Origin of the sequence: uncultured Mailhella sp. (assembly GCF_944324615.1) — a bacterium.
GTDB lineage: Bacteria > Desulfobacterota > Desulfovibrionia > Desulfovibrionales > Desulfovibrionaceae > Mailhella.
Window position 1 is genome coordinate 1 of the sequence record NZ_CALUWY010000017.1, and the last position, 49,743, is coordinate 49,743.

Below are 49,743 nucleotides of genomic sequence, written 5' to 3' on the forward strand. Positions count from 1 at the left end.
TTGTGCACACACGTTCTTTTCGGCCATTTGTCTCGCTGCCATTGTTATCTTTTATATTTAATGAGTCCTGAACCTAGCCTGAGGTGCCGGGGCCTTTTCCCGGGAAAAGGCGTCTGGGGCGGGATGACGGATGGTTCCGGCCGTCTGCGGCGCTCCGGCAGAAGCATGTTTTCATCATAAGAAAGGGCGGGAATATTCCCGCCCTTTTGTCGTGTGCAGAGGCCTGCTGCCGGAAGGGCTCTACCACCAGTAGAGCGGATACCGGCGGGAGCGGGGCAGGTTGTTGACCACAAGGGCGATGATGAGCATGATGACCGCCCCTGCCAGGCAGGGAACAAGGGCATACCAGTAGCCGAGCTGTCGTATGCCGTCTCCGCCGGTGACGGCGATGAGGGCCGTGGCTCCTCCCGGAGGGTGAAGGGTCTTGGTCAGAAGCATGAGGGCTATGGCCGTGGACACGGCAAGGCAGGCCGCAAGCCAGGTGGTGTCGGGGAAGAGAAGCCCGACACTCACGCCCGTGAGGGCGGAAACCAGGTGTCCGCCCACCAGGTTGCGCGGCTGGGCCAGAGGACTTTGTATGGCCCCGAAGGCCAGTACCGCCGAGGCTCCGAAAGAGCCGATGAGCAGAGGAAAGCCGGTACTGCTTGTGACATGACGTTCCAGCAGGGCAATGAGCCCTATGGCCAGGCTGCTCCCCAGCCAGGAAAGCAGGATGTCGTTCCAGTGACTGCCCGGCGGCGTTTCACCGCCGCCCCGCATCTTGTTCAGAATCCGCAACATGTACCTTCTCCGGAATCGGAAGTTTTCGTTCGTCCGGGACTATAGGAAGGTGTGCGGAGAAAAGCCGTGCCTTCGGGCACAGAGGGGCATTTTCTGCGGGGCGTGGAAGATTTTTTCAGGCGGAGCCGCAAAAGCCGGCCTTTCGCCTGCGGGGCGGAAGGCGCGACGTGTACCGGCATGTTCCTGCGCCCGTGTTTTTGCCCGTCACAGGTCGGCGATGAGTTCCCGGACTTCCCGGGTGAGGCGGCAGGCATGAAAGCCGTCGCAGACTGCGTGATGTACCTGCAGGGCCAGGGGCAGAAGGATGCGTCCTTCCCTTTCGACATATTTTCCCATGGTGACGATGGGGAAAAAATACTTTCCCGCCCGGGGAAGATACAGGTGGAAGCCCTCAAAGCTTTCCCACGGAATCATGGAAACAGGGAAGCTGTTCACGGGAGTCTGCGGTTTTGCCTCAAAGCGCTTCACATCCTTGAACTGTTCGCAGTCGTTGCGGAAGGCCTGAAGAAAGGTTTCATAATCGGCGTGATATTCCGTCCAGAGCGTGGAAAAGGTTTCCGTTTCCCTGTGAAACACGGTGTAGCAGGGGTGCAGTCTGTCATAGAAGCCGAGTGTGCCGTCTTCGCTGAAGGCCATGCGGAATTCCTCATGCCTGTTGATGACGGTGGCAAGGGCGTACAGCATGGAGGGGTACAGTTTTCTTTTGCGCAGCATGAGGCCGGTGATGTCCATGGAAACGGTCATGCTGTACTGGCAGGGAACCTGAGTAAGATAGTATGTGAAAATTTCGTTGCGCGGCCAGTCGTGCCTGGGGATGATGGTGAAGGGCATGGGCATCCTCCGGGGCAGAAGAGGAGAGAAGCGTCCGGCCGGGCACTTTGCGGAGACGTGCGGCGGAGCAGGCCGGACCGGGCAGGGGCGGCCTTTTTGTGCCGGGCTACAGGGTGGGGCGCTGATAGAAAAGCCCGGCCAGTTCCTGCGTCTTCACCGTATTGATGAAGGAGTGGGGGTCAACCTCCCGGATGGCGTTGACCACCTTCTTGCTTTCGTCGCTGGAAACCACGGAATAGACGAGGCTGCGCTCATTGAGATGGAAGGAACCTTCCCCCTTGAGAATGGTCGCTCCGTGCCGGGAGGTGGCGTAGATGACGTCGCACACTCCCTTGGGATTGTCGGTGACGATGAACAGCGTCTTTTTCTGGTAGCGGGTATAGAGGATGTGCAGAACCTGCGTGGTGGTGTACTGGAAGAAGATGGAATAAAGCGCCTTGTCCCAGCCGAAGGAAAAACCTGCCACCAGAAGCAGCACCACGTTGAAGTACAGGATGATGTTCCAGGAATCGATGCCCTTCTTGCGGGAAAGGTAGATGGCGATGAAGTCCGTGCCGCCGCTTGTGGTATCCATGCGCAGGCACAGGCTTATGGCGAAGCCGTTGATGATGCCGCCGAAAATACTGATGAGCAGAATATCGTAGGTGATGATGTAGGAGGGGATGATGTCCGTGAGAATACCGGTGAGCACGATCATCAGGCAGGAATAGAGGGTGAAACGTTTGCCTATGTACCGGAACCCGATATAAATGGGGATCATGTTCAGCAGAAAGTTGACCACCGCAAAGGAAAGGTGAATATTCAGGAATTTTTCCGAAAGGCGCTGAATGAGAATGGTGAGCCCCGTGGCGCCGCCGGGGTAGAGCCCGCCGGTCTGCACGAAGGTGTTGATGTTGAGCGCCATAAGGACGGACGCGACGCACACGGCAAGAATAATCTTGAAGTCGTTTTTCAAGCTGAACGTCATGGGCGGCCTCTCGGAAAAGAGTGATGGGTCTGTTCCCTTCTTTACGGGTTCCTGAAAAAATAGCAAGAGGCCCTCGGCGGGCCTCCTTATGCGGTGATTCCGGGGTGTTGGGGAAAACAGACCTTGCGGCGGAAAAGAGAGGTTGCACAAGCTTGAAGAAGAACATGCGGCCCGGCCGGACCTGCGCGATGTGCCGACAGCCCCGCCTTTTCTGCGGAGGGCCTGTTTCAGCGCCTTTTCCGTGCCGCTTTTCCCTCCCATTTGAGCAGAAGTGCGGAATGAAGGATGACGGCCACGGAACCGGCGTTGTGCACCAGCGCTCCCGTCACGGGATTGAGCAGGCCGAGAGCGGCCAGAAGGATGGCCGTGAAGTTCAGCAGCATGGAAAAGCTGAGATTGAAGCGTATGGCCGCCATCATGCGCCTTGCAAGGCGGAAGGCGTGCGGCACCTCGCCTATGCCGTCGCGCACGAGCACAAGGTCGGCCGCATCCACGGCAATGTCGCTGCCCATGCCCCCCATGGCCATGCCCACATGGGCCTTTTTCAGGGCCGGGGCGTCGTTGATGCCGTCGCCTATCATGCAGACCTTGTCGCGCCGTGCATCCATGAAGCGCAGTTTGTCCTCGGGCAGGCACTCGGCGTGAACGTCGTCGATGCCGAGACGGCCTGCAATGTGCCGGGCCGCGTTTTCATGGTCGCCGGTGAGGAGCACGGGCGTGATGCCGGCATCCTTCAGCGCGCGTACGGTTTCCGCCGCATCCGGCCGGGGCAGATCGGAAAGGGCGATGAAGCCTGCCGCCTCGCCGTTCACGGCCACCCAGATGATGGTGCAGCCCTCGCGCACGAAGGCGGCGGCAAGGTCGCGCTCTTCCTGTTGCAGGAGGATGCCTTCCCCTTCAAGAAAAAGGGCGCTGCCTGCAAGAACGTCGTCCTTTCCCAGAAGGGCGCGCACGCCCCGGCCGGGAAACATGTGAAATTCGTCCACGGCGGGAAGGGGCGCGCTGCTCTGCCCGTTGAAGCTCCGGATCACGGCCCTGCCCAGAGGATGTTCCGAACGCTGTTCCGCCCCGGCCGCGAGAAGATAGAGCTTTTCCTCGGACAGACGGGGGCTGAAGGAGCGCACGGCCGTGACCTGCGGCGTGCCGCAGGTGAGCGTGCCCGTTTTGTCGAAGGCGCAGGTCGTGACATCGGCAAGGCGCTCCAGCGCATCGCCTTCCCGCACCAGAATGCCGTGTCTTGTCAGGTTGCCTATGGCCGCCACGATGGCCGTGGGGGTGGCCAGGACCAGAGAGCAGGGGCAGAACACCACGAGAATGGTCACCGCGCGTATGATTTCCCCGGTGACGAACCATGTGGCCAGGGCGGCGCTGAAGGCTCCCGCCACGATCCATGTGGCCCAGCGGTCCGCAAGACGCACCACCTGCGCCTTGCCTGCGTCCGCCGACTGTACCAGCCGTATCATGCGCTGCAGGGAACTGTTTTCCCCGCTCTGCGTCGCCTCCATGTCAAAGGCGCCGAAGCGGTTCACCGTGCCGCTGCAGACTTCATCCCCCTCATGCTTGTCCACGGGCAGGGATTCGCCGGTGAGCAGGGCCTGATCCACCGAAGTTTCGCCGCTCAGAATGATGCCGTCGGCAGGAATGGTCTCCCCGGGAAGCACGCGGAGCCTGTCGCCTGCGCGGACGCTGTCGGCCGGGGCCGTGACTTCTCTGCCGTCCACCAGAAAACGCGCCGTCTGCGGCGAGAGATCCATCAGCTTTTCTATGCCTGCCCGGGCGCGGGCCGTGGTGGCTTCTTCCAGAAGGGCGCCGAGCTGCATGATGAAGGCCACTTCCCCGGCCGCGAAATCCTCCCCGATGATGACCGAGGCCACAAGGGCCGTGGCCACCAGCACGTCGGCCTTGATGTCGAATGCCGTGACAAGGCCGACCACGGCTTCCTTGATGATGGGCACGCCGCAGAGAAGAATGGCGACCCATGCCGGGTCCACAGGCAGACCGGCCGGAGCGAACATGCTGAAAAGCAGTGCGATGCCGGAAAGAATGAGACAGATGAGATCCGTTTTGAAATCGTGCCAGAGCGACAGCATATCCTTCGTGGTCATGAACATCTCCTGTACCCATGGGGGTATGGTCAAAATACCCATAGGGGTATAGGTTTGTCAAGCACGAAGGAAAACGGCCGTGGATGCGGCCGGAGAAATCAGTGCATGTTGGCGAAGCGCTCCACGGCCTTGGTGAAGCTGGCGATGGTCTGATCGGCATCGCCGTGTTCTATGCCGTCGCGCACACAGTGGCGGATATGTCCTTCCAGCACCACCTGTCCGGCCTTATGCAGGGCGGATTTGGCGGCGTTGATCTGGGCAAGGATATCCTCGCAGGGCACGTCCTTGTCGATCATGCGGTCGATGGCCTGCACCTGACCGATGATTTTTTTCAGTCGGCGGTGCAGGTTTTCGGAATCCATACATTGTTTCATAGCCGTTTCCTTCTGGGAAGAAGGCATGCGCCTTTTTCCGTTTGATCCGTCATGCGCTGTTCCGGTGCCTTACGAACGTTGTCCTGTTTCCAGGGCGGCCAGTGTCTCCACATGGGGGGTCTGGGGGAAGAGATCCACGGGCTGTACGGCGCGGATGTGGTAGGCGGGGGCGAGCAGGGCAAGGTCGCGCGCAAGGGTGGCCGGATTGCAGGAAACGAGCACCAGGCGCGGCGGGAGGTGACGGAGTATGGCCTTTACCGTGTTCTCATCCATGCCTGCGCGCGGCGGATCGGTGACGAGAAGATCCGGCGTTCCCATGCGGGAGAAACAGCGTTCGAGCTTTGCGGCGTCGCCCGTCTCAAAACGGAACGTGGTTTCTCCTCCGGCATGCAGGGCGTTCTCCCGGGCCAGTTCCACGGCGGGAGCCACCACTTCCAGACCGAAGATCTGCCGGAAATGCGGGGCCATGGTCAGGGCAAGCCCCCCGGCGCCGCAGTAGATGTCCCAGCAGGTTTCGCCCCATATTCCGTCCGTGCCTCCGGCAGACATGGAGGAGGCGAGTTCCGCCGCACGGTTGTACAGAAGTTCCGCCGCACGGCTGTTCACCTGGAAGAAGGAATTGTGGTCGAGCCGGAAGCTCACGTCGCGCCCCTGCAGGTGGAGCGTTTCGGAAATCTGCGTCTCCCCCAGGGTGAAGGCGGTTTCCTCCCCGTAGGCCACGTCGCTTTCGCTCCGGCGTATGCTGTGCACGAATCCCGTCACGCCGTGGGGGCCTTCCATAAGTTCCTGACCGAGTCTGCGCAGGGTGCCCGCTTCCTGCGGCGAGGGGAGGGTGATGAGTTCCACGAGGCATCCGCCTGCCAGCGGTTCGCGGATGACGGCAAAGCGCAGGATGTCGTTCTGCCTTACGGAACGGCTGAAGGAGGCGTGGCGCGGCCGGCGGCCCGTCTGCCGCGCGGCGGCCGCATGAAGGCGGTATTTGTTGCACAGGCGGCGCAGCTCATCGAGCACGGCCATGGTGCGTTCGCTCTGAAGGCGGCATGCCTTCACTTCCGTGATGCTGCGGGAGGCGCGCTCCCGCAGGCCGAGCAGGGTATTGCCCTCCCTGTCGGCGGCAAAGGCGAACTCCATTTTGTTTCTGTAGTTCCACTGAGCCTCTTCCCCGCAGGAAAGCACGGGCAGAATCTTCTCTTCGGGCAGATCGAGCCGCCCTATGCGCTGCAGACAGTCGCGCACGATGCGGCGTTTCCAGTCGAGCTGGAGGGCGTAGGGCATGTTCTGCCACGGACAGCCTCCGCAGCTTTCCCCATGAGGGCAGGGAGAGGGCCTCTCCTCCTTTGCATGCTGCAGCACCCCGGCCACTTCGGCCTCGGCCATGCGTTTTTTCACGCCGGTAAGGCGCGCGGCCACCTTCTGCCCGGGAAGTCCCCCCCGGACGAAGACGGTCATGCCTTCCGCGCTGCGTCCCACGGCCCTGCCGTCGGCGGAAAGGCCGGAAAGTTCCAGCTCCAGCGTGTCACCCGTATGATATTCCATGCTTTTTCTCCCGTTGTGGTCGGGACATCATAGCAGGGCGGGGCGGGAAAGGCAAAAGGGGGCGCATCCGCGCCCCGGCCGTGGAAAAAGGCGTGAAAACGCCGGGAAACGCGGGGGCATGCCGCGGCATGACGCCCGCCGTGCCCGGGAAACAAAGCCGCCTTCTTCGGCCGCCGCCTTGACTTTTTGCCTTTGTTGGGGGAGGATGAATGCTGATTCCGGTATGTTCGCCGGAGGGCAGTCCAGACTTTCGAGGAGCACAGTATGGGAGAACTCATCACCAGCGCCCTGCACTCCACCCCTCAGGGCTTTGTGGGCGTAGGCTGCATCTTCATTTACTTCGCGGTCATGATCGCCGCCATCATCTATCGTGTCAGGCGCGGCGAACACGTTCACTGATGTTTTTCGCCTGATGAAAAAGGAGCCTTCTTCCGCCGGAAGAAGGCTCCTTTTTTATGCTGCATGGGGTGTTTTCGGGCCGGATAAGGGCTTCGGAAGCCTGCTTCCGCGGGCTGCCCGCAGGGGAAAGGCTGTTTCTGCCGGGAGACCCGCCGCGGCGGGGCATCACTGAGGCGTGCAGGGATGGGAGCGGAGGGCGAAGCGCGCCGTGCCGTCGACCAGAATCTTGTCGAATTCCTCCATGTTGTTTTCCGCCACGTCGCGCAGGGCAAGCAGCAGGGGAATGGCCGTACCCAGCCAGAATTTTCCGGAAACCATGCCGGAAGACATGCCGCCGTGGGCGTAGGCCTCCACAAAGGGGCGGGCGGTATTGGTCAGGTCTTCGCCGGTTTTTTCCCGGAAGATGCGGTGCACGTCCACGACGAGTTCATGGGCGCTGTAGGGGAAGGGCGTTTCGGCAAAAGCCTGTTTCATGTCTTCCCAGAGGAAGGGATCGCCGCGCAGGCCCCAGTGAGGCGGCTGCACCTGGAACATTTCGGAAAGAAAGCGCTGTTCGGACATAAATCCTCCATACATTGTCATGGCCGGCGTTCATATTGGCCGCAGGCGGGGGAAAAGTCAAAGAGAGCGGCCGGAAACCGGAATACGGCAGGGGCCGGAAACCTTATATGGGGTCTCGGCGGGCGATGCGCAAGGGGGGAAGCCCTCTTTTCCGCCTTTTCCCTTCCCGTACGGGCAACGGCTTCTCTATAGCCCCGCATCGGGGGAAAGAAAAGAAGAGTCGGGAACAGGAATGCTCCGGAGGACTGCTTTTCATGAAGCGTTTTTCGGGGAAAAGCCGCTTCTTCGGAAGGCCCCGGCCCTGCGCCGCGCCGCACCGGAGGCACAGGCCTTTTCCCGGTGCAGGATACGAAAACGCGCCCCGCCCGGAATACCGGACGGGGCGCGCCGCATTCATGTGCCGCTCTTACTTGCTCTTGCAGGAACGGTACTGCTGATAGTAGCGGGTATGCAGCAGTTCATGCGCCTTGTGGCTGTTGGGCTCGCCGAGGAATTCCTCGTAGAGGGCCTTGATTTCGGGGTTGTCGTGGCTTCTGCGCACGGGCAGATTGCGGTCGTCCCGGTACAGGGCTTCGATGCGCAGGCGGGGCGTGTCGGCATCGAGATTGATGGGCTGACCGCCGCCGTTGATGCAGCCGCCGGGGCAGGCCATGATTTCAATGAAGTTCCAGCCTCGGGGGTTGCCTTCGCGGATCAGGTCGCAGACCTTGCGGGCGTTGGACAGACCGTGGGCAATGGCCACCTTGAGCTTCAGCGCGCCCTTGAAGTCCACTTCCGCCTCGCGGATGCCTTCCATGCCGCGCACGGCCTCAAGTTCCACAGGTTCCATTTCTTCGCCGGTGATGACCTTGTAGGCCGTACGCACGGCCGCTTCCATCACGCCGCCGGTGGCGCCGAAAATGGTGCCTGCGCCGGAGCCGAGGCCCATGATGGGATCGAAGTCCTCTTCAGGCAGAGCGAAGAAGTTGATGTTGGCTTCCTTGATCATCTGTGCCAGTTCCGTGGTGGTGAGCACGATGTCGGTGTCGGCGTAGCCGCTGGCCGAAAGTTCGCGGCGACGGGCCTCGAACTTCTTGGCCGTGCAGGGCATGATGGACACGGACACGATCTTGGAAGGATCTATGCCCTGCTTCTGGGCATAGTACGTCTTGAGCATGGCGCCGAACATGGACTGCGGGCTCTTCGCAGTGGAGAGGTGGGGCAGAAGTTCGGGGTAGTAGAGTTCGATGAAGTTGATCCAGCCGGGAGAGCAGCTGGTGATCATGGGAAGCAGGCCGCCGTTTTTCACACGGCTGATGAGCTCGTGCCCTTCTTCCATGATGGTGAGGTCGGCCGACCAGTTGGTGTCGAACACCTTGTCGAAGCCGAGGCGGCGCAGGGCGCTGACCATCTGACCGGTGGCGATGTCGCCGGGCTTGCCGCCGAAGGGTTCGCTGATGGCCACACGCACGGAAGGAGCCGTCTGCACCATGACGAGCTTGTCGGGATCGCGCAGGGCCTGCCAGGCGCGGGAGATGTCGTCTTTAATGGTGATGGCGCCGGTGGGGCACACCTTGCGGCACTGACCGCAGAAGGTGCACGACACTTCACCGAGACCCAGGTTGAAGGCCGGGGTCACGCGGGCGTTCAGGCCGCGGTAGGCGAAGGAGTAGATGCTCACGCCCTGGACTTCGGCGCACATGCGCACGCAGCGGCCGCAGAGAATGCACTTGGCCGGTTCGCGCACGATGCAGGGGTTGCTTTCGTCCTTGGGCAGAGGTTCGTGGTTGTACTCGTAGCGCACGCGGCGGATGCCCAGGTTGTTGGCCACGGTCTGCAGTTCGCAGTTGCCGGAGCGGGAGCAGGAAAGGCAGTCCTTGGGGTGGTTGGCGAGCAGAAGTTCCACGATGTTTTCGCGCGCTTCCAGCACCTCGGGATCGTTGGTGAACACTTCCATGCCTTCGCTCACCTTGGTGATGCAGGCGGGCATGAAGGAACGGGCCTTCGTCACCTTGCACACGCACACGCGGCACGCTCCGTCGGGACGCAGAAGCGGATGATGGCAGAGCGTGGGAATATTGATGCCGACAAGTTTCGCCGCTTCCAGAATGGTGGAGCCTGCGGGCGCGGCCACTTTCTGGCCGTCTATCGTCAGATTAACGGTATCGCTCATGATGATTCTCCTCAGGAAGCCGGCTTACACGCGGCTGATGGCGCCGTGCTTGCACTTGTCCATGCAGGTGCCGCACTTGATGCACTTGTTGGGATTGATCAGGTGGGGCTCGCGAACCTTGCCGGTGATGGCGCCCACGGGGCAGTTGCGCGCGCAGAGCGTGCAGCCCTTGCACTTTTCAGGATCAATCTTGTATTGCAGGAGGTTGGTGCAGGTGCCGGCGGGGCACTTCTTGTCGTGAATATGGGCTTCATATTCCGAACGGAAGAAGCGCAGCGTGGACAGAACGGGGTTGGGAGCCGTCTGCCCCAGGGCGCAGAGGGAAGAGGTGCGCATGGTGTGGGCCAGGCGTTCCAGTTCCTCGATGTCGCCGTCGCGGCCTTCGCCGTTGCAGATGCGTTCCAGAATTTCCAGCATGCGCTTGCTGCCTTCGCGGCAGGGGGTGCACTTGCCGCAGCTTTCAGCCTGCGTGAAGGTGAGGAAGAAGCGGGCGAGGTCCACCATGCAGGTGTCTTCGTCCACCACCACCAGACCGCCGGAACCCATCATGGCACCCGCTGCGGTGAGGGAATCGTAGTCCACGGGATTATCGAGCATGGAGGCGGGCAGGCACGCGCCGGAAGGTCCGCCGATCTGCACGGCCTTGAAGGCCTTGTCGCCCTTGATGCCGGCGCAGATGTCGAAAATGATGTGGCGCATGGAAACGCCCATGGGTACTTCCACAAGGCCGGTGTTGCGCACCTTGCCGGTGACGGCGAAGATCTTGGTGCCCGGGGATTTTTCCGTGCCGTCCTGCCTGAAGGTGTCCGCACCCTTCAGAATGATGCGGGCGATGTTGGCGAAGGTTTCCACGTTGTTGAGCACCGTGGGCTTTTCCCACAGACCCTGCTTGGCGGGGAAGGGCGGACGCACGCGGGGCATGCCGCGCTTGCCTTCGATGGAGCGCATGAGGGCGGTTTCCTCGCCGCAGACGAAGGCGCCCGCGCCCTGCTTGATCTTCAGATGGAAGCTGAAGCCGGAACCGAGGATGTTGTCGCCGATGAGGCCCAGGGCTTCGGCTTCGGCAAGGGCGATGCCGAGGCGCTTGATGGCCAGGGGATATTCGGCGCGCACATAGACGTAGCCTTCGCTTGCGCCCGTGGCCCATGCGCCGATGAGCATGCCTTCGATGACGGAGTTGGGGTCGCCTTCAAGGACGGAACGGTCCATGAACGCGCCGGGGTCGCCTTCGTCGGCGTTGCAGAGCATGTACTTGGGTTCCGCCGTCTCGGCAGCCATGAACTTCCACTTGAGGCCCGTGGGGAAGCCGGCGCCGCCGCGGCCGCGCAGACCGGAGTTGTACACTTCCTCCAGCGTGGCTTCGCGGCCCATGGTGAGGGCCTTGGCTATGCCCTGATAGCCGCCGTTGGCGATATATTCAAAAATGTTTTCCGGGTCGATGCGGCCGCAGTTGTGCAGCACCACGCGCTTCTGAAGGTTGTAGAAGAGCATGTCGCGGTAGCTGTGGCGCGGGGTCTTGCCGGTACGGCCCTGATAGTGCAGGCGTTCCACCGTCTTGCCTTCCAGCACGGTGGTCTTGATGAGCTCGTCGGCGTCTTCGGGCTTCACGCGGACATAGAAGATGCCGCCGGGGTAGAAGATGACCAGCGGGCCGAGTTCGCAGAAGCCGTGGCAGCCGGTGACCACGATGTTCACGCGGTCATGCAGGTTGTTGTCGTCGATGGCCTTCTGCAGGGCGTCGCGCACGTTCATGCTGCCCGAGGAGGAGCAGCCGGTGCCGCCGCAGATGAGAATCTGGTACTTTTCCTCTTTTTTCCCGCGTTCGTAGTGGCGCAGATTCAGGAGAGGACGGGCTTCTTCCTGCAGCTTGGCAAGATCGTCAATGGAGTTGAGACGTTTGAGTTCAAGCATATCGTCCTCTCTTTTAGGCCAGGTAGCTGTCGAGGATACCGGGAATGTCGTCGGGGGTCAGGCGGCCGTGGGTGTTGTCGTTGACCATCATGACCGGGGCAAGACCGCAGGCGCCGAGGCAGGCCACGGTTTCCAGCGTGAAGTTCAGATCCTTGGTGGTTTCACCGGGCTTGATGTCGAGGTGATGGCTCACCGCCTCCAGAATGGAGGTGCCGCCGCGGACGTGGCAGGCCGTGCCCTGGCAGACGCGGACGATGTTCTTGCCGCGCGGGTTGAGGTGGAACTGAGCATAGAAGGTGACCACGCCGAACACCTCCGCAACGGGGATGCGGAGTTCGGAAGCGATGGTTTCAAGCACTTCCTGCGGCAGATAGCCGTAAACATCCTGCGCCTTCTGCAGAACGGGGATGAGCGCTCCCTTCGAGTTCTGCAGGTAGGGTTTCAGAATGTCCATGAGCGGAGCAAGGTCAATGGGGTTGGCCGTGCAGTTGCAAGACATGTTGGTATCCTCCTGGTACGATCCTGAATCCGGCGCGTCTTCCCAACAGCGCCAGGGGTATGCGAAAGCTCCCCTTGCGGGGATGGTCCGGAACGGGAAACGGCGTTGCCCGGACTCTGCCGGACAGGGGCGTCTTCCGTGGTACCGTCGCCTCACGGAGCGGCGGGCCTTCCGGAAAAGGGGCGGGCTACCTGGAAAGGCCCGCTGCCTTGAGCGTTGCGTCTTCCTCCGCCCAGGCTTCGGAAAGAAAGGCTTTCGCCTCCTCTCGCGCCTTCAGAACGGGGGCGACGGAAAAGTGTTCCAGTGTCTTCAGAAAGTCTTCGCTTCCGGCGGCTTTTTCAAAGGCCGCGCAGAGGCGGTTCAGCGTTTCTTCCGGCACGTTCTTCGGGGCCAGCAGGAAGAAGGAGGCGTCGCCCCGGCCCGGATCGGCAAAGCCTCCGTCGGCAAGGGTAGGTACCTGCGGCAGGGTAACCGGCCTTGTTCCGGCAAGAATCATAAGAGGGAAAAGCTGCCCCTGACGTATGCGGGGCAGCGCCCCGCTCGCGGCGGCGTCCACATGGCCCCCCAGAAGGGCGGTTTCGGCCTCTCCCGGCCCTCCGAAGGGAATGAAGCGCCACGAGAGCGACGGATCCTTCGCGGTCATCATGACCAGAGCCGTGTGGGAGGGGCTGCCCAGTCCGGGAATGCCTATGCGCATGCTGCCCCGGCTTTTCCGCGTCGCCTCCAGAAAGGACGCCATGTCCCGCCATGGAGCGTCCGGACGGGTGACCAGCACGGGCGAGGCCTGACCGAAGACAAGCAGCGGTTCCACATCGCGGAGCGGGTCATAGGAAACGGGATTTCTGCGGGGAAGGAAGATCAGCGCGTTGCCCGCGCAGGCGGCAAGGCATGAACCGTCCGCCCGGGCTTTAGCAAGCTGGGCCACGGCCGTCGTGCCCGCGCCGCTTGCCGTATTCTGGACGATGATGTCCACGCCGAGTTCTTTTTCCGCCCCGCGGGCCAGCGCACGGGCGGCGCCGTCAAGCGCACTGCCCGGACTGAAGGCGACGATGAGCCGCATGCTCCCCTTTCCTGCAAGAGCCTGCGATGCGGGAAACGCGACAGGCAGAGCACAGAAAAGAAGCCATGCCGCGATACGGAAAAAGTGTGACATACGCCATTTCATGATGAGTATCTCTACAAGGAAAAAGGAAATGAGCAAGCATAAAAAATTTTTTCACATAACAGATTTTGAAATGTTTATCTAACCTGCCATATTTATAAAATTTTTACAAGATGATGTTCATTGAGCATTCAATCAGTCCCAGGAAAGGAATGCCGGAATTGTGGCATGGCGCTGCGGGGAGACTACCAGTAGGAAAACAGCGTCTGAAGAAGGTGCGTTTCCAGGCGCGGGCCGAGCACGAAGGCGAGCACCAGCGGCGCGGGGGAACAGCCCTGCCTTTTGAGAAAAACGGCGAGCAGGCCGAAAGCGAGGCACTGCACCGGGCCGGCAAGGCCGTCGGCCCCCACATAGGAACCGGTGAGGCAGAGCAGGAGGATGACGGGCCAGAGCAGGCGGAAGGGCAGGCGGGCGAGGCGGGCCCAGAAACCGGCAAGGCCGAGGCCCATGGCGAGCAGCAGCATATTGCCGATGATGAGGCAGAAGAAGAATCCCTGATAGAAATCGGGCTGTTCCTGCGGCAGGGAGGGGCCGGGCACCACGCCCATGACGGTGAGTGCGCCGAGCAGGGCCGCCATGATGGGGTTGGTGGGCAGGCCGAGCAGCAGCAGCGGGGCAAACGAGGCCATGGCTGCGGCGTTGTTGGAGGCTTCCGGCCCGGCAAGGCCTTCCCAGGCGCCGCGGCCGAAGTCTTCCGGGTGACGGCTCAGGCGCTTTTCCAGCGCGTGGGAGGCAAAGCTTGCGGTCACGCCCGCCCCGCAGGGAACAAGCCCTGTGAGAAAGCCGAGCAGGGTGCCGCGCAGGGCCGCCATGGCGGCGGAGAGGCGGCGCAGGGGAGGAGCGGCAGGGGCCTCCTGTTCCGGTCCCCGTCTTTCGGGCTGGAGAAGCGCGTTCAGCAGATCGCCCAGGCCGAAGAGGCCGAGCAGAAGGGCGGTGAGTTCCACCCCTCCGGAAAGCAGGGGGGAACCGAAGGTGAGGCGCGCGGTGCCGTACACGGGGTCCATGCCGGGCAGGGCGAGGGCAAGGCCGAGGAAGATCATGCAGAGGTTGCGCCTTGCCCCGCCGGGACTTGTGAAGGCGACAAGGGCGAGCGCGCCCGCCATGACGGCCGCGCGTCCCGACGGCCCGAAGAAAAGGGCGGCTCTGGAGAGCGCGGGGGCAAGCAGCGCCATGCCGAGGCAGGCGAGGGTGCCCCCCGTGAAGGAGGCGAGGGTTGCGGCGGCAAGGGCCTGTTTCGCCTTTCCGGCAAGGGCCAGGGGGCGTCCTTCAAAAAGGGTGGCCACGGCGTCGGCCTCTCCGGGAATGCCCATGAGTATGGAGGTGACGGCCCCGCCGTATTTGGCCCCGTAGAAGATGCCCGCCAGCAGGGAAATGCCGGGCAGAGGATCGAGGGTATAGACCAGCGGAAAGAGCAGGGCCATGGCCGCCGGCGGCCCGAAGCCCGGCAGAACGCCCACGGCCATGCCGGCAAAGACGCCGATGAACACCAGAAGCCACAGCGAGGGGGAGAGCGGAAACGCGCAGAGCGCGGCCCACGCCTGGGAAGCAAGGGAAGGATCGACGGCGGAAACGTCCATGTCAGGCTCCTGAAAGCATGGTCCACAGGAAGCCTTCCGGCATGGGCCATTGCAGAAGGTGAACCATGCCCGCCTCAAGCACAAGGCACAGCAGGGCGGGAATGAGCAGACTTTCCTTTAAAGAACAGCCCGCGCTTTTCATGGCGCAGAAGCCGGAAAGCAGGGTGGCCGCCATCCAGCCTGCGGGCAGAAGCAGCATGATCCAGAGCAGGGAGGAGAAGACAAGTCCGAGGCAGGGGCGGACGGCGGCCGGGGCATGGGCAGGCTTCTGCCCGGGACCGGGGAAAAGCACGGCGCAGAGAAGAAGCCCCGCCCCCGTGAGACGGGCCCACAGCCCCGGGCCGGGCATGCCGTCGGAAAGTGCGGGAGGGGAAAAGAGCAGCGCGCATGCCCCGGCAAGGGCAAGGACGGCGCGGAGGGCGTGACGGTGGAATATCGGATGAAGCGGTGTCATTGCGACGCAGACTGTTTGAGGAAGAAGAGGATTTTGGTGCGAAGCAGAGTATAAGGAAGAAGAAAAAGATGGGCAACGGCGGGGAAAGCGGGCTCCGGGGCCGAGTTTTTCTTGACAGCGGCGGCATATTCGGGGAAGGTGTCTCGATAGTTTTTTTGGAGGAACCATGCCTAAAGAAGACGCCATAGAAGTGGACGGCATCGTGGAAGAAGCCCTTCCCAATGCCATGTTCCGCGTGAAGCTGGAAAACGGCCATGAAGTGCTTTCCCATATTTCCGGGAAGATGCGTAAATTCTACATCCGCATTTTGCCCGGCGACCGTGTGAAGGTGGAGCTTTCGCCCTACGATCTCACCCGCGGCCGTATTACCTACCGCATGAAGTAGAATGTCCGCCTTCGACTCCCCCACACCGGAGGAGTGCCACTCCGAGCGGAATTTCCGCCCGGGCGGCGCAAGGCGGCGAAAGCCCGTACGGCTTCCCGCCGCCGGCGCATCACAGATGCTGCTGATCCGTATTGCTCCAGGTGATACGGGTCTTTTTCGTTATCTTCTGGAAGGCGGGGGCGGGCACCTTGCCATGCTTACGGTGCTCGACCCGAAGAAGGCCCTGTTCAAGCTGCTTTTTTCTCCCCATCAGAGAGAGGAGCTTTTCGAGCTTCTGCAGGGCATGAAGCAGACCGTGCCGTTTGAAATGGCCGACTGGCCGTTTCAGACGCAGTCGCCGGAAACGGCAGGGAAGGAGGATCCCGCATGATGACCGCCGTTGTCGTCGCCGTCATTGCGCTGGCTCTGGTGCTGGCGCTCATTCTTCTTCACAACGCCATGGTGCGCGGCCGCAATCTGGCGGAAGAGGCGTGGAGCGGCATCAACGTGCAGCTGCGGCGCAGGCATGATCTTGTGCCGCTGCTCATAAGCGCGGTTCAGGGCTATGCCCGCCATGAGAAGGACGTGCTCGACGCCGTGGCCGGCGCGCGGGAGCAGGGCATGAAGGTTTCCGGCGGCAGCGCCCATGACGTGGGCGAGGCGGAAAAGGGCCTTTCCCTTGCCCTCGGCCGCCTCATGGCCGTGGCGGAAGCCTATCCCGAGCTCAAGGCCAGCGAAAACTTTCTGCATCTTCAGCGCACCCTTGCCGAGCTGGAAAACGATATTCAGATGGCCCGGCGCTATTACAACGGCACCGTGCGCGAGCAGAACAACCGCATCATGCAGTTCCCCGGCAATCTCGTGGCCGGGCGTTTCGGCTTTGAACCCATGGAATATTTCGAGCTTTCCAGCGAAAAAGAGGCGGAAGCGCCCCGGGGCTATCCCGGATAGCCTGCAGGGAAAGCGTCGTTGCATCCGGAGCGCCGGATAGATGACGTTCTGTTCCGCGTGACCGGAAGCATGTTCAGGAGGGGGAGAAGCGTCGCTTCTTCCCCTTTTTCGTACCGGACGGAAAGGCATGCCGGAGCATGCCGGGAGGAGAGATGAAGCGGTATTTCCTGGCGCTTGCGCTCTGGCTGCTCATGGCGGCCGGATGTCTGGCCGGCCCTGTTCATGTGCGGCAGTTCGACGCCCTTGTGGAGGTTGCCGGAAACGGCGACATTCTGGTGCAGGAGACGCTGAGCGTGGATATTCCCGCTCAGGGCGTCTTTCACGGCATATTCCGCGACATTCCCGTGGTGACGCGCTGGAAGGAGCAGGGACGCGCCTCCATGGAGGTGCTTGCCGTGCGTCTGGACGGCCGCTCCCTTCCCGTGGACGACATAAGCCGCTCCCCGTCCCTGGTGCGCGTGTATGAGCGCGACAGAAAAGCGGTGCTTGAGCCCGGCAGGCATGAGTTTTTTCTTGCCTACCGCATGACCGGGCAGACGGGACTATTTGAAAACAACGACGAACTCACCTGGAACGTCACCGGATCAGGCTGGGAAGCGCCCATAGACAGGGCCTCCTGCACGGTGATCTGCCCTCCGGGCGCGCCTTTTTTCGATCAGCTGGCCTGGCTGGGCCGTACGGGAAGCAGAGAGTCTCCCGTGCTCATGACGCACGAAACCAGAGACGGCCGCCTTGTCATGCGTTTTGAAACCCGGCGCGCCGTTCAGCCCGGCGAGGAATTCACCGTGGCGGCGGGCTGGGGGAAGGGCTTCGTCGTTCCGGATCCACGCGCCGCTTCCCCGTCCGGAGCGCTGCTTTTCGGCATTCTGGATGCCGTGCTTCTGGGCTATTTTTTCCTTGCATGGTTTTTCACCGGCAGGGACCCGGAAAAAGGCGTCATCGTGCCGCTTTTTCATGCTCCGCGGGTGCGCTTCGGAAAGCACGGGGAGGAAAGGCTCCTTTCCCCTGCGGCGGCGGGCTTTCTCTTTCACAAGACCGAGGTGACCTCCGCCTGTTTCGGTGCGGCGGTCATTTCTCTGGCGGGCCGGGGCTGCTGCGCCATAGAAGGAAATGCCCGGGAAGGCTTTGTGCTGCGGCCCGGCAGGGGACGCTCTCCCCATGCCGAGGAAAACCGGATTCTGGACCTGCTGAAGGAGAACGTGCCGGTGGACAGGGAACACGGAAAGCTTTTCTCCTCCATGCGCCGGGCCATGACCACACAGCTCAGGCAGGATTACGGAAAGCTGTGGAAGGGGGCCGGGGGCGGCGCTCTGACGGGCCTTTTCGGTTCGGTATGGATGTTTATCGGTATGGTGCTGACCATACTCTCGCTTGCGGCCGTGACCGGCTGCATGACGGGGGGCGTCATGCCCGAAGGCTTCATGGGCGTGCTCATGCCGGTGCTCTTTCTCTTTTTCCTTTTCCGGCGTCTGCCCCGGGCGTCTGCGTCCCTCCTGCGTTCGGGCAGGCGCGGAGCTTTTGTGTTTTCGCTGCTTTTTCAGGCGTGCGCCCTTGCCTTCATGGGCTTTTTCATCTTCAAGACCGGCAGGGGAGTCTTCGAGTACTTCACGCCTCTGGAAACGGGCCTTGCCGCCCTCGCGCTGCTCATACCGCTGTTTTTTTCCTTCATCATGGATGCCCCCACGAAGGAGGCGCGCGCCATGCTCGATGCCGTGGAGGGACTGGCGCTCTACATGCGCATGGCGGAGAGTCCGTCGATGCATGCGCTCAACCCTCCCGAACGCACCCTTGAGCATTACAGCGAGCTTCTGCCCTATGCCGTGGCTCTGGGACTGGAAGAGGCCTGGGGAGCGCATTTTTCCTCCGTGCTTTCTTCCGTGTCCGGCGCTCAGGTGCTGACGCCCGCCGTGGCCGGGGCCTTTTCTTCCGACGCGGCGGCAAGCGCGTCCTCCGCCTCGGAAAGCGCTTCCTCGGCCTCCTCCTCAAGCTCCTTCGGCGGAGGCGGCGGAGGAGCGGGAAGCGGCGGCGGTGGAGGTGGCGGCGGAGGCTGCTGATCCTCCGCAGCAGAGGGGGAAAGGCGTTTGCACATCCTACCTTTTTAGCATAGGGTAGCGATGGATACGAGCTGGAAATGTCTTTTCCGGCCTGTAGCATATGATTTCACGCAAGTATCTTCCCCCTTCGGAGGTGTTTTCATGAAAGCCCGCACGATGTTCGCAGGACTGGCCGCGGCCCTGATGCTCGCCGGCTGTTCCAGCATGCCTTCCATCAGCAATCCCTTTGAACAGCCCAGCATCACGGAGACCTATATTTCCCAGTTCCGCGACGTACCCATTCCCGCGCCCATGAGCACCATTCCCTCCGAAACGCTGGTGACCGTGGCCCCCGACGGGAGCAAGTTCGGTCTGGAATCCTTCAGCGGCCGTGTGGACGGGACCTCTCTTGCCAATATCATGATGCAGAACATGGCCCGCCAGGGCTGGCAGCTGCGCGGTTCCAGCGTGGGCGTGCGCTCCGTGCAGCTTTATGAGAAGTCCCCTCACTATGCGGCCATTTTCTACCGCGAAGGCGTGGTGAACACCTCCATGGACGTGTGGGTGGTCAACGGCGTGAACGTGGACATCCTGAGTCTCGTGCCTGAAATGCACAACAGCGGAGCCGTTCCCTCCTATTCCGGTTCCGGCTCCGGCTTCTCCGGCGCTCCCGCCTCTTCCTATACCGACGTGTCTTCCGGCCAGGTGACCAAACTTTCCGAGTAATGCAGGAAGCCGGGTCTGCCGGGAGAAACATGCTTTTTCTGGCAGGCCCGGGGCCTTCCCGGGCCGGAAGGCGGCGGTGAAGGCGCTTTTTTGAGCGCTGGCGGCGCGGCGTTTTTGTGTTTCCGGGACTTCCGTTTCCTGCCGGGCCTCCCTGCAGGAGCATTTTTGTCTGCCATCTTCATTTTTTCAGGGTTGCGGCATGGAAAAGCATCTGCTGTTCAAGCGTTTTGCGGATAAGAGAATTCATCTTGGCGTGTGCGGTTCCGTGGCCGCCTTCCGCGTGGCCGAACTCGTGCACCGCTGGCAGGATACCGGGGCGGGAGTAAGCGCCACGCTCACGGCCGCGGCGCGCAGGTTCATCACACCGCTCACCTTCGAGGCCCTCGGAGCCTCGCCCGTGTACGGCGACATGTTCAGCGGCGAAGCCCCCTTCGAACATCTGGAACCCGGGCAGATCGCCCATGCCATGGTCATTGCTCCCGCCACGGCGGACATGCTGGCCCGTCTGGCCCAGGGCAGAGCCGACGATATGCTCTCGGCCCAGGCTCTCGCCTTCGACGGACCGGTGGTGCTGGCCCCGGCCATGAACCCGCGCATGTGGCGCAACCCCGCCACGCAGGCCAATGTGGATATTCTGCGCGAGAGGGGCTTTCTTTTCGTGGGGCCGGACAGCGGCGTGGTCGCCTGCCATGACGAAGGACAGGGCAGACTGGCCGATCTTCGCATGATCTACCTTGCCGGGCTGAAGGCCCTTACGCCGCAGGACATGGAAGGCCGGTCCGTCATGCTCACCCTGGGGCCCACCCGCGAGGCATGGGACGACGTGCGTTTCTGGACCAACGCTTCCACGGGCGTCATGGGTGCCTCCATTGCCGTGGCGGCATGGCTGCGCGGCGCTGAGGTGCATGCCGTGTGCGGTCCTGTGGATGTGTGGATGCCCGACGATGCCGCCTTCCACCGTCATGACGTGACAAGCGCCCGGCAGATGCTGGAAAAGGCCCGCGAACTGTGGAAGAGCGCGGATGTGGGCGTGTTCACCGCTGCAGTGGCGGATTTCAGCCCGGAACCGCACGGCCCGGGCAAGTTCAAGAAGGACAGGGCTGCGGACGGGTTCAGTCTGAATTTTCTGCCCAATGCCGATATTCTCCGCACTCTGGCCGAAGAGCGCTCCGAAGGGCAGGTCATTGTGGGCTTTGCCGCCGAAAGCGCGCCCGACATGGACGCGCTGGGGCTTGCCGTGCATCACAAGCTTGCCAGCAAGGGCGCAGACATGATTGTGGGCAACCGTATTTCCGACGGCTTCGGCCGCGCGGCCAACCGCGTGTATGTGGCCGATACCCAGGGCCGCGACGAAGTCTGGCCCGATATGCCCAAGCCGCAGGTGGCCTGGAAGATCATCGACTGGGTGCGCTCGCTGTCCGCATGATGGGGTCGTCCGTCATAACGCGCCCGTGGATCAAGGCCGGGCTTTCCGCGCTGCTTCTGGAAAGCGAGGAGCGCGTTCTTGAACTGCGGCGCAGGCCGGAGGAGAAGGCTGCGCCTTCCGTTCCCGCCGGGGGCGGGGCGCCGTTGCAGAGAAGCGGAGCGCCTTCCGCCGTGCAGGAAGTCAGGGAAGGACAGAGCAGGGTGCCTGCCGGAAAAACTGCGGCGCCGCAGAAGAGTCCCGCTCCCGCCGCCCGTATGCCCGCTGCAGCGAGGCCTGCAGCCCGGCCTGCCGCGCAGGCCTGCGGTGCGGATCTTCTCGTCACGCCCGGGGCGCTGCCTGTGGAGAGCTGGCCCGAAAGCTGGCTTGCACTTAAAAACCGCCGTCCTCTGCCGCCGCGTCCGCTGGTGCTCTGGACGTACTTCGGCCTTGGGGAAGACCTCACCGGCGTGCCCGACGAGGATCGCCGGAAGGTCATTGTGCGCATGCTCATGGAGCTCAGGCATCCCGGCGGAACCCATGTGTTCTGGCCCTGCAATCTGCCCGGAGAGGAAAACGGGGCCGCGCTGTTCTGGTCGGGGGTGAAGCTGCTGAACCCCAGAGTGCTGCTGCTTTTCGGCTCCGATACCCGCGACATTCTGTCCATGCCCCGGTCGCTCTTCCCCTTCTGCGAGGAGCGCGTGCACGGCCGTCTCGTCATACAGCTGCCGCGCCCTCAGGCCCTTGCAGGCGACGAGCCTTCCTTCCGGCGGGCACTGGTCTTTCTTTCCCAGCGGCTGAACTTCTGCGCCAAGCGCAGGGCATAGCTTCCCGCAAGGGGGCCGGAACATCTTCGACGGATAAGGAGAGCGGTTTTTTGAAAAGCCGCTCTTTTTTCATGCCCTGCCGGAAGATTTTTCCGGGCCTTTTCGGAGAGGCGCCGCGTTACTTCCTGTCCTTGTCCTTCATTCTTTTTTCATGAAGCCTGGCGGAGGTGAGCCCCGCAAGCAGCCCCATGGTGGAGCCGAACACGATGCCTTCCGCCGTGTTCACGAAGCCGAGAAGCACGGCGAAGATGCCGACGGAGCTGCCGATAAGGAAACCTCGAAGAATAAACGGACTCATACAGAACCTCATGGACGCGCGTTTCATCGCCGTATTAAAAAGGAAGGGAGTCCGTCATAATCTACGTTTGCCGGCTTTTTTGTCAATGCGCGATTGTGGCGGAGCCGTACCGGAAAAGCGGAACAAGGCTCCCTGCGCCTCTTCCTGTTTTCCGGACAAAGCCATCCCGGCCTTTCCCGGGCGGACGTTCACGATGAGGAGGAAGGCTCATGACTATGTTGCGCGTGACGGCAGCGGCGGTGCTGTGCCTTGTTCTTGCGGCCTGTGAGGACAGGGAGAAAAAGACCGGGGAAACGGAAGCTCCGCCGCCCGTGGTGACGGCGGTGGAGCTTGTGCGCATGGATGTGCCCCTGCACGCCACTTTCATGGGGCAGACCGAGGGCAGTCATGCCGCGGCGGTAAGGCCGCAGGTGACGGGCATACTGGAAAAACGTCTTTTTGAGGAAGGCGCCCGGGTGGAAAAGGGCGCGCCCCTGTTTGCCATAGACGACGCGCCCTACAGGGCGGCGCTGGAACAGGCGCAGGGACAGCTTTCCCAGGCCGTGAGCACCCTTGAGAACGCGCGGAAGGAATATGAGCGTATCCGCAGGCTTGCCGGAGAAAACGCCGTGAGCCGCCAGCAGTACGACAGCGCGTATGCCGCCTTCCGGGGTGCGCAGGCGCAGACGGCGTCGGCACGGGCCGCCGTGGAGGATGCCCGCATACGCCTCGGCTACTGCACGGTGGAGGCGCCCCTTGCCGGCTATACCAGCCGGGAGGTCACTACCGTGGGTTCTCTGGTCACGCCGGAGAGCACGCTCACCTTCATCAATCAGACGGATCCCATGGATGTGCAGTTTTCCGTGCCCGGGGTGGAGCTTTTCACCATGCGCGAGATGGAGGCCGGCGGCAGGGCCGTGAGCTACGGCAAGGGATCGGTGGCGGAACTGCGTCTCATGGAAGGGGTGGAATACGGCAGGCAGGGGGTGGTGGTCTTTCTGGATACGCAGGTGGAATCCTCCACAAGCGCGGTACGCGCCAAGGCCCGCTTTCCCAACCCCGACGGCACGCTCATGCCCGGGCAGTTCGCTATTGTGCGCGTGGGCGGAGCCAGGCTTGTGAGTGCGCTCATGCTTCCGCAGGAGGCCCTCATGCAGACGGAGCGCGGGCCGGAAGTCTGCGTGCTGGATGAAGAGAACAGGGCGTCCTTTGTTCCCGTGACGACAGGCCCCGCCTTCGGGAGCTTTTTTCTGGTGGAAAAGGGGCTGGAAGCCGGACAGAAGGTGGTGGTGCAGGGACAGAACAAGGTGACGCCGGGCGGGAAGACGGCGCCGAAGCTGCTGCGGCAGGAGCTGATGCCGGATTCACTGGACACGCCGGATTCCTCGAACCCCGTGACGGGCAGAGGCGTGGAAGCGGCCCCTGCGCCCGTGTCTCCATCCCCGGAGACGTACCATGAGTGATGCGGCCAGACACGACAACGGCGTCATTTCCGGCAAGGGCGTGCAGCCCTCTGCCCGGCCGGGTTTCTTTCTGAAAAGGCCCGTCCTTTCCATGGTGCTTTCCCTGTTCATCGTGCTTGCGGGCATACTGTCCATACGCGAGCTTCCCATAGCCCAGTACCCCGACCTCATTCCGCCCACCATATCGGTGAGCGCGCAGTATCCCGGGGCCAGCCCCGAGGTCATCGCGCAGACGGTGGCCACACCCATTGAGGAGCAGATCAACGGCGTGTCGGACATGATCTACATGAGTTCCGTCAGCTCCTCCAGCGGCGCCATGCAGATTTCCGTGACCTTCGCCGTGGGCACCGACCCCGACATGGCGCAGGTGAACGTGAACAACAGGGTGCAGGCCGCCGTGCCCATGCTGCCGGAAATCGTGCGGCAGTACGGCGTGACGGTGGACACCTTTTCTCCCGCCATTCTGGAAATCGTGGCGCTTTATTCCCGGGACGGAGCCTTCGACGCCACCTACCTCAGCAATTACGCGCTGGTGAACCTGCTGGACGGGCTCAAGCGCGTGCCCGGCGTGGGGCAGGCCCAGATACTGGGCAGCCGCGACCATGCCATGCGCATCTGGCTCGATCCTCCGCGCATGGCGCAGCTCGGCATAAGCACCAGCGACATAGCGCAGGCGGTGAATGACCAGAACGCCCAGTATTCTCTGGGCAGTGTGGGCAGTCAGCCCGGTTCGGACGCGCTTTCCATGACCTGGCAGCTGGAATCCAGGGGACGCCTCGTCACCGCCGAAGAGTTCGGCGACATCATCCTCCGGGCCTCGCCGGAAGGGGGCGTGCTGCGCCTGCGCGATGTGGGCCGCGTGGAACTCGGGGCGGAAAGCTACAATTTCGCCTGCGCCATCGACGGGGCCACCGCCATTCCCCTGGCCATCTTCCTCGCGCCGGGGAGCAATGCTCTGGATACCGCAGGCCGGGTGGCCGCCTACATGCAGGAGCAGGCGAAGTTCTTCCCTGCGGGCATGAGCTACATGGTGCCCTACGACACCACCATTTTCGTGCGGCTTTCCGTGGAGGAGGTGGTGCGTACCCTGGTGGAGGCCATGCTGCTCGTGTTTGCCGTGGTCTATCTCTTCCTTCAGGACTGGAGGGCCACGCTCATTCCCTGCCTTGCCGTGCCCATCGCTCTGGTGGGCACCTTCGCCGGGGTGTACCTGCTGGATTTTTCCATCAATACCCTCACGCTGTTTGCGCTGGTTCTGGCCATAGGCATGGTGGTGGACGACGCCATCGTGGTGCTGGAAAACGTGGAGCGCGTGCTGCACGACGAGGGGCTCGACGTGGCCGGAGCCACGGCCGTGGCCATGAACGAGGTGACCTCCGCCGTCATCGCCATTGTGCTTGTGCTGTGCAGCGTGTTCATTCCCGTGGGCTTTCTCGGCGGGCTTGCCGGGGTGATGTACCGCCAGTTCGCCGTGACCATCGCCATGGCCGTGGTCATTTCCGGCGTGGTGGCCCTTACCCTCACTCCGGCCCTGTGCCTGCAGCTTCTGAGAAAGAAAAAACGGGAGCCGTGGGCGCCTTTCCGCTGGTTCAACCGCTTTTTCGACGCCGTGACCGGAGGCTTCGTCCGTCTGGTAGGCTTCTTTCTGCGGCACGGCGTGCTTTCCTTCCTTGTGCTGCTGGTGCTCTCCGCCGTCACGCTGGAACTTTTCACCCGCGTGCCCACCACGCTGGTGCCGGAAGAGGATCAGGGTTCACTCATGTGCACCATCGCCCTGCCCGAAGGTTCGGCCCTGCCGAGGACGCGCCAGCTTGTCGGCGAGGTGAGCCGGAAGGTGCGCGAACTGCCCGCCGTGGCTCATGTGCTCAGCCTTGCAGGGTATGACCTCATCAACAGCACGCTGAACACGGGCATGGGAACGCTGTTCATCCAGCTCAGGCCCTGGGAGGAAAGGGAAAAGGAGGGGCTCAGTCTGGAAGAGACGCTGCGGCGCATCTACGCCCTGGGCCTTGCGGACAGCCGGGGCGTGATTCTGCCCTTCAACCCGCCCCCCATCATGGGCATGAGCAATACCGGCGGGTTTGAGATGGAAATTCAGACCACTTCGGGCACGCCTGCGGAACTTGCCCGGACGGCCGCGCGCTTTGCGGCCGAAGCCTCGAAAAGGCCCGAACTTTCCCGGGTGAGCAGTTCCTTCAGCGTGGCCTCTCCCCGGCTTTTTGTGGAACTCGACAGGGAAAAGGCCGTGATGTCCGGCGTGGACTGTGCGGAAGTGTTCAACATGCTGGGGGCCACGCTGGGTTCCACCTACATCAACGACTTCAACCTGTACGGACGCACCTTCAAGGTGATGATGCAGGCGGACGAGGCCTACCGGAGACTGCCCGACAGCATGCGGTCCCTGTATGTGTCCGCTCCCGGAGGCGCTCAGATACCGCTCACCTCCCTGGTGACCGTCAGAACGAGCGGCGGGCCGGACAATGTTTCCCATTTCAACGGGCTGCTGTCTGCCAAGATCACGGGCAGTCCCGCACAGGGGGCAAGTTCCGGGCAGGCCATCGCCGCGCTGGAGGAGGCGGCCTCCTCTCTGCCGCAGGGCTACAGTTATGCCTGGTCCGGCGTGACCTATCAGGAAGTGGAAACCGGAGGCACGGATTTCACCGTGCTGGGACTCAGCGTGCTCATGATATTCCTTATTCTGGCGGCGCAGTACGAACGCTGGAGCCTGCCCGTGGCCGTGCTTTCCGCCGTGCCCTTTGCGGTGTTCGGGGCCATTTTCGGCAACTGGTTCACAGGCCTTGCCAACGACATCTACACGCAGGTGGCCATCATCACGCTGCTGGGGCTGGCCTGCAAGAACGCCATTCTCATCATCGAGTTCGCCGTGGAACTGCGCGCGCAGGGCAGAACGCTGGAAGAGGCCGCCGTGGAGGCCGCAAAGCTGCGTTTCCGCCCCATCATCATGACCTCCATAGCCTTTATTCTCGGTTGTCTGCCCCTGGCCTTCAGTACCGGAGCAGGGGCGGCAAGCCGCGTATCCATCGGTGTGAGCGTGGTGTGGGGCATGCTGGCGGCCACGGTGCTGGCTCCGCTGCTGGTGCCGTGCTTCTTCGTGCAGGTCATGCGGATTTCGGAACGTTTTTCCGGTGCATCGCGCAGGGAGGAGACATCATGAAACAGGTCGTAGCGGGACTTGTGGCGGCGCTGGTTGTGTCGGGCTGTTCCTTTGCGCCGGAATATCACAGGCCGGAGCAGGAGCTTCCCTCCTCGTGGGGCGAAGAGACTTCTTCCGGGCAGGAGACGCTTTCGCGGCAGTGGTGGCGGCGTTTTCAGGATGAAACGCTGAATGAACTTGTGGACATGGCCCTTGCCCGCAACCGCGACCTAGAGCAGAGCCTTGCCCGGGTGGAGGCGGCGCGCGCCTCCCTCGGCATGGCGAGAGCAGGGCTTTTTCCCCAGTTTTCCGCACAGGGCAGCGGCGAGCGCAGCCAGTCGAGCCGGGATGCCTCCGCCACATACGGCGTCATGGAGGAACTGGGCCTTCTGGAACAGAGAGTGGGGGCCCTCGAAGGACGTCCGGGAGGGACTTCTTCCGTGCCCCCGCGCGTGGGGTCGCTCTGGTCCGGCACGGTGCAGGGCTCATGGGAGGTGGATATCTGGGGGCGTTACCGGAACGCCGCCTCCGCCGCAAAGGAGAATCTCCTTTCCGCCGAAGAGGCCCGGCGGGCGCTGGAACTTTCCGTGGCCGGGCAGGTCTGTTCCGCCTATTTCGACATGCTGAACTATGCCGCGCAGAAGGAACTTTCCGAGAACACCCTTGCCTCGCGGGAACGCTCCGCCGCGCTTTATGAGAAGCAGTACGCCGCCGGAGCTATCAGCGAACTGGATATGCTGAATGTCCGTGCGCAGGTGGACAGCCTGAAGGACAGTCTGGCGCAGGTGAAAACGGGCCTTGAGCAGGCGCAAGGCGCGCTTCTGCTTCTCACGGGTGCATCGCCTGAGCGGATTTTTTCCGCCCGCCCGGAGGGAAAGGCCCGCCTTGAGGCGCTTTCCGCACAGCCGCAGCTGCCTGCGGGGCTTCCGTCGGAGCTTCTGAACCGGCGGCCGGACATACTCTCGGCGGAGGCCGCGCTCCGCGCCGCCCATTTTCAGGTGGGTGAGGCGCGGGCCGCCTTTTTCCCTTCCATAAGCCTGACGGCGGGCCTGGGCGCGGCAAGCACGGCGCTGAACAGTCTTTTCACCGGTCCGGCCGGCACCTGGAGCTACGGGGGGAGCGCCTCGCTTCCCCTGCTGACCTTCGGCCGGACTCTGAGCGGTGTCAGGCAGGCCGAGGCCTCGCTGCATGCCGCGCAGGCCGCCTATGAGAAAGCGGTGCAGCAGGCCTTTTCCGACATACGTTCCAGCCTTGCCGCACAGCGCGGCATGGAAGAGAGCGTGAAGAGCCTTGTCCTTGTTTCCGCGCGCATGGAAAAGGCGGCGGAACTGGCAAGGGCGCGCTATGCGGCGGGCTATTCCCCCTATCTGGACGTGCTGGAGGCGGAGCGCACGCTGTATTCCGCGCAGATGAACCTTGCCGCGCGCCGTGCGTCGCAGCTTTCCGCCATCGCTCAGGTATGCGTGGCCCTCGGCGGCGGCTGGTAGACAAAGAAACGGCGGCTTCGGGAAGAAGCCGCCGTTTCCGTCAGGAGTGTGCCTTTTTCCGGCGGAAGCGGTACGGGGGAAAACCGCCTGCCCGGAACAGGGCGAAGGAGGAAAGAGGCGCCGGGGAGCTTTTGGAAAGGCTCCCCGGCAAAAGAGACTACTTGAGCACGCCGATTTCCTTATAGTACTTGGCGGCGCCGGGATGCAGGGGGAAGGCGAGGTTCTGCGGACCGGTCTCCGGAGCCATGGTCTTCCAGCCGGCGTTGGCGGTACCGATGTCTTCGCGGCCTTCAACAATGGCCTTGGTCATGCGGTAGACCAGATCTTCCGACAGGTTGGAGCGCACGAGCAGTTCCGCAGCGTCGCAGAGCGCGGGAACGTTTTTTCCGACCACGCCGCTGAACATGGTGGAGGGGATTTCCGTCTTCTGCACGCCGTAGGTTTCGTGCATCTTCTGGAAGAGCTCGTCGCTGACGGGAATCCAGTTCAGGGTGGTGTTCTTGCTCAGTTCCACCACAAACCAGATTTCACCGGGTCCAAGCCAGAAGAGCAGGTCCACGTTGCCGTCCTTGGCCATGTCGGCGGCATCGTCGAAGTTGTTGGTGATGACCTTGCCGCCCCAGGACTGGATGTCCTTGTAGGTGACGCCGTAGCAGGAGAGCATCCAGCGCACCCACAGTTCCGTGCCGCTGCCCATGGGGCCGACGACCATGTGCACGGGCTGCTTGTTCTTGATCATGCTTTCCAGGGATTTGGGAGCGTTTTTCCCGATGCCTATGATGTGCAGGCGGGAGACATCGTTCAGGTTGAAGATGGAGCTCACGCCGGTCACGGGCTTTCTGAAGGGATCAAGACCCTTGGCGGCGGAAACCATGATGGAATGGGTGCCGATGGAGAGTTCGCCTTCACCCTTGGAGAGACGGCCGGGGTTGGAAAGGCCGCCGCCGGGCAGAAGGTTGACGTCGATGTCGGGGAACTGCTTGTTGATGGCTTTTGCCACGGCGCCCATGCCGACATACCAGGCTCCCGAGGTGGGGCCGGAGAGAATCTTGATTTTTTCGTTCGCGGCCTGAGAGGGGGAGGGGAGGGCCAGAACGGCCATCACGGCCAGCAGCGCGAGTTTTTTGAGCATCATGCGGAAAACTCCGTGACTAGAGGTTTTCAGGAAGATCCAGTTTCAGAGCGGTGGCGATGTTCTTATAGAGCAGCTTGGGCAGCACTTCGGGCTTGAAGGGCATGTTCTTGAAGTGGGCCACGCCTTCTTCCAGCGGAATGAAGGGATAGGCCGTGCCGAACAGGAAGCGGTCCTGCAGGAAGCCGTTGGCGGCGGTGACGTAGTCCTGCCAGCCGGGGAAGTTGAACAGGTACATGTCCGGGCAGATGTAGATGTTCGGGCGCTTGTAGGCGACGAACAGCACTTCGGTCACATAGGGGTAGCCGCCGTGGGTGTTGATGATGGTCATCTTGGGGAAGTCAGCGGCGATCTGGTCGAGAATGGCCGGGAAGCCGTAGCTGAGATCCGGGCCGTTGCCGCCGCCGGCCATGAGCAGCAGAGGAATGCCTTCGGCTTCCAGCTTTTCATAGATGGGGTAGATGCGGCGGTCGTTGGGGTACATGGGGGTGGGAAGAAGGCCGGGTTCCATGCCCACGCCGACCAGGGGGCCGTTCTTGACGTAGGTGTCGATTTCGTCCAGGGCTTCCTGCCGGTTGGTCGGGTCGATGCCGGCCACGCCGAGGAAGCGGCCGGGATAGTCGTTCATGATGGCCACGATGTCTTCATTGGATACGCCGCCCAGGAAGGGGTAGGCGCGGCGGCCGGGGACGACGCCCATGGTGATGCCTGCAGAGTCCATTTCCTTGAGCAGCAGCTCGGTGGAGCGCTGTGCCGTGGAGGGAGCCTGCGGCATGCCGAAGCAGCGGCTCATGCGTTTGGTGCGTTCCGTGTCGCGGAAGAGGCTGAGGTTGAGGAAACCGCGCGCCGGAGGTCTGAGTCGGCAGTCGATGATCATGGAAATGCTCCTTTCAAAGAGGGTTGATGGTTCAGGACAGGGCGGAGAGACGCTTTTTCCTCATGAGCTGCATGAACACGACGGAAACGATGCAGCATGCGCCGATCATATCGGTGATGAGACCGGGGTAGATGAGGGAAAGGCCGCCGATGAGCAGAAGAAGCTGCTCAAAACGGTTGGCGAGGGTGATGAACCACTGCTGCATGCCGCCGGCAAGGGCGATGACGCCTATGATGGCGGAAACGCAGGCGAGGGTGGTTTCAGGCAGGGAACCGGAAAGCAGAAGCGCCGGTTCGTACACGAACATGAAGGGGATGATGAAGGCCACGATGCCCAGCTTGGAGGAGAGCAGGCCGGTTTTCATGGCATTGGCCTCGGCAATGGAGGCTCCGGCAAAGGCTGCCATGCAGACCGGAGGAGTGATGACGGACAGGATGGCGTAGTAGAACACGAACATGTGGGAAGCCAGGGCAGGCACGCCGGCCTTGATGAGGGCGGGAGCGCCCAGCGTGGCCACGATGACGTAGGCCGGGGTGGTGGGGACGCCCATGCCCAGCACGATGCTGGTCAGGGTGAGCATGATCATGAGCAGGAAGAGGTTGTTCCCGGCAAGATCGGTGATGGCGCTGATGAAGGTGAAGCCGATGCCCGTGATGGCGATGACGCCTATGATGATGCCCGCGCAGGCGCAGCAGGAGGTGATCATGAGGCAGTTTTTCGCGGACATTTCCAGAGCCTGCCAGAGTCTGGCGGGCGTCATGCGGGTTTCGGCGCGGAAGAAGGAAAGCACAATGATGGCGAGGGTTGCGATGAAGGCGCAGGAAATGACGCTGCGGCCGAGTACCATGGCGATGATCAGCCCGAAGATGGGCAGCAGGTAGTACAGTCTGGCGATGACCTGCCGGCTGTCGGGAATCTGATCCTTGGGGAGCGTGCCGAGGTTGTTTCGCACGGCCTCGAAGTGGATCATGGTCCACAGGGAGAGGTAGTACAGAATGGCGGGGAGCAGGGCGGCCTTGGCCACCTGGATGTAACCCGTACCCGTGAGGTCGGCCATGATGAAGGCGGCCGCACCCATGATGGGAGGCATGATCTGGCCGCCGGTGGAGGCCACGGCTTCCACGGCGCCCGCAAAGGCGGGGGCATAGCCCACGCGCTTCATGAGCGGAATGGTGAAGGTGCCCGTGCCGTACACGTTGGCCGGGGCGGAACCGGAAATGGTACCGAACAGGGCGGAGGCGAAAATGGCCACCTTGGCAGGGCCGCCTTTGGATTTGCGGGTGAGCAGGCAGGCCAGATCCATGAACACGCTGCTCATGCCGCTCACATGCAGAAAGGCGCCGAACATGACGAAGGCGAAGATCATGGTGGAGGAAACGGCCACGGGCACGCCGTAGATGCCGTCGGTGATCATGAAAAGCTGCTCGACGAGCGCGTCGAAGGAAACACCCGAGTGCCTGAGCGCTTCGGGGAAGGGCGCGGCGTTGCCGAACAGGGCATAGACGATGAAGACGCAGGCGATGAGCACCAGCGACCAGCCCGAGGTGCGGCGCGTGGTTTCCAGCACCAGAAGAACGGCAATGACGCCGTATATCATATCCTGCTGTGTTACTTCATCCAGGTAGCGCATACGCATCTGGAGTGTTTCCAGATTGGTAAACACATAGTACGCCGAACTGAAGGCCAGGACGACGAGAATAATATTAATAATGGTAAGAAGGTTTTTCTTGAGCGCGGAATCCTCTTCACGGTATCCGGGAAAATACATGAAAATAAGCGCCATGACGGTAGACAGGTGTATGGCTCTTAAAAGATGGCTGTCCATGATGGCAAAGCCGCCGGTAAAGACGACTTGAAAGATGGAAAGCATGACGGCAAGGACTGCTGCAACATGCTTCATTTTCAACGGTCCGATACTAGGCATACGCATTCCTCCCAGTAAAGTATGCGCGGAAGAAGTTGTCCGGATGGATGAGAAGAGCCATGCAAATATCGTTCCAAATTATGCAGGAAAAAATAAAAATAATAAAAACAATAAGATATATCATGCTTTTCCGAAGCGGGGCGGAATGCGTCAAGGTAAAAAAAAAACGTAAAAAAGACGCTGTTTTTACTCTTTAACCTTTTATAATCATTTGTTATTCATATATCTTCTCCACGTCTTTCGCCGGGAAGGTGAATATGAAAAAGATCATACTGATATGCGTTTTTTCACATGAAAAAGATTTTTTTCTCTGGAGCTTTCCGGCCCTGCCCCTGTATTTTTTTCGGAGAAGGGGCGGGGCTTTTTTATTAACTATAATGAATACAGTGTATTACTTTTTTATTTTTTTGCGGTGGCATGTTTTTTGCAGCCGGGGAAGCGTTGCCAAAGACCATATTGAGGAGTCGTTTTTCATGTATGATTCTCTTTTCACTCCCATCAGAATACATGGTGTCACCGTTCGGAACCGCATACTCTTCCCGGGAATGTCCACCAAGCATGCTTCGCCTGACGGCCGCGTCACCGAACGCATGATGCGTTATTATGAGGAACGTGCGAAGGGCGGCGCGGGCCTGATCACGGTGGAGGCCTCCGCCGTAAGCTCCGAGGGCAGGCCCTTCATACGGGGGCTCAGCCTGTACCGCGATGAGGACGTAGCCGGTCTTTCGGAACTGACGGCAAGAATACACGCGCACGGGGCTCTGGCCTCGGTGCAGCTCATGCACGGCGGATGTCTGGCTCTGCCCGATGTTGCAGGTCATATCTTTCTGGTTTCTCCGGTCTGCGGCCGCACTCCCTATGCCGACAGTTCCGTGCTTACCGTGAAGGACATCAGAACGCTTGTCCGCCGCTTTGCAGAGGCGGCCGCGCGCGCCGTTGCCGCCGGTTTTGACGCGGTGGAACTGCACGGCGCCCACGGATATCTGCTCGCCCAGTTCTTTTCTCCGCTGATGAACCGCCGCGGGGACGAGTACGGAGGCTCTCTGGAAAACCGCATGCGTTTTCCTCTGGAAGTGCTGAAGGCCGTGCGCGAGGCCGTGGGCGAAACGCCCGTGCTTTACCGGATGAGCGTGGTGGACGGGCTGCATGACGGCATTCAGATGGACGATTCCCTGGAACTTGCGGTCAGACTCGCCCGGGAAGGAGCGGATGCGCTGCATGTTTCCGTAGGTACGCGGGAAACAAGGCATATCGTGGCTCCGCCCTCCTGTGTGCCCTGCGGGTGGAACGCCTCCCTTGCCCGGGCCGTGAAAAGCGCCGTGGGTTCTTCCGTGCCCGTCATCGTGGCAGGGCGCGTGCTGGATGAGAACGTGGCCTGCGACATTCTGGATCGCGGTGATGCCGACATGGTGGCCATGGGGCGCGCCCTCATTGCCGAGCCCGCCCTTCCCCGGCTGGTCAGAGAGGGGAAGGCGAGCAGAGCGCTGCGCTGCATAAGCTGCAACGAGGGCTGCTCCAGCGGTTCGGCGCGGGGCACCGGCATAGGCTGTGCGCTCAATCCTCTGGCAGGGTATGAAGGCCGGTATGAGGTCGTCGCGGCGGCGCGGAAAAAGCGTGTGGTCATCATAGGCGGGGGCCCTGCAGGCATGCATGCGGCCCTGAGCGCCCATGCCCGGGGGCACGAGGTCATTCTCTGCGACAGGGGAGAAAGACTGGGCGGACTCCTGCATGTGGCAAAGCTTCCCCCGTACAAGGAGATGCTCGGCACCTATGCGGACTGGTGCGCCGCGCGCCTGGAGGAATGCGTGCACGCGGGCGGCATGGAAATCCGCCTTTCGGAAGACATGACGCCGGAAAAGATACAGGAACTGCGGCCCGACGTGGTGCTTCTGGCCACGGGGAGCGTTCCTCTCTGGCCCGCATTCTGCCGGGAAAGCGACCTGTTCTGCACTGCGCAGGACATCCTTGAGGGCAGGCGGACTCTTCCGGAACACGCCCTCATTGTGGGCGGCGGGCTGGTAGGCTGCGAAACCGCGGATTTTCTGCTCAAGAGAGGCCGTCAGGCCTGCATCGTGGAAATGAAGGACAAAATCGCCGCAGACATGGAACCGCGCACGCGGGTGTTCATGATGGAAAGGCTCTCCCGCGGCGGTGTGGAAGTATGGACAAACAGCACCTTCCTCGGTCTGGACGGGCAGGGCGGAGCCATGCTGCGCCACGAGGCCCGCGGGGAAGTGACGCTTCCCCCCGTGGATGCCGTCATCGTGGCTCTGGGCTACCGGCCGGAGCGCTCGCTGTATGCCGATCTGCTGCGCCTCGGCATGGATGTGCGCCTCACAGGCGACTGCTCCGCCGTGAGCAGGATAGAAAATGCCGTGCGCGGCGGATTTGAAGCGGGCCTGAGCCTGTGAGCGGTACTGTCATGAGCGGTGAAAGGAAACAGGTTCTCAGGCTGGCACGCTTCTACTTCGTGCTGCTTCTTTTCTGCTACGCCCTGGCTCCCTTCCACAGAACCGTGCTCAGCACGCTGGGCGTGGACCTCATGGAGGATTTTTCCGTGGGCGGCGGGCTCATATCCGTCATGGGCGCCGCCTTCTTCTATCCCTACGCGGCCATGCAGATTCCCGCCGGCATTCTTGCCGACCGGTGGGGGGCGCGGCGTACCGTCATGGTGTTTCTGACTCTGGCCGCCGCAGGCACCTTCCTCTTCGCCATGGCCACCACCGTGTCCATGGGCGCGGCGGGCCGTGTGCTGACGGGAACCGGCGTGGCCATGATTTTTGTCCCGGGGCTCAGGGTCATTCTTTCCTGGTTCCCCCGGCGCATGCACCCGCTGTGCACGGGACTGTTTCTTTCCCTGGGAACGGGCGGCATGTTCCTGGCCTCCTGGCCGCTGAACGCGCTTTCCGGCATGTTCGGCTGGCGCTGGGCCATGATGCTCGTGGCGCTGTTCACCTGCGCGCTGGCCGTGCTTTGCGGGGGCTTTCTCCGCAATACGCCTGAGGATGCGGGGCTGGAAGGGGAGAGGCCCTTTTCCCCGGCGCAGAGCGGCAAGGGCATGCCGTTGAAGGAGGCCCTGCTGCTTATCCTGAAAAGCAGAACGTACTGGGGCGTTTCGCTGTGGTTTTTCTGCCTGTACGGGGTGTTCTACGCCTTCAGCGGACTGTGGGCCGGTCCGTACCTGCTGCAGGGCTACGGACTCGACAAGGAACGCGCTTCCGTGGTGCTCATGGCCATTTCCGCAGGGGCCATCATCGGTCCTTCCCTGCACGGTGCCTTTCTTTCCTGGGTGCGGGTGTCCAAGCGCAAGCTCATGGCCGCGGTATGCCTTGTCGGCATGGCGCTGGGCGTTGTGCTCATCCTTCCCTCGCCCGTGCTTCCCTATGCGCTGCTTCCGGTCTGGGGCTTTTTCTTCAGCGTCTTCGTCGGCGGCGTCGGCAGTCTTGGCCTTCTGAAGATTCAGGAGGACTTTCCTCCGGCCATCGTGGGAACGGCCACGGGCATGGTGAACATCTACACGGCCCTCGGCGGCGGTATTCTTCAGATGTGCAGCGGCTGGCTCATGGAACATATCGCCCCCGGAGGCGAATACGACATCGCCGTCTATGCCGGCATGTTCCTGCTGTTCTTTGTCCTGATAGGGGTGGGCTTCCTTGCGGCGCTGCTCTGCCGCCCCGGCGTGGAAGGATGTGCACGCATGCACATGAAGCCCGCCGTCGCTTCCACCGAGAGGACGTAGGGTGTTTTTCCGCCCCGGAACCTTCGGGCGGCCGGAGTGCGTTTTCCGCGGCAGGGCATGCGCCCCCCCGGCAGGAACAGATGATCGACGAGCATTCTGCTTCAAGAGAACCATGCTCTTGAGGGAAGGGAATGGGTCCCTTCCCACGAAGATATAAGGAGCACAAACAAATGACCTTTTCCAGAAAGTCGGTGGCCCCGATAGCATCAGTTGTTGCTGTCGTTCTGACATTGTTTCAAATCTATTCCACAGGCGGGTTCGGCGTTCTGCCCACGCCCATACAGCGCGGCACGCATCTGGCGCTCATCATGACGCTGGTTTTTCTCTGGCGTCCCGCCTTCCGCTACAAGGACGGCAAGGAACCCCTGCCCATGTTCCTGCTGGATCTGTGTCTTGCGGTGCTGGCGCTGGCCATCGGGGCGTACATCATCATGGAAAACGACTATATCATGGACCGGCTGCGCTATGTGGATCCGCTGACCGACATGGACTGGTTCATGGGCGTAAGCTGCGTGCTTCTCGTGCTTGAGATCACGCGGCGCACGGCGGGGCTTCCCCTGGTCATCGTTTCCGTGGTGTTCATCCTGTACGCCTTCTTCGGACAGTATCTGCCCGGAGGGTTGCGCCACAACGGCATCTACACCCCGGACCTTCTTGAACAGCTCTTTCTGACCACCGACGGCATCTATGGCGTGCCCCTGGCGGCGGCCGCAGGCATGATCTATGCCTTCGTCATGTTCGGCGCGTTTCTGGAAAAGGCCAACATGAGTTCCCTGTTCATGGATCTGGCCTGCCTGCTCACCCGTCGTTCCCAGGGCGGCCCGGCCAAGGTGGCCATTTTCGCCTCCGCCCTGTTCGGCACCATTTCCGGTTCCGCCCCGGCCAACGTGTACGGCACGGGCACCTTCACCATTCCGCTCATGAAGCGCGTGGGCTATGCCCCCGCCTTTGCGGGCGCCGTGGAAGCCGTGGCCTCCACCGGCGGACAGATGATGCCCCCCATCATGGGCGCGGCCGCCTTCATCATGGCCGACCTCATCGGCGTGAGCTATCTGGAAATCGCCAAGGCGGCGCTTCTGCCTTCCCTGCTGTACTACCTCGCGCTGCTGGCCATGATCCATTTTGAGGCGGTGAACAAGAATATCGGCCGCCTGCCGGAAGAGCAGATTCCCTCCACGCGCAGCGTCATGATCCGCATGTACTACCTCCTGCCCCTGGTGGTGCTGGTGGCCGTCATGCTCATGGGCCGCAGCGTGGTTTCCTGCGCGCTCATCGGCATCGTGACCATCCTTGTGCTTTCCGTGTTCCGTGACGAAACCCGCTTCAACCTGAAGCGCCTTGCCGGAGCTCTGGAACAGGCCGCCAGAAATGCGCTCATGATTTCTTCCTGCTGCGCCTGTGCGGGCATCGTGGTGGCCGTCATCGCCCTGACCGGCGTGGGCTACAAGTTCATCAACTTCGTGACCATGCTCGCCGGCGACAGCCTGCTTCTGCTCATGATCTGCCTCATGATCACCAGCATGATCCTCGGCATGGGCGTGCCCACCAGCCCCGCCTACATCATCGTGGCGGCCCTCGGCGCTCCCGCTCTGGTCAAGGCGGGCGTTCCCGTCATCGCCGCGCACATGTTCGTGTTCTACTATGCCATTCTCTCCGCCATCACGCCGCCGGTATGCGTCGCTTCCTTCTCAGGGGCGGCCATAGCGGAAGCCAATGCCATGAAGACGGGCTGGGTGTCCGTGAAACTCGGCATCGTGGCCTTCATCATTCCCTTCATGTTCGCCTATCAGCCCGCGCTCATGCTGCAGGGCGACGCCCTCACCGTGGGCCGCGCCGTGGTGACCTCCATCGTGGGCGTGCTGGCGCTCTCCGGCGGCATGCAGGGCTATTTCGTCAGCCGCTGCCGTGGCTGGGAACGGATTCTGCTTGCTGCGGGCGGCCTCATGCTCATCGACTCCGGCTCCATGACCGACGTTGTCGGCGTGGCCATTCTGGTCGGTGTGGGAGCTCTTCAGTGGATACGCCGCAAAAACACCGTCGCCGCGGCCTGATCGTCATAACAGCACAATAAAGGAGTATGTGCCATGGTTATCGATTTTCGTGTGCGTCCGCCTTATCGCGGATTTCTTGAGATGGGTATCTTCACCAAGTATGTGGTACCTCAGAAGGATCCCCGCAAGCTGAGCGCCTTTGAAATGGGCCGCGCGGGCGTGCCTTCCTGCGAGCAGCGCAGCATGGATCTGTTCATGCAGGAAATGGACGAGGCCGGTGTGGAAGCCTGCGTGGTCATGGGCCGCAAGAACAAGGGAACGGCCATCAACGCGGGCAATATCCTTCCCGAAGATCTCTATGAGCTGGCCAACAGCCATCCCGGCCGCTTCATCCCCTTTGCCGGCATCGACCCCAACGACCCCGACGCCCGCAAGGAAGTGGAATATGTGGCCGGAGAACTGGGCTTCAAGGGCATCAGCATGGATCCGGGCTGGTGCGAGCCCTGCATGTATGCGGACGATGAGCGCATTCTCTCCATCTGCGAAACGGCCGAACAGCTCGGCATCATCGTGACGCTCACCGCAAGCGGTGTGGCCGGCCCTGACCTCAGCTATGCCGATCCGCTGGTCATCCAGCGCGTGGCCAAGAAGTTTCCCCGTCTCAAGATCGTCGTGGCGCATGCCTGCTGGCCCTTCGTGCCCCAGATTCTGGGCGTGGCCATGACCTGCCCCAACCTCTACCTTGTGCCCGATGTGTACCTCTACACGGATAATATGCCCATGTCCGACATGTATGTCACGGCGGCCAACGGCTACCTGAAGTACAGGACGCTCTTTGCCAGTACCTATCCTGTGGGCGGCCTGAAGCAGAGCATAGAAAAATGGAGCGCCAAGGGCTTCACGCAGGAATCGCTGCAACTCACCCTGCATGACAACGCGGCCGAGCTTCTCGGTCTGTAACTCTTCGGAAAAGGAGACTGTATGAAACTTTCCCGTATCCTTCTTTCCTGCACGCTGGTTCTGGGCCTGACCGTTGCCCAGGCGGGCGCGGAACCCATGAAGCTCAACCTCGTTTCCGGCCCCGTGACCGGCGGCTGGTATGTGGGCATGGGCGTTGTGGGCAAGATCATCACCAGCGCCTACCCCGATACCGAGATCACCATGCTGCCCGGCGGTTCCACCGTGAACCCCATCCGTCTGGATCGCGGACAGGCCGACATCGGTATCCTGCAGATTGCCATGGGCTCCGTGGCCCGCAAGGGCGAGGCCCCCTTCAAGGCTCCCGTGAAGAACGTCGCTCAGCTGGTCTGTTGGAATGACCTGAGCCCCATCAACATCGTGGTGCGCGAGGATCTCGGCGTGAACAGCATTGAGGAACTGCGCGACCGCAAGGTTCCCGTGCGCCTTGCCGTGGGCATGAAGGGCGGCGGCGGTGACAGCTACGGCCGCTGGCTGTTCGGCGAATACGGCTTCACCTTCAAGGACATCGAAGACTGGGGCGGACAGGTCTACTTCAACAACTACGACGACATGACCAACCTTGCCAAGGACGGCCTCGTGGACATGATCGTGTGGCTCGGACGGGGCGAAAGCTGGTTCCTTGCCGAAATCAGCAAGGACATCAAGATGAAGTGGCTCCCCGTCAGCGATGAGGTGGCCGAAAAGATGAACAAGCGTTACGGCATGGTCCGCGCTTCCGTGTCCGGCGACTTCTATTCCGGCCGCGTGGGCGGCAAGGACATTCCTTCCGTGGCGGAAATGACGGGACTCAGCGTCCGCGCGGATATGCCCGAGGAAGACGCATACAAGATCACCAAGGCCATCTGTGAAGGCCAGAAGGAACTCGTGGAAGCCTTTGCCACCTGGGGAACCTTCACCGTGGAAGGAGCGGCCCGCGAGATGGCCTACCCTCTGCATCCGGGAGCGGCCAGGTACTATAAGGAAATAGGCGTCCTCAAGTAAAAAGAACACCGCCGGGGGAAGCTTTCTTCCCCCGGCCCGTCCATTGCATCTCTTTCCTGGAATCCCCGCAGGGAAGAGCGGCGCTTCCCCTGAAAAAGTGCGTCGTCGGAGACGCAGGTCAGGACCGGGTCCTTCAGATCCGGGCCATGTCCCGTGTCGTCCCGTGGAAGGATTCCTGCCAGAATTTCGGAGCCGTCATGAAATATCCCAAGTTATTTTCTCCCATAGCGCTCAGCCCGAACTGCGTGCTTAAAAACAGAATAGTCAAGACAGGGCAATCCACCTGGCGCTGGAATCAGGACGGTTCGGCCGAAGGCAGCGCAGGCGAGGATCTGTATGAGAACATCGCCAGGGGCGGAGCCGCCGCCGTGATCATCGGCGGCTGCGCCATAGAGGACACGCCGGGCATTTATCTCGGCCTGTGGGACGACAAGTTCCTTCCCGGCCTGCGCCATCTGGCGGACAAGGTACACAAGTACGACTGCAAGATCTTTGCCCAGTTCCATCATTCCGGGCCTGCCGCATGGCCGCGTCTCGGCGCGCTTCCCATATCCTCCTCCTCCCTCGGGCTTGACGAGATTCCCATGAAGCCGCCGCTCGCCAATCCCTGCCGGGAAATGACGCTGGAGGAGATACGGGAAAAGCAGCGTCAGATTGTGGAAGCCTGCGTCCGTGCGGATCAGGGCGGCTTCGACGGCATGGAAATTCATGTCGCGCACGGCTACCTCCTGAACAGTTTCGTCAGCCGGGTGTGGAACCACAGGACGGATGAATACGGTGCGCAGAACGTGGAAAACCGCACGCGCATCGTACGCGAGATATTTGAGGAGGCGCGCAGGCGCTGCCGGCCCGGGTTCGTGCTCGGTGTCCGCATGAACGGGCGCGAATACGGCGCAAAGGGCGCCATCACCATCGAAGAGGCTGTGGAAAACGCCCGTGCCTTCGAGGCGATGGGCGCACAGTTCATCAACGTGGCGGGCTACGGCTACGGCGAGGCTCCGTTCCGCTACTGCCCGGACTATTTCCCCTATCCCGAGCCGGAAGATTTCATGAAGCCCTATATGGACGCCTACCGCGGCAAGGGCCTGTGGACGGACTCGGCAAGTCACATCAAAAAGGCGGTGAACGTGCCCGTGATCACCGCAGGCAGGATGAACGAGGATCTTGCGGAAAAAGTCCTTGAGGACGGCGACGCCGACATCATCGGCATAGGCCGTGGACTCTGGGCCGACCCCGAGATGCCGCGCAAGATTCTGGAAGGCCGCCCCGAGGACATCGTGCGCTGCACGCGCTGTGCAAGCTGCGAAGATCCCGTGACCCAGCCGCGCATCTGCCGCGTGAATCCTTCCCTCGGCCGGGAAAAGGAAATGGACATGAGTCCGGCCGCGACGAAGAAGAAGGTCATGGTCATAGGCGGCGGCCCCGCCGGCATGGAAGCCGCCCGAGTGGCTGCTCTGCGCGGGCATGAGGTGACGCTTTACGAAAAGACGGGTGCCCTCGGAGGCCGCATCAAGCTTGCCTCCATGATCAAGGGCTGCGAAGTGGAGGACGTCATGCCCATTTATGACTACCTCACCACGCAGATCCGCAAGCTTCCCGTGACCGTGAAGCTCAACACCACCGTCACCCGCGAACTGGTGCTCCGGGAAAAGCCCGACGCCGTGGTGATAGCCACAAGCTCCGAATACGCCGTTCCCGACATTCCCGGCATACACAGCTCCAGAGTGTTCACCATCAAGGGGCTGTCGCGCCTTGCGGCACTGCCTCTGCGTCTGTTCGGTCCCCGGCTTCTTGCCAGACTCAGCCACATCTTCCTGCCTGTGGGAAAGCGTGTGGTGGTTCTCGGCGGGCAGATCGAAGGCGTGCAGGGTGCGGTATTCCTGAAGAAGCGCGGCCGCGATGTCACCATCGTGGAAGAGGGAGAAACCTGGGGTGCAGGCATTCCCGAGCGCTATTTCCAGCGCATAGGTCCGTGGTTCAACCGGAAGAACGTCCGTGTGCTGACGAAGACGCGGGCGGAGGAAATCACGAAGGAAGGCGTGCGCGTCCGTGCCGCCGACGGAACGGTGTCCGTTCTCCCCTGCGACAGCGTCATGGTGCTCATGCCTCAGGTACCTTCCCATGCCCTGGCGGAATCGCTGAAAGGCGTTGTGGGTGAAATTCATGAAATAGGTTCCACCCTCGGTGCGGAAAACGGCCTGCTCAAACATGCTCTCTACGACGGGCGGCTCGTGGGCTGCCGGCTCTGATATCCTTGACGGCGTCCCGCTCTGTCTGGTTTCCGGCAGGGCGGGGCGCTTGGAAAACAGGCTTGAATAATGAAATTTTTCATGGAATAATATACAATTTATAGTAGAATTGCCTTGTGGTGAAAAGACGGCGGAAATGGTGCACGGGCGTGGACCGCCGTCGGGAGCGCAGGAAGCATGGAGGCGCGTTTCAGGCAGAGCACGGAAGTATATGCACCTTGCCGGAGGATTATGCCCCGACAGAAGGCTTCCGCACGGCGGAAAGGCATGTTTTGTGACCGTGACGATGATGCTGCAGGGTGAGATGCCCGGAAGGGAGTAGAGTCTTGTCAGTCCCAAGGTTGTCTCAGGACATTTTTGAAATTTTATACAAGAGCGATGTCGGCATCGCCATCTGCGATGGCGAGGGCCGTTTTGTCTGGGGCAACCCTCAGTATCAGCGCATCAGCAAGTTTGAAGTGCACAAGGTTGCAGGTCAGCATATTCTGGACATCATGACCGCCCACTCCGTCAATGTGCAGGGGGCGGAGAACATGTTTTCCATGGTGCTCAACAGGCGTTCCTCCTATACCTGCATGGTGGACTTCAATACGGGACACGACACCATCGCCACGGCGACCCCCGTGTTCAACGAAGACGGCTCACTTCGCTGGCTCATGTACTATCTGGTGGACTGCGACCAGGTGTTTCAGATGCAGCAGCAGCTTGCCGAAGTGACGGAGCGCATGGAAGTCAGCCAGAAGCAGCTTCAGGAAGCGCTTTTTGAAAAAGGGGGACTGGACAGCTATGTGGTCCACGACGGCAAGATGCTCGATATCTATGCCGCAGCTCTCCGCATGGCGCAGGTCACCGCCACGGTGCTCATTCTCGGGGAAACGGGCACGGGCAAGGATCATCTGGCCAAGTTCATTCACAATGCGGGCAACAGGAAGGACAATCCCTTTGTTCATGTGAACTGCAGTGCCATCCCGGAAAATCTCTTTGAATCGGAACTGTTCGGCTATGAGGCCGGATCGTTTACGGGCGCTTCACGTCAGGGGAAGATGGGGCTTATCGAATTTGCCAACCACGGCACTCTGTATCTGGACGAAGTGGCGGATCTGCCCCTCAACATGCAGACAAAGCTCCTGCTCGTGCTGCAGAACAAGAAGCTTACCCGCATAGGTGGCGTGAAGGGCAGGGCGGTGGATGTGAGGGTCATTGCGGCCACCAACCGGGATCTTCAGAAGATGGTGGCGGACAAGCTGTTCCGCGAGGATCTCTATTACCGGCTGAACGTGCTGGAGATACAGCTTCCTCCTCTGCGGGACCGCAAGGACGACATCATTCCCTTCATTCAGTTTTTTGTGGAGCGTTTCAACGAGCGCTACAAGATGCACAAGAAGTTCAGTCAGCACGCGCTGCACTGTTTTCTTCATTATGACTGGCCGGGAAACGTGCGGGAGCTGGAGCACCTTGTGGAAAGGCTCGTCATCATGTCCCCCGAGGACTTCATCGGCGAGGAGCTGCTGCCGGAAAAGTTCAGAACGGCGGATAAGAAGACGCCCACGCTGGAGAAGGGAAGAAAGCTCAAGGATATTCTGGAAATCGTGGAAGAGCAGGTGCTGAGAAAGGCCATAGCCTCTTCCCCTTCCCTGAAGGAGGCCGCCGACCGCCTGGGGATTGAGCTTTCCACCCTGACCAGAAAAAAGCAGAAATACGGCATTTACCTTAAAAAGGAATATGGCGAACGCGAAAGCGAAGAGTAGGCCGCAGAAGCGTTGTGCCTGAGACGCCTCTCCGGCTGGCCTGCCGAAGAGGCGTCTTTTTTTCTTTCAGAAGGATGTACAGGCCGCTTTTCTAGGCCTCTTTGTGCTTGGTCTTCCAGCGGTTGTGCATCCAGAACCATTGTTCGGGATTCTTGCGGATGAAATTCTCTATGGCCTGGGTATAGAAGGCGGCGGCGGTCTTCACCTGTTCGTCGCGGGAACCTTCCAGCAGCGCGGTATCCATGGGTTCCTGCATGCGGAACACATAGTTTTTCCCGTCGCGGACAAGGGCCACGGGCCAGATGAGCGCCTTGGCCCGCACGGCAAGCAGGGCGGGTCCCATGTTCACGGCCGCCACCTCATCCAGGAAGGGCAGAAATTCCGCCTCCGCAGGGGAGGTGTTGTGATCCACCAGAAAGGCCACGATGCCCTTGCGGTGCAGGGCGCGTATCACGCTCATGGCCGCGTTCCGGTGCCCCACCATATCCGCGCCGGTGGCCTCGCGGCAGGAGGCGATGAAGGCCTGCACGGCTTCGTCGTGGTAGCGGCGCACCACCACCATGCGGGGCCGCGGCGCTTCATAGAGCTGCCCCAGCATGGAGGCCAGAAGCTCCCATGAGCCGAAATGGGCCGTGGCCGCCACGATGGGCCGCTCGCAGGAGCGCAGTCTTTCCATGAGTTCCGGGGATTCGATGCGCAGGCGCGGGGAACGCATGCCGAATTTTCCGGTGAGCAGAATTTCCAGGAAGGAGCGGCCGGTATGACAGAAACTGGCATGGGCCGTGCGTTCCGCCTCTTTTTTCTGCATGCCGAGGTGGCGCATGATGTTGTTCACGGCGAGTCTGCGGCGGGAAGGCACCAGGTACCAGATGAGGTGGCCGACGCCGTTGCCGAGCAGGGCGATGCCGGGAAAGCCCAGAAGGCGCAGGCCCCTGCCGACGACCTTGAGCAGGGCAAGGCGGAACTGTTCGCTTCTCGTCATGCGGAAACTCCGGGAATAAGTCCTACGGCAAGCTCGTTCAGTTCCTTTTCCAGGCGTGCGCTGGCCTTCTCCAGCGTGGCTTCCTCGATATCGGGAATTTCCTTTCTGCCTTCATCCCAGGCATGGCCGAAGCGGATGGTCACGCCGGAAAAGGGCAGGGGAACCTGAAATTTGTCCCATGTGGGGCAGCGCAGGGCGTGTTTCTGATAGATGCGCACGGGCATGATGCGGGCGTTGGTGCGGTTGGCGAGGAAAAAGGGGCCTTCCTTGGTCTTGTGGCGCGGGCCGGCCGGGCCGTCCACGGTGATGCAGGCATGAACAAGTTCCTGCTTCATCATATGCGCGAGGCTGAGCAGTGCGCGCACGCCGCCTCTCGTGCTGGAACCGCGCACGGCTCCCACGTTTTTTGAGGCGAGAATGCGGGCCAGCATGTCGCCGTCGGAACTCGGGCTGACGATGGAAACCACCCGCAGGTGGCGCGAGACCGGAATGAGGGAAAAAAGTTCGTCATGCCAGAGGCAGAAGATGATGCGTTCTCCTCTGGCGTGTATGGCGTCGACTTCCGCGCGGTTTTCTTCCCTGATGCGGAGCGTGGCACAGATGGCAGAGTAGAGGGTGACGAAGAGCGAAGAGGTAAGGGCTGGAGGAAGATGCATATCTCTCTGATCTTGTTAAAGGAAAGGAAAAACGTGCCCGCCCGGGGGTATATGGTCTTGACGGATGATATGATAGCCCACATTATCCCGATGTGCCAGTGGAGAATGATGACTTTTTCCCGGGGATTCTGCCCCGGCCGGGAGTGGAGAAGCAGAGTGGCGGAAGGCGTCAGACTGAACAAGGCTCTGGCGGACGCCGGCGTGTGTTCGCGCCGCAGGGCCGATGAACTTGTTTTTGCCGGAAGAGTGCGTGTGAACGGAACCGTGGCGGACAGCCCCGGCGTGCGCGTTGCGCCGGGAGATCGCGTGGAGCTGGACGGTCGGCCTGTGCTTCTCAAGGCGGCGGAGGAAAAGGCGTGCTGGCTCATGCTCAACAAGCCCGTGCGCATCGTTTCCACGGCCAGTGACCCTGAAGGGCGGGAAACCGTGCTCGATCTCGTGCCCGATCCGTGGCGGCACAAGCGCCTTTTCCCCGTGGGCAGGCTTGATTATTTTTCCGAGGGCCTGCTTCTGCTTTCCAACGACGGGGAACTCGCCCACCGGCTCACCCATCCGCGCTGGCACCTGGAAAAGGTGTACCATGTGCTTGTGCGCCCGGAAGAGGGGGAGGATTCCGTATCCGGTGCGATTTCCCTCATGCGCCGGGGCATGACCCTGGCCGAAGGGGAGAAGCTTGCCCCCGTGGAGGTAAGGGTGCTTCCTTCTGCGTCTTCCCGGGGCATACTTCTGGAAATGGTGCTTCATCAGGGCCTGAACCGGCAGATACGCCGCATGTGCCGTGATGTGGGCTTTACCGTGCTTCGTCTGAAAAGGGTGAAGGAAGGTCCTCTGGAACTCGGCGCTCTCGCGCCGGGCAGGGTACGGCCTCTTTCCTCCGGCGAGGTAGCGGCGCTCCGCCGGGCCGTGGGGCTGGATGGGGCGGAATGACGGAATGATTTTTCCCGTCCTCCCGCTTTTGCCTCAGGCTGGAGCGGTGATGGGAACGCCGTGCCCGGACACGTTTTTCCGGCGCCGGCGCTGTGCCTTTGTCCCTGCAGGTACGTCAACTGTTCTGCATATATTGAGGTGAATCATGGAAATACGTTTTCAGGCGGGCGGTCCTTCCCGGTGGAAGGCCGACGTTGTGCTCAGCTTTGTGTTTGAAGGGGAACATGGGGAACATGCCTGCCCGGAGCTTGAGGAACGCGCTCCCTGGCTCGGCATTGCTCCGGCGTGGCGCGATTTCCGCGGCCGCAAGGGGGAACTGGTCATGTTCTACGGGCCCGAAGCCATGGAAGTGTCCCGCGTGCTCGGCGTGGGACTCGGCAAGGCCGACAAGGCGGACATGACTTCGTTCCGTCATGCCGTGGGCAGCGCCCTGCGCCGCTGCCGTGAATACGATCTGGAAACCGTGGGATTGGACGGCGCTTCCCTCGCCCGCGTGGCCGCGCGCCTGGGCGTGGATTTTGCCGTCCTTGTGCGCGAAGCGGTCATTTCCGCCCTCCTCGGGCTGTATCGCTATGAGCGCTGGCTGAGCGAGAAGAGCGCACATGCCGATCCGCGCTGGCTGGCGCTGCTCCTGGAAGGGGAATTTGTGGAAAATGATGTGCGCTCTGCGGCGCGCATGGCCGAGGCCGAGGCTGCGGGGCTCATGCTTGCCCGCGATGCGGCCAATGATCCGGCCAACGTGATGACTCCCTCTGCCTTTGCGGAAAAGGCGCGGGAAGTGGCGGCGCGGCACGGCATGGCCTTCCGCGTGCTGGGGCCGGAGGAACTTGCGGCCGAGGGCATGCAGGCCTATCTGGCCGTGGCCAGAGGTTCGGCCGAAGAACCCCGCATGGCCGTGGTGGAATATACGCCCAAGGGAGCGGAGGGGCGCGCCCCGGTGATTCTCGTGGGCAAGGGCCTCTGCTTCGATTCCGGCGGCATCAGCCTGAAGCCCGCCAAGGGCATGGGAGACATGAAGGGCGACATGTCGGGCGCGGCTGCCGTGCTCGGCGTCATGGAGGCTCTGGGCCAGCTCGACGCCTCCTCCGCTCCCGCCCGCCCCGTGGTGGGAATCATGGCCTGCGCGGAGAACATGCCCGGCGGGCACGCCACGCGCCCCGGGGATATCGTCACGGCAAAGAACGGCAAATCCATTGAAATCGTGAATACCGATGCGGAAGGCAGGCTTGTGCTGGCCGACGCCCTTGCCTGGGCGCAGGAACAGTATCAGCCCTTCCGTCTGCTGGATATCGCCACCCTCACGGGGGCGTGCGCCGTGGCTCTCGGCCTGGGAGCGGCGGGCGTGTTTTCTGAAGACGACGCCCTTGCCGAAGAGCTCTGTCATGCGGGAACGACGCTTGGGGAACGCAACTGGCGTCTTCCTCTGTGGAATGCCACCAGCCTTGAAGCGCTGAAGAGTCCCTGTGCGGACATGGTGAATTCCGGCCCGCGTGAAGGCGGGGCCATTCATGCGGCCGTGTTCCTCCGGCAGTTCATCCGCGAAGGGGTGACGTGGGCCCATATAGACATGGCGGCCGCCGACATGGGCGAAAGCCCCATCAATGCCAAGGGCGCGACGGGATTCGGCGTGCGTACGCTGCTTTGTGCCGCCCTGAGCGACGGGCATATGCTGCAGTAAAAAAGGCCGGACTCCGGCTTCGGAAAGAGCGGGGAATATCCCCGCTCTTTCTGTCCGCGGCAGAGAAAGGCCCTGCAGACCGGGCAGTCTCACAAGGCTGCCCGGTGAGGGACGCAGGCCCTTGCGTACCGCCCGGACTTGAAGTTGTTCTTCCGAGCGGGTATGTGTTCCCACAGGCCCGCCGGCATCTTGAGCGGCGTGCGGAATCATTGTTCAGTTTCAGGGAGAAGAGTGTGAGCCGGATAAGCAAGCTCAGCTATGCCCAGCAGGTATGCGTGAAGGCTGCGGGCAAGGCCATGCAGAGTACGGGAATGCTGCGCCCCGGCGCGCGTGTGGGCGTGGCCGTATCGGGAGGGGTGGACAGTTTTGTTCTGCTCAAGGTGCTGCAGATACGAAGGCGCATCGTGCCTTTCCCCTTCGAGATCATGGCGCTTCACCTCAATCCGGGTTTTGATCCGGAAAATCATGCTCCTCTGGCCCGGTGGCTGGCGGAGGAGGGCATTGCCGGGCATCTGGAAGTGACGGATTACGGGCCGCGCGGACACTCGGAGGAGAATCTGCGCAATTCCGCCTGCTTCTACTGTGCGCGTCTGCGCCGCAAGCGTCTGTTCTCCCTCTGCAGGGAGTACCATCTCACCCATCTTGCCTTCGGCCACAACAACGACGACCTTGTTTCCAATTTTCTCATGAATCTCGTCCAGACCGGAAAGGTGGCGGGCATGAGCATGAACGAACCCTTCTTCGGCGGGGCGCTTCAGGTCATAAGGCCGCTCATGCTGCTTTCCAAGGCGGAAATCATGCGTGCGGCCAGACAGTGGGAACTGCCGGTGTTTGCCAATCCCTGCCCTTCGGCGGGCAGAACGAAGCGCGCGGACATGATGGACGTGCTCGATGCCATGTGCGCCGGCAGCAAGGTGAGAAGAAAGAATATCTTCAACGGCCTTGCCCGCTGGCAGTGGGAACAGAACCGCCTTGACGGCGCCGAGATTGACGGCGACGGCGCAGGCGGCATAGAGTAGGCGCAGCCGGGCCCCTGCGCCCGGATGTTCGTGCTTGAGAAAAGCCGGTATCTCCGCCCATGATGCGGAACATCATTCATAACGAGGCTTCCATGTTCCAGATTATCGATCAGTCTTTGTTTGAAGTCATCAACATCTCGGCGCACAATGCGGTCTTCAATTTCATCATGCCCCTGTTTTCCCAGGTCTGGCTCATGTGGGTGGGCGCGTTCATCTGCGTGACGGCCTACGCCGTGCACTGCTGGCGCAGTTCTCTGGAACCTGTGGGCCGCGTTCTTATGCTCGTGCTGCTCATGGGGCTTTCCGTGGGCGTGACCGATCTTACCACCAGCGCGCTCAAATCCTCCATCAACAGGGAAAGGCCCTGTCAGGAAGTCATGGGCACCAACTATTATGCGGCGGAAACGGATCAGTGGATCGTTGTGGACCAGTACACCACGGAAACCGACGGTCTCGGCGGTTCCATGCCTTCCTCGCCTGCGGCGGCGTGCATGGCCGTGGCCGTGGTGCTGTCCATGCTTTTCTACCGTTCCAATCCCTGGGTGTACCTTCTGCCGTTCTGCGTGGGCTTTTCTCAGATCTATGTGGGCAAGAATTACCCCTTCGACATTATAGTGGGCTGGATTATCGGCCTGCTTTCCGTGATTGCCGTATGGTGGATATGTCATTTGATTATCATACGATTTTCTTCCCACAGAAGAATCGGCTGAGTTTTTTTTCCGGAAAAATCTGAATTTCTGAAAACAATCGCTTGACATCTCCGGCGATTCTGGTAAGTTCTTTTCTCGCTGATGGGCTATCGTTCAATTGGCAGGACGTCGGATTCTGGCTCCGATAATCAAGGTTCGAGTCCTTGTAGCCCAGCCA

41 protein-coding genes and 1 tRNA gene are annotated in these 49,743 nt (G+C 61.7%); 23 read left to right on the forward strand and 19 right to left on the reverse strand.

Annotation, left to right across the window (positions count from 1 at the left end):
- Positions 1–240: 240 nt before the first annotated feature.
- The 6 genes from Q0K07_RS05625 to rlmD form a co-directional block, all read right to left on the reverse strand.
- The gene (locus Q0K07_RS05625; RefSeq protein ID WP_294557547.1) at positions 241–780 is read right to left on the reverse strand and encodes an HPP family protein; all 540 of its coding nucleotides are present in this window, start codon (positions 778–780) and stop codon (positions 241–243) included.
- A gap of 204 nt (positions 781–984) precedes the next feature.
- Positions 985–1,611: a type A chloramphenicol O-acetyltransferase gene (gene catA / locus Q0K07_RS05630; protein WP_294557550.1), complete on the reverse strand. Its 627-nt coding sequence runs from the start codon at positions 1,609–1,611 to the stop codon at positions 985–987.
- A gap of 106 nt (positions 1,612–1,717) precedes the next feature.
- Positions 1,718–2,578 carry a YitT family protein gene (locus Q0K07_RS05635; protein ID WP_294557552.1) on the reverse strand — a complete coding sequence of 287 codons (861 nt, stop codon included), beginning with the start codon at positions 2,576–2,578 and terminating at the stop codon, positions 1,718–1,720.
- Positions 2,579–2,805: 227 nt separating this feature from the next.
- Positions 2,806–4,683 carry a cation-translocating P-type ATPase gene (locus tag Q0K07_RS05640; protein WP_294557555.1) on the reverse strand — a complete coding sequence of 626 codons (1,878 nt, stop codon included), beginning with the start codon at positions 4,681–4,683 and terminating at the stop codon, positions 2,806–2,808.
- A 98-nt stretch (positions 4,684–4,781) separates the two neighbouring features.
- Complete coding sequence (locus tag Q0K07_RS05645) at positions 4,782–5,057, reverse strand: metal-sensing transcriptional repressor (RefSeq protein WP_294557557.1); 276 nt, start codon at positions 5,055–5,057, stop codon at positions 4,782–4,784.
- A gap of 69 nt (positions 5,058–5,126) precedes the next feature.
- Entirely contained in the window at positions 5,127–6,593 is a 1,467-nt protein-coding gene (gene rlmD, locus Q0K07_RS05650; protein WP_294557560.1) for a 23S rRNA (uracil(1939)-C(5))-methyltransferase RlmD, read from the reverse strand.
- Between the two features lie 264 nt (positions 6,594–6,857).
- Here rlmD and Q0K07_RS05655 point away from each other — a divergent pair, with 264 nt between their 5' ends.
- Positions 6,858–6,992, forward strand: coding sequence for a hypothetical protein (locus Q0K07_RS05655; protein WP_294557563.1), 135 nt, complete (start codon positions 6,858–6,860; stop codon positions 6,990–6,992).
- A 165-nt stretch (positions 6,993–7,157) separates the two neighbouring features.
- Here Q0K07_RS05655 and Q0K07_RS05660 read toward each other — a convergent pair whose 3' ends face one another.
- The 7 genes from Q0K07_RS05660 to Q0K07_RS05690 all read right to left on the reverse strand — a co-directional run bounded on the left by Q0K07_RS05660 (position 7,158) and on the right by Q0K07_RS05690 (position 15,308).
- Positions 7,158–7,553 carry a hypothetical protein gene (locus tag Q0K07_RS05660; RefSeq protein WP_294557565.1) on the reverse strand — a complete coding sequence of 132 codons (396 nt, stop codon included), beginning with the start codon at positions 7,551–7,553 and terminating at the stop codon, positions 7,158–7,160.
- Positions 7,554–7,959: 406 nt separating this feature from the next.
- Positions 7,960–9,705 carry an NADH-dependent [FeFe] hydrogenase, group A6 gene (locus Q0K07_RS05665; RefSeq protein WP_294557567.1) on the reverse strand — a complete coding sequence of 582 codons (1,746 nt, stop codon included), beginning with the start codon at positions 9,703–9,705 and terminating at the stop codon, positions 7,960–7,962.
- Between the two features lie 24 nt (positions 9,706–9,729).
- Positions 9,730–11,616: an NADH-quinone oxidoreductase subunit NuoF gene (nuoF, locus tag Q0K07_RS05670; protein WP_294557570.1), complete on the reverse strand. Its 1,887-nt coding sequence runs from the start codon at positions 11,614–11,616 to the stop codon at positions 9,730–9,732.
- 13 nt (positions 11,617–11,629) lie between these two features.
- Positions 11,630–12,115, reverse strand: a complete 486-nt coding sequence (gene nuoE / locus Q0K07_RS05675) for an NADH-quinone oxidoreductase subunit NuoE (protein ID WP_294557573.1) — start codon at positions 12,113–12,115, stop codon at positions 11,630–11,632.
- A gap of 187 nt (positions 12,116–12,302) precedes the next feature.
- Entirely contained in the window at positions 12,303–13,175 is an 873-nt protein-coding gene (locus Q0K07_RS05680; protein ID WP_294557581.1) for a tripartite tricarboxylate transporter substrate binding protein, read from the reverse strand.
- Positions 13,176–13,462: 287 nt separating this feature from the next.
- The gene (locus tag Q0K07_RS05685) at positions 13,463–14,854 is read right to left on the reverse strand and encodes a tripartite tricarboxylate transporter permease (protein WP_294557584.1); all 1,392 of its coding nucleotides are present in this window, start codon (positions 14,852–14,854) and stop codon (positions 13,463–13,465) included.
- Between the two features lies 1 nt (position 14,855).
- Positions 14,856–15,308, reverse strand: coding sequence for a hypothetical protein (locus tag Q0K07_RS05690; RefSeq protein ID WP_294557587.1), 453 nt, complete (start codon positions 15,306–15,308; stop codon positions 14,856–14,858).
- 166 nt (positions 15,309–15,474) lie between these two features.
- Between Q0K07_RS05690 and infA the strand changes: the two genes are divergently transcribed.
- The 7 genes from infA (at position 15,475) to Q0K07_RS05725 (ending at position 21,611) form a co-directional block, all read left to right on the forward strand.
- Complete coding sequence (infA, locus tag Q0K07_RS05695) at positions 15,475–15,693, forward strand: translation initiation factor IF-1 (protein ID WP_077071795.1); 219 nt, start codon at positions 15,475–15,477, stop codon at positions 15,691–15,693.
- Between the two features lie 115 nt (positions 15,694–15,808).
- On the forward strand, positions 15,809–16,063 hold the full coding sequence (locus Q0K07_RS05700) for a DUF4911 domain-containing protein (RefSeq protein ID WP_294557590.1): 255 nt from the start codon (positions 15,809–15,811) through the stop codon (positions 16,061–16,063).
- A complete protein-coding gene (locus Q0K07_RS05705; protein WP_294557592.1) occupies positions 16,060–16,623 on the forward strand; it encodes a LemA family protein in 564 nt (187 codons plus the stop codon). The genes Q0K07_RS05700 and Q0K07_RS05705 overlap by 4 nt, the downstream gene beginning before the upstream one ends.
- 152 nt (positions 16,624–16,775) lie before the next feature.
- Positions 16,776–18,677, forward strand: a complete 1,902-nt coding sequence (locus tag Q0K07_RS05710; RefSeq protein WP_294557595.1) for a DUF2207 domain-containing protein — start codon at positions 16,776–16,778, stop codon at positions 18,675–18,677.
- A 141-nt stretch (positions 18,678–18,818) separates the two neighbouring features.
- Positions 18,819–19,382: a hypothetical protein gene (locus tag Q0K07_RS05715; protein WP_294557598.1), complete on the forward strand. Its 564-nt coding sequence runs from the start codon at positions 18,819–18,821 to the stop codon at positions 19,380–19,382.
- A 199-nt stretch (positions 19,383–19,581) separates the two neighbouring features.
- Positions 19,582–20,808 (forward strand): bifunctional phosphopantothenoylcysteine decarboxylase/phosphopantothenate--cysteine ligase CoaBC, encoded by a 1,227-nt coding sequence (coaBC, locus tag Q0K07_RS05720; RefSeq protein ID WP_294557600.1) that lies wholly within the window; start codon positions 19,582–19,584, stop codon positions 20,806–20,808.
- Complete coding sequence (locus Q0K07_RS05725) at positions 20,805–21,611, forward strand: hypothetical protein (RefSeq protein WP_294557602.1); 807 nt, start codon at positions 20,805–20,807, stop codon at positions 21,609–21,611. The genes coaBC and Q0K07_RS05725 overlap by 4 nt, the downstream gene beginning before the upstream one ends.
- Positions 21,612–21,729: 118 nt before the next feature.
- Here Q0K07_RS05725 and Q0K07_RS05730 read toward each other — a convergent pair whose 3' ends face one another.
- Positions 21,730–21,909: a hypothetical protein gene (locus Q0K07_RS05730; protein WP_294557605.1), complete on the reverse strand. Its 180-nt coding sequence runs from the start codon at positions 21,907–21,909 to the stop codon at positions 21,730–21,732.
- A 209-nt stretch (positions 21,910–22,118) separates the two neighbouring features.
- On the opposite strand from Q0K07_RS05730, the gene Q0K07_RS05735 reads away from it, so the two are divergent.
- The 3 genes from Q0K07_RS05735 to Q0K07_RS05745 are packed head-to-tail and all read left to right on the forward strand — an operon-like array spanning position 22,119 to position 27,992.
- A complete protein-coding gene (locus Q0K07_RS05735; protein ID WP_294557608.1) occupies positions 22,119–23,351 on the forward strand; it encodes an efflux RND transporter periplasmic adaptor subunit in 1,233 nt (410 codons plus the stop codon).
- Entirely contained in the window at positions 23,344–26,526 is a 3,183-nt protein-coding gene (locus tag Q0K07_RS05740; RefSeq protein ID WP_294557611.1) for an efflux RND transporter permease subunit, read from the forward strand. The genes Q0K07_RS05735 and Q0K07_RS05740 overlap by 8 nt, the downstream gene beginning before the upstream one ends.
- Entirely contained in the window at positions 26,523–27,992 is a 1,470-nt protein-coding gene (locus Q0K07_RS05745) for an efflux transporter outer membrane subunit (RefSeq protein ID WP_294557614.1), read from the forward strand. Before Q0K07_RS05740 ends, Q0K07_RS05745 begins: the two co-directional genes overlap by 4 nt.
- 157 nt (positions 27,993–28,149) lie before the next feature.
- Here the strand turns inward: Q0K07_RS05745 and Q0K07_RS05750 are convergent, their stop codons facing one another.
- The 3 genes from Q0K07_RS05750 to Q0K07_RS05760 are packed head-to-tail and all read right to left on the reverse strand — an operon-like array spanning position 28,150 to position 31,925.
- A complete protein-coding gene (locus tag Q0K07_RS05750) occupies positions 28,150–29,127 on the reverse strand; it encodes a TAXI family TRAP transporter solute-binding subunit (protein ID WP_294557617.1) in 978 nt (325 codons plus the stop codon).
- A gap of 16 nt (positions 29,128–29,143) precedes the next feature.
- Positions 29,144–30,001 (reverse strand): amidohydrolase family protein, encoded by an 858-nt coding sequence (locus Q0K07_RS05755; protein WP_294557619.1) that lies wholly within the window; start codon positions 29,999–30,001, stop codon positions 29,144–29,146.
- Between the two features lie 31 nt (positions 30,002–30,032).
- Positions 30,033–31,925 carry a TRAP transporter permease gene (locus Q0K07_RS05760; RefSeq protein ID WP_294557621.1) on the reverse strand — a complete coding sequence of 631 codons (1,893 nt, stop codon included), beginning with the start codon at positions 31,923–31,925 and terminating at the stop codon, positions 30,033–30,035.
- Positions 31,926–32,398: 473 nt separating this feature from the next.
- Between Q0K07_RS05760 and Q0K07_RS05765 the strand changes: the two genes are divergently transcribed.
- From Q0K07_RS05765 to Q0K07_RS05795, 7 genes are all read left to right on the forward strand, one after another.
- Positions 32,399–34,336: an FAD-dependent oxidoreductase gene (locus tag Q0K07_RS05765; RefSeq protein WP_294557624.1), complete on the forward strand. Its 1,938-nt coding sequence runs from the start codon at positions 32,399–32,401 to the stop codon at positions 34,334–34,336.
- Between the two features lie 11 nt (positions 34,337–34,347).
- Positions 34,348–35,664, forward strand: a complete 1,317-nt coding sequence (locus Q0K07_RS05770; protein WP_294557627.1) for an MFS transporter — start codon at positions 34,348–34,350, stop codon at positions 35,662–35,664.
- Between the two features lie 170 nt (positions 35,665–35,834).
- A complete protein-coding gene (locus Q0K07_RS05775) occupies positions 35,835–37,715 on the forward strand; it encodes a TRAP transporter permease (protein WP_294557636.1) in 1,881 nt (626 codons plus the stop codon).
- 33 nt (positions 37,716–37,748) lie between these two features.
- A complete protein-coding gene (locus tag Q0K07_RS05780) occupies positions 37,749–38,615 on the forward strand; it encodes an amidohydrolase family protein (protein ID WP_294557639.1) in 867 nt (288 codons plus the stop codon).
- Between the two features lie 21 nt (positions 38,616–38,636).
- On the forward strand, positions 38,637–39,617 hold the full coding sequence (locus tag Q0K07_RS05785) for a TAXI family TRAP transporter solute-binding subunit (protein WP_294557642.1): 981 nt from the start codon (positions 38,637–38,639) through the stop codon (positions 39,615–39,617).
- Between the two features lie 197 nt (positions 39,618–39,814).
- Positions 39,815–41,866: an FAD-dependent oxidoreductase gene (locus Q0K07_RS05790; RefSeq protein WP_294557644.1), complete on the forward strand. Its 2,052-nt coding sequence runs from the start codon at positions 39,815–39,817 to the stop codon at positions 41,864–41,866.
- Between the two features lie 326 nt (positions 41,867–42,192).
- Positions 42,193–43,614, forward strand: a complete 1,422-nt coding sequence (locus Q0K07_RS05795; protein WP_294557647.1) for a sigma 54-interacting transcriptional regulator — start codon at positions 42,193–42,195, stop codon at positions 43,612–43,614.
- A 91-nt stretch (positions 43,615–43,705) separates the two neighbouring features.
- On the opposite strand, the gene Q0K07_RS05800 is transcribed toward Q0K07_RS05795, so the two are convergent.
- Both Q0K07_RS05800 and Q0K07_RS05805 read right to left on the reverse strand, forming a co-directional pair.
- Positions 43,706–44,596: a lysophospholipid acyltransferase family protein gene (locus tag Q0K07_RS05800; RefSeq protein WP_294557649.1), complete on the reverse strand. Its 891-nt coding sequence runs from the start codon at positions 44,594–44,596 to the stop codon at positions 43,706–43,708.
- On the reverse strand, positions 44,593–45,252 hold the full coding sequence (locus Q0K07_RS05805) for a lysophospholipid acyltransferase family protein (RefSeq protein ID WP_294557651.1): 660 nt from the start codon (positions 45,250–45,252) through the stop codon (positions 44,593–44,595). Before Q0K07_RS05805 ends, Q0K07_RS05800 begins: the two co-directional genes overlap by 4 nt.
- 69 nt (positions 45,253–45,321) lie before the next feature.
- On the opposite strand from Q0K07_RS05805, the gene Q0K07_RS05810 reads away from it, so the two are divergent.
- The 5 genes from Q0K07_RS05810 to Q0K07_RS05830 all read left to right on the forward strand — a co-directional run bounded on the left by Q0K07_RS05810 (position 45,322) and on the right by Q0K07_RS05830 (position 49,743).
- A complete protein-coding gene (locus Q0K07_RS05810; protein WP_294557654.1) occupies positions 45,322–46,179 on the forward strand; it encodes a pseudouridine synthase in 858 nt (285 codons plus the stop codon).
- A gap of 145 nt (positions 46,180–46,324) precedes the next feature.
- Positions 46,325–47,857 (forward strand): M17 family metallopeptidase, encoded by a 1,533-nt coding sequence (locus Q0K07_RS05815; protein ID WP_294557657.1) that lies wholly within the window; start codon positions 46,325–46,327, stop codon positions 47,855–47,857.
- 233 nt (positions 47,858–48,090) lie between these two features.
- Positions 48,091–48,876 (forward strand): tRNA 2-thiocytidine biosynthesis TtcA family protein, encoded by a 786-nt coding sequence (locus Q0K07_RS05820; RefSeq protein ID WP_294557660.1) that lies wholly within the window; start codon positions 48,091–48,093, stop codon positions 48,874–48,876.
- A 59-nt stretch (positions 48,877–48,935) separates the two neighbouring features.
- Positions 48,936–49,586, forward strand: a complete 651-nt coding sequence (locus tag Q0K07_RS05825; RefSeq protein WP_294557663.1) for a phosphatase PAP2 family protein — start codon at positions 48,936–48,938, stop codon at positions 49,584–49,586.
- An 82-nt stretch (positions 49,587–49,668) separates the two neighbouring features.
- A tRNA-Gln gene (locus tag Q0K07_RS05830) sits at positions 49,669–49,743 on the forward strand.

Coding starts and splice junctions, on each gene's coding strand:
- Q0K07_RS05625 (WP_294557547.1), bottom strand. CDS start 780: ATGTTGCGGATTCTGAACAAGATGCGGGGCGGCGGTGAAACGCCGCCG.
- catA (WP_294557550.1), bottom strand. CDS start 1,611: ATGCCCTTCACCATCATCCCCAGGCACGACTGGCCGCGCAACGAAATT.
- Q0K07_RS05635 (WP_294557552.1), bottom strand. CDS start 2,578: ATGACGTTCAGCTTGAAAAACGACTTCAAGATTATTCTTGCCGTGTGC.
- Q0K07_RS05640 (WP_294557555.1), bottom strand. CDS start 4,683: ATGACCACGAAGGATATGCTGTCGCTCTGGCACGATTTCAAAACGGAT.
- Q0K07_RS05645 (WP_294557557.1), bottom strand. CDS start 5,057: ATGAAACAATGTATGGATTCCGAAAACCTGCACCGCCGACTGAAAAAA.
- rlmD (WP_294557560.1), bottom strand. CDS start 6,593: ATGGAATATCATACGGGTGACACGCTGGAGCTGGAACTTTCCGGCCTT.
- Q0K07_RS05655 (WP_294557563.1), top strand. CDS start 6,858: ATGGGAGAACTCATCACCAGCGCCCTGCACTCCACCCCTCAGGGCTTT.
- Q0K07_RS05660 (WP_294557565.1), bottom strand. CDS start 7,553: ATGTCCGAACAGCGCTTTCTTTCCGAAATGTTCCAGGTGCAGCCGCCT.
- Q0K07_RS05665 (WP_294557567.1), bottom strand. CDS start 9,705: ATGAGCGATACCGTTAATCTGACGATAGACGGCCAGAAAGTGGCCGCG.
- nuoF (WP_294557570.1), bottom strand. CDS start 11,616: ATGCTTGAACTCAAACGTCTCAACTCCATTGACGATCTTGCCAAGCTG.
- nuoE (WP_294557573.1), bottom strand. CDS start 12,115: ATGTCTTGCAACTGCACGGCCAACCCCATTGACCTTGCTCCGCTCATG.
- Q0K07_RS05680 (WP_294557581.1), bottom strand. CDS start 13,175: ATGCGGCTCATCGTCGCCTTCAGTCCGGGCAGTGCGCTTGACGGCGCC.
- Q0K07_RS05685 (WP_294557584.1), bottom strand. CDS start 14,854: ATGGACGTTTCCGCCGTCGATCCTTCCCTTGCTTCCCAGGCGTGGGCC.
- Q0K07_RS05690 (WP_294557587.1), bottom strand. CDS start 15,308: ATGACACCGCTTCATCCGATATTCCACCGTCACGCCCTCCGCGCCGTC.
- infA (WP_077071795.1), top strand. CDS start 15,475: ATGCCTAAAGAAGACGCCATAGAAGTGGACGGCATCGTGGAAGAAGCC.
- Q0K07_RS05700 (WP_294557590.1), top strand. CDS start 15,809: ATGCTGCTGATCCGTATTGCTCCAGGTGATACGGGTCTTTTTCGTTAT.
- Q0K07_RS05705 (WP_294557592.1), top strand. CDS start 16,060: ATGATGACCGCCGTTGTCGTCGCCGTCATTGCGCTGGCTCTGGTGCTG.
- Q0K07_RS05710 (WP_294557595.1), top strand. CDS start 16,776: ATGAAGCGGTATTTCCTGGCGCTTGCGCTCTGGCTGCTCATGGCGGCC.
- Q0K07_RS05715 (WP_294557598.1), top strand. CDS start 18,819: ATGAAAGCCCGCACGATGTTCGCAGGACTGGCCGCGGCCCTGATGCTC.
- coaBC (WP_294557600.1), top strand. CDS start 19,582: ATGGAAAAGCATCTGCTGTTCAAGCGTTTTGCGGATAAGAGAATTCAT.
- Q0K07_RS05725 (WP_294557602.1), top strand. CDS start 20,805: ATGATGGGGTCGTCCGTCATAACGCGCCCGTGGATCAAGGCCGGGCTT.
- Q0K07_RS05730 (WP_294557605.1), bottom strand. CDS start 21,909: ATGAGTCCGTTTATTCTTCGAGGTTTCCTTATCGGCAGCTCCGTCGGC.
- Q0K07_RS05735 (WP_294557608.1), top strand. CDS start 22,119: ATGACTATGTTGCGCGTGACGGCAGCGGCGGTGCTGTGCCTTGTTCTT.
- Q0K07_RS05740 (WP_294557611.1), top strand. CDS start 23,344: ATGAGTGATGCGGCCAGACACGACAACGGCGTCATTTCCGGCAAGGGC.
- Q0K07_RS05745 (WP_294557614.1), top strand. CDS start 26,523: ATGAAACAGGTCGTAGCGGGACTTGTGGCGGCGCTGGTTGTGTCGGGC.
- Q0K07_RS05750 (WP_294557617.1), bottom strand. CDS start 29,127: ATGATGCTCAAAAAACTCGCGCTGCTGGCCGTGATGGCCGTTCTGGCC.
- Q0K07_RS05755 (WP_294557619.1), bottom strand. CDS start 30,001: ATGATCATCGACTGCCGACTCAGACCTCCGGCGCGCGGTTTCCTCAAC.
- Q0K07_RS05760 (WP_294557621.1), bottom strand. CDS start 31,925: ATGCCTAGTATCGGACCGTTGAAAATGAAGCATGTTGCAGCAGTCCTT.
- Q0K07_RS05765 (WP_294557624.1), top strand. CDS start 32,399: ATGTATGATTCTCTTTTCACTCCCATCAGAATACATGGTGTCACCGTT.
- Q0K07_RS05770 (WP_294557627.1), top strand. CDS start 34,348: ATGAGCGGTGAAAGGAAACAGGTTCTCAGGCTGGCACGCTTCTACTTC.
- Q0K07_RS05775 (WP_294557636.1), top strand. CDS start 35,835: ATGACCTTTTCCAGAAAGTCGGTGGCCCCGATAGCATCAGTTGTTGCT.
- Q0K07_RS05780 (WP_294557639.1), top strand. CDS start 37,749: ATGGTTATCGATTTTCGTGTGCGTCCGCCTTATCGCGGATTTCTTGAG.
- Q0K07_RS05785 (WP_294557642.1), top strand. CDS start 38,637: ATGAAACTTTCCCGTATCCTTCTTTCCTGCACGCTGGTTCTGGGCCTG.
- Q0K07_RS05790 (WP_294557644.1), top strand. CDS start 39,815: ATGAAATATCCCAAGTTATTTTCTCCCATAGCGCTCAGCCCGAACTGC.
- Q0K07_RS05800 (WP_294557649.1), bottom strand. CDS start 44,596: ATGACGAGAAGCGAACAGTTCCGCCTTGCCCTGCTCAAGGTCGTCGGC.
- Q0K07_RS05805 (WP_294557651.1), bottom strand. CDS start 45,252: ATGCATCTTCCTCCAGCCCTTACCTCTTCGCTCTTCGTCACCCTCTAC.
- Q0K07_RS05810 (WP_294557654.1), top strand. CDS start 45,322: ATGATAGCCCACATTATCCCGATGTGCCAGTGGAGAATGATGACTTTT.
- Q0K07_RS05815 (WP_294557657.1), top strand. CDS start 46,325: ATGGAAATACGTTTTCAGGCGGGCGGTCCTTCCCGGTGGAAGGCCGAC.
- Q0K07_RS05825 (WP_294557663.1), top strand. CDS start 48,936: ATGATGCGGAACATCATTCATAACGAGGCTTCCATGTTCCAGATTATC.